This window comes from Vagococcus elongatus (assembly GCF_003987645.1).
GTDB lineage: Bacteria > Bacillota > Bacilli > Lactobacillales > Vagococcaceae > Vagococcus_A > Vagococcus_A elongatus.
The window spans coordinates 1-53,046 of sequence record NZ_NGKA01000017.1 but is presented as its reverse complement, the minus strand read 5'-3'; the positions used below and the strand labels follow the sequence as shown (position 1 = coordinate 53,046).

The window sequence follows — 53,046 nt, the reverse complement described above, 5'->3', positions numbered from 1 at the left end:
TATTTCCTCTGTGAGTAGTCACAGAAATCATATTCCCAGAAAATCATTGAAATATCGTACACCTATTGAAGTCTTTTTGAGTTATGTACAAGACGCAATTTATTCTAACTTAATTTGACAAATGAAATTATGAAAAGTATAATCGTTCTGGCTTTAACTCTGGTAATTCCCGTAATGGGAACTATTCACGCTCGTTCAAAACAGAATATGGAGAATTAAATTTAGTCGTTCCAAGAGATAGAAAAGGCGAGTTTTCTCAACAGACATTACCTGCGTATAAAAGAACCAATGATTCTTTAGAAACAACGATTATTCAGCTATTCCAAAAAGGCATTACCATGTCTGAAATCGCTGATTTAATTGAAAAAATGTACGGCCATCACTACACGCCGCAAACTATTTATAATATGAGTAAAATTATTTATGAAGATGTCTCCGCGTTCAAAGATAGGAAACTAGACTCACGTTACTCCGTCATTTTTATGGATGCGACTCACATTTCCTTAAAGCGACAAACTGTGTCTAAAGAGGCAGTTTACATTGTGATTGGCATCAGATTAGATGGGACCAAAGAAGTGCTAGGGTTTACGATTGCTCCGACAGAGTCTGCTTTTGTTTGGAAAGAGAGCCTTCAAGATCTAAAAGACCGTGGGAAAGAAATCGTCAACACAAGAAAGAGCTTGGAAAATCAATTGATCAACGTCCTAGTTTAATCAACACTAGAAAAACCTTTGGTCACTGGGAAATTGACAGCGTCATTGGCTCGAAATCAAAAGATGACAATGCCTTACTCACTCTTGTCGAAAGAAAAACAAGGTACATGATAACCATTGTTCTAGATGATCATACAGAAGAGTCTGTTTGTCATGCATTAAAACAGTTAGTGAAGAAATTTGGGCAAACTTTATTCACCCAAGTATTTAAATCTATTACTGCTGATAATGGCAGTGAATTTAGTTCTTTGGATGATACTTTAAAGCATCTATCAGATATTTATTTTGCCCATCCTTATTTATCTTGGGAAAGAGGGACAAACGAACGGCATAATGGATTACTTAGACAATTTGTTCCAAAAGGAACTCCCATCTAGCAATACTCAAGGCAATTTATTCAATCAGCCAAAGAAAGCATCAATCATTTGCCTCGTAAAATTTTAAACTATAAACAGCCAGTAACGCTATTTATAGAAGAAGTTCAAAAAATAAAAACATGTGAGTAAGGTTTTTTTATAGGATAACATTGATATTTAGATGTTTTTATCTAAGTGGCTAACTTAATATTGCAATTTAGGTTTATAATTTATCTAGGGTAATTGATAACTGTTTTCTATCGAAAATAAAAATGAAAGGAGCCTTTGAAATGGGGAAATTTGTATTAAATGATAGTCAAGCAAAAATTATTTCGACATTGCTGGATAACGATAAACCTTTGAAGGTAGGCGATATTCAAGCGAGTACCCAGCTTTCTAAACGATCTGTTTACAACAATTTAAAAGTAGTTAACGAATATTTTCAAGAAATAGGACTCTCTGATTTTTCGATTGGGAAGCAAAAAAAATTGCTTTTAAGTCCTGAGGAAAAGGAATTTTTAAAAGACAAACTCAAATCTAATCAAACAGATTTAGTCCTTTGTCCCGAGCAGCGAGTAAATTTAATTGCATGCTATTTAATGTTTCCGGAAAAGAGGATTTCAATCGAGTCGATTGAGAAGATGTGTCGGGTATCAAGGAATACGATTATCTCGGATATCAAGCAAACTAAAAAAGAACTGGAGAATTACCAACTCGCGATTGTTTATTCTCCTAAAATGGGTTATCGGATTGAAGGAAAGTTGATTAATAAAAGAGAAGTATTTCTATTTTTTATTGAACGACTTTTGAAATTTACTAATATCCACTTACTGACATTTTTAAAATTTAATGATGTAAATGAAAATTTCAATAAGTTGAAAATCATTTCAGATGAACTTGATAATAGCTATAATGAAGAATCGCTGTTGGCATTAGCAGCTTTGCTGTCAGTGATTAGGCGTGGTAATGAACGCTATGAGTTTAGCATAAAAGAATTGTATTTCATTCAAGATACTATTGAGTTAGCGAAAGTGGATAAGTATTTCACTGAATTTTCGATCCATGATAGATTTTATCTGACTGTTCATTTGTTGGGAACGCGCTCAGCGGCTGAGTTCGAAATCGATGGGGAAAAAAATGTTGAGCTGTTAAAATTAGCGGAAAGGATCATTGAGAAATTTGAAGTCGTAACGAATAACACACTCTTTGACAAGGACACATTAGTTAATGAGATTTATTTACATTTGAGTCTTTCTCTACATTATCATAAGTTATCCATACAAGCAGTAAATCCTCTACTAGAAGAGATTAAGACAAATTATGCCAGCATTTATTCTGCAACAAAAATTGTCTGTGAGTCATTAAAGGATGATTTTCTCGTCCCCATCTTTGAAAGTGAGATTGCTAATATTACGTTACATTTGGGTAGTCACTTACGGGAACCCTCTGAAAAGAGCTTTCGGAAAAAAGTTATGATTGTATGTCCCAGTGGTCAATCAACTTCAAATTTATTACAGGTGGAAGTTGCCAAGCTAGCACCGCAGATAGAGGTTATTGGGACTTCCGCCGTTAGTGACATAGTGGATAAAGAGCAAGAGTTTGATTTCATTATCTCGACAGTTGAGTTGGAAACACCATTTCCTTTCATAAAAGTAAATCCTATTCTGACAAAAGAAGACAAAGAAAAAATCGCAACCGTTCTTTTTTTGAGTCAAAGTAGATTTCAGGCGGATGATAAACAAATTAATGGGTTATTTGATATTATTGGCAGGTATGTTGAGCCACGGGAAATGCCTGCCATTACGAAAGAAATCATCGATTTTGTCAACCATTCGAATCCGATTATCAAGGTAGAACATGAATATCGATACTCTCTAGCAGAACTAATCGGCCAACAGAATATTCAAATTGTACCTGATTCATTAGACTGGCGCACGGGAATAATGATGGCTGCCAGTCCATTAAAAGAGTCAAAAACTATTGATCAAGAATATGTTGACGAGATGATACGCTTAGTTGATGTATACGGACCGTATGTTTTATTGGGGGAAAACGTTGCGTTGGCACATGCAAAGCCAGAGAACGGAGTGAATCGATTAGGAATCTCCATGTTGGTATGTCCGAAAGGAATCTATTTTGATGAGGAAAATGAAATTAAAATTCTATTTGTTGTAGCATCGCCCAATGAGTATGAGCATCTTAATTACCTAAATGATATTTTGAAATTTGCAAAAGATTCCGCTGCTGTTGATAGTATCATTCAAACAAAAAATGTGATAGAATGCTATGAATTGACTAAGAGAATATTTTAGTTTCAGAGAAGTCCAAGATGGTGCACACTCTTTGTGCACCATCTTGGACTTCCTTTTTGTCACCGTTTTCAATATATTGTAAGTACAGACAAGAAGTGTTGAGTCAACAAAGGAGGGGAGCGGCCATTTTTGCTCACAGTCTGACCGTACAGATTTTAGAGGAAGTGTATAGCTGGAAGGAATTGACCAGTTACGTAGCTGACCAACTAATAAAAAATGAAAAGGGGCGTAGCAAATATATAGATGAAATCGATGAGAGCCTAGAACAGTTTGGCCCATACTATTTACTGCCTAATGTTATCTTATTTCACGGAAGGCCGGGTAAAGAATATTCAAATGCATTAGTAATTGTAAAATTGAATAAAGCATTCACGGCTGTTGAAGATAACTTACCAGTCAAACTGATTATAGGGATGACTACGGAGGATTCGAATGCCCATTTGAAATTACTCAAGTACTTAGTTGAAAAGCTAAAAGTTCACCAGAATGTTGTTAGCATATTATCGACAGAAAAAAAGGAAGAAATAGAAAAAATAATACATGGATTTTAGTAATCGTTCGAGGAAGGAGGAAGCAAATGGATGATTTTGAATTTTTACCGGATCTGATTTATTCTAATCTGCTCGTAGCAGACCAAAAAGAGGCAATTAATCTTTTAGCTGAATTATTGGAAGAAAACGGGTTGGTAGGGGGAGATTACAAAAAGGATGTGCTTTCGAGAGAGGAAGTATTCCCAACCGGTATAGTAGTTAAAAGTGGTGCTATTGCTATTCCCCATGCTAGAAGTTCTAAAGTTTTTGGCAACGGAGTAGCTGTAGGGATACTTGAGAAGCCAGTCAGCTTTCATTCCATGGAAGATTGCAATGCAGAAATTGATGTTGAAATAATCATGTTACTAGCTATTTCCGAGTCGGATAAGCAGCTAAAAATGCTGCAGACAATCATGAAAATGTTAAGCAAGGAAGAATTTATTCTTCTGTTGAAAGAAAAAGAAAGCAAAGAAGAGATTGCACAGCTATTAAATAGTTTTTTATAAAAAAGGAGGTAAAGTAATGGATAAAACAGTCGTTATTGCTTGTGGCGCTGGGTTAGCAACATCTTCAATGGTAAGGGACAGGATTGAGGATGTCTTGAGCGAGAACAATATTCGGGCGAATATCATTCAAACGACACTAAACGAACTGGAAGGATACGATGGCAAAGCAGACATTTTCATCACGACGATGAAAATCAATTCAGACTACACAACACCAGTGGTTCATGGGAGTGCCTTTTTAACAGGAATCAATGAAGAAGCAATCATTGAACAAATTGTAGGAATCTTAAAATAAATAAGGAGGGAAATTATGTTAGTAGATATCATTCAATATATTGTTGATCTTGGCAGCTATGTTTTTGTTCCAATCTTGATGTTTATTATAGGGTTGATTTTTGGGCTGAGTTTTTTAAAAGCATTGAAGGCTGGTGTTACAGTGGGTATTGGACTTATTGGTGTTTCCATCGTTAGTACCCTTACAGCAGAATCTTTGTCTCCGGTCATTCAAATCATGGTGGAACGTTTGAATTTGAATTTGACTGCAATCGACGTAGGCGGCGGTCCTGCTGCAGCGGTTGGTTTTGGTTCTTCCTTAGGTGCAATACTTATCGTGGTAATCCTGATTCTCAATGTTGCGATGGTTTTTTTCAAATTAACTAATACGGTTAATGTGGACATCTATAACTTTTGGTACTTTGCTATTACGGCTGGATTTGTCAATCTGTTAACAGGTAGCTTCGTCGTTGCGATCTTGGCTGGCGTGACTCATGCAGTACTAGGGTTGAAAATTGCTGATATCACAGCGAAAAAAACTCAAAAAATTATTGGTATCGAAGCTATCTCGATTCCTCATGGTTTTGCTGCGATGAGTGCACCTTTGTTCATGGTATTAGACAAAATTTACGATTTTATTCCATTGTTTGATCACAAAGATGAAAATGAAGTTAAAAATGAAAAAGGGATGGCGAAGGTCATCGGGATGATTTTTGGTGATCCGCTATTCTTAGGATTAATTTTAGGAGCAGTTTTTGGGCTCATAGCGCAGTATGATGTTCCTGGTATTCTTGAGGTGACGATGAAAACTGCTGGTATCATGGTGCTATTTCCTAATATGGTCAAACTAATCGTGAATGGCTTGATTCCAATTTCAAATCAGGCAAAAAAATTCTTTGCTACTAAATTCAAGGATCGTGAGCTATATATTGGCTTAGATTCTGCTGTTACTATCGGACACCCCGTTACTATCAGCGTTGGTATGTTAATGATTCCGGTATTCATGATATTTGCAGCGATTTTACCGGGAAATACGACACTTCCACTGGGTGAGGTGCCTTTCGCAGCGTTCTATGTTTGCTTTGCCACGATTATACACCGGGCAAATCGTTTAAGGACGATTGTATCAAGTGTAATCTTTATCCCAATAGTTCTATGGATATCCAGTTGGGCGGCACCATTGTTTACGCAATTGGCAGATAATGCCGGCTTGAGCTTCGTACAGGAAGGACAGCAAGCGACGACCATGGCACTGGGTAATTTTGGTATCTGGTTCCCAACAATGATTGCGCAGATCCCGACTGTTGGGCCAATTCTGTTGGTGGCAGTCATTCTAGTAGTAATATTTGGTGGAAAGATGATTGAAAATAAAAGAAGTACAGAAGAAACTAATGGGGCAGAAAAAGTATAAAAAAAGAGATGGGGTATAAAATGTTAACTATTGGTGTAATTGGCGCTGGAATCTACGGAACTTACCACATTCGGACCTACATGAAAGATCCGAATATAGGCAAAGTAATCGTTTGTGATTTGAACGAAGAACGCTTAAAAGTAATTGAAGAGTCCTATGGTATTATGGGTTATACAAATATGAAAGAAATGCTAGAAAAAGAAAGCATCGATGCCATCAGTATCGCAACGTCGGATCCCTATCACTTTGCTCCTTTAAAAGAAGCAATCGAAGCAGGGGTTAAGAACATATTTGTTGAAAAGCCTTTGGCAACAACAGTCGAGGAGGCAGAAGAAATCGTTCGGCTAGCTGTAAAACATGATACGAAAATCATGGTAGATTTCCACAAACGCTGGGATCCAGCTTATAATAATATGAAGGCTCTTATTAAAAGTGATCAAATCATTCGTGGCTACATTTCCTTAGATGATGTAATCTCTGTTCCCCTCAACTGGTTCTCTTGGTCAGATAAATCTTCGCCGGTTTGGTTTTTAGGTGTTCATTGCTATGACCTAATTAGATATATGACAAATAGTGAAGTTCTATCTGTTTATGCAGTAGGCAATAAGATAATTCTTGCAGATAAGGGAATAGATACGTATGATTCAGCTCAGGCAATTTTGAAAATGACTGACGGAAGCAATTGGGTCGTTGAAAATTCGTGGATACTACCTGATTCATTTCCCAAGTCAAATGATGGTCAGCTAGTGATGTTGACGGATAAACATTACTTGAAAAATGAATCCTATCGTGGGGTTAAGACCTATGGCGAAAAGGCTAGTCTGCCAAATTATATTTTCATGAACTTTGGCGAAGATGAAGTTTCCGGTTTTGGTCTCGAGCCTATGAAAGAGTTTATTCGCAATATCATTGAGGACAAAGATTTTTGCTGCGATGTTGTCGATGGGTTAATGGCAACGAAGATTGCGGAGGCTGTCCATCAATCACTTGAAACAGGAGAAGTAGTGTTTTTAAATGAAAGAGCTTAATAAAAAAGGAGTACGGATATGGAGATTTTTGCAATGAACCATGAAATACTAAAAGAAAAAAAAGCAGTACTCACCGCTAAAGAAATCAAGCAGCAGCCAAAAGTTTGGAGAAAAACTTTGGATATTTTAACAGAGCAAAAAGAAGAGTTGGAGCAATTTATCCAAAAAATTGTGAATCAGCGAGAGTATCAGATTATTTTTACTGGTGCAGGAACGAGTGAATTTATCGGTAATGCCTTAGTCCACTCTTTAAAGGGGAAATATGATGGTCACATTTTTTCGTATGCTTCAACAGAAATTGTCTCGGCTCCTGAGAGCTATTTACCGAAAACAAAACCTGTATTGCTAGTTTCTTTCGCTCGTTCTGGTGATTCACCCGAATCTTTAGGCAGTGTCAGTTATGCGGACGAAATATGTGAAAATATCCATCATCTATTCATTACTTGTAACAAACAAGGGAAATTAGCAAAGTATGGCAAAGACAAAGGGAACATATTCACGTTATTGTTACCAGATGAAACATTAGATAAAGGGTTTGCAATGACCTCAAGTTTTAGCTGTATGTATTTATCGGCATATGTTTCCCTCAATTTAGAAAATTTCGCTGAAACGAAAGACCAAGTCGAAAAAATAATTCCATCTGTAACTAATTTAATCGAGGAAGATTATTCGCTTGCTAAAAAAATTATTGAGGAGTTCCAATTTAAAAGAATTATATATTTAGGTTCAAACACGCTGAAAGGAATTTCTCAGGAGTCGCAATTAAAGATGCTGGAGCTGACCCAAGGTGCAGTCGTTACTATGTATGACTCACTATTAGGCTTTAGACATGGACCCAAATCGGCAATCACTAGTGAAACACTATTAATCATCTATCTCAGCGACAACGAGTTTTCCAGAAAGTATGAGATTGATTTTCTCAATGAAGTCATCAGTCAAAAAAATGGCTATAAATTATGTGTTCTTTACAATCAGCAGTTAACTGTTGATAGCAATTTAGTGGATTACAACTACTGCTATGAAATTGATGAGCCGCTGGATAATGTTTATTTGGGATTATGCTATATCATTTTTGCGCAAATATTGGCCTTGTACAAATCAATGGATGTTGGCATTGGACCAGATGATCCATGTCCTAGTGGGAAAGTAAACCGAGTTGTTAAAGGCGTTACAATCTATCCGCTGAATAACGCGTGAGAAGGTTTTGTGAAAGTAGGCTTAAAAAAAGATGATTAAAGAATTTTGTGGAGAAAATTTTTCAAATATAGAGAAGGCTATTAAAAATGGTGCAAAAAGAATTGAGCTCTGTGACAATATGGCCGTTGGTGGTACCACACCCAGTTATGGTGTGATTAAAGAGACAGTTAAATTAGGGAAGCAGTACGATATTCCGGTGATGATATTGATTAGGCCTCGTGGTGGTAATTTCGTGTACAGTGAGGCAGAACTGAAAATAATGATAGCAGACATAGGAGTGGCTAAACAATTAGGATCAGCTGGGATCGTGATTGGATGCTTAAATGAAAACGGGAAGCTGGATAAACAGTCTCTTGAACTATTGATTGCAGCTGTGGGAGAGTTGGAAATTACTTTCCATATGGCATTTGACATTCTTACAAAAGATGAGCAGCTTGAGGCAATTGATTGGCTTTCCGAGCATGGAGTGAAAAGAATTCTTACTCATGGAGGATCATCTGAATCAGATATTTTAGATAATTTCATTTGGTTATCTAGATTGATTGATTATGCTCAAGATAAGTTAGTTATTATGCCTGGAGGAGGAATAACTTCAAAGACAGTGGATTTTGTTTTTAAAAATTTGATGGTTGATGAGGTTCACAGTTCTAAGATTGTGCAGATTTAGTTTAATTTTTTATGCTGCAGCAAAAATGTTTTTTTCGAAAGCAGAGTAACTAGTAGTTAGGTAAGTACAATACTATTTCTTTACAGTAAAGAGTATTTAGACTTGGTGAAAAGGAATAGTATGTTAATAAAAAATCAGAAATATCTGTAAATTTTTCCAGTATGAGACTATGGGAAGCCTCATTTTGCCAATTGTGCTCCTAGGAAAAAATTCGAAACGGACCATTCTTTTAAAAAATGGATAAGCAATTACAGATAGTGAGAAAAAAGATATATTCTATGTATTACTTTATTCGAACGCGAGTTTCTTTTTAGAAAACGGAATGGGAGTAGAGGGATATCTAGAAGTCAAAGATTTGGAATTTCTACAACACACATAATCGGTCAAAGATATTTTGATGTTGAAGGGTGAAAATTCAAAGCATCTTTTTTGAAGGACCGTTTTGTACTGGAAAATATAGAGGAGCACAGAATCCCGACTATTTTAAGAATCCTAATCTAAAAACTTTTGCCCGCTAGCAGAATTTAGCGGGCAAATTAATTTAAAATTGTGCTGGACTTGGAAAAGAAAGGAGTATTAGACTTTATTTAGGTGCCTTGGCAGATGATGTTCAGCTCACAGTACAGTGAATTATTTTCAAGCAGAGGGAGCTAATCAGGCTGGGATAGACATTTTTGTTCACATCTACAGTGGTGTTAGTGGATTCAATCACCGAGCTCCTGGGATAATAGGAGTAGCTTTGCTGACATGAGATAGATTTTCAGAAATTATTTGAGATTGGGAGTTCATCAAGCAGACGTTCAGTGGTTAATTAAAGCGAAGATTCTCGATTTTTTAATTATTGATTGTATGAGAGCTAGTGAGATGCTAGAAGAATATCGCTTAGGTGAATTCCCTATTGTGGAAAAAAATGAGGCAGCCAGATTAATCGAGTGAATTTCATAATTAGTCATGTTGCTATAACATGATTTATAACACTCCTAAATTGGTTAGTTCTCCATAATTAAGATAGGAATGCTTTAAAATTTCATTTGTCAAATTAAGTCAGACAAATCGGTTTTATCTACATAAGCTCATAAATACTTCTAACAGTCTTTGATAATTTAATGATTTCCTTGGAATATGATTCCTGGTTTTAATGATTTGGAAGTTGATTTGGAAGTTGATTTGGAAGTCATTCAAAAGAGATTTGGTTTATTCGGCAATCCGATTATTATTGGATTAATGATAGACATAGTGATTGGTCTGCTCGCTGGTTATGATTTTGGTAGATTTATGAATTTAGGAGTTCCGCTTTTTTGTTTACTGCTTTTCTGTTAATATCGGTAAATTTTTTATAACGGTTGTATTATCTGGAGATAAGATTCTTCCATTTGGAGATATTTTAACGTTAGTATTTACTCTTTCTTGTATGGCCGCTGCCTTTAAAGGAAGTATTTCAAGATTAGTTATTAGCTGTGGTATAGGATGCTGTACTTGGTAGCATAGCTGGCTCTTGGCTCAACAAAAGCTTACCAAGTGGCACAGTGGGATATCGGTTCTACCGGACTTATATCTAGGTTATGGTCAAACGCATTAATGGTGTTAATTGCCGAAACCCTATCTCTATCAGGCATTCTTGTTATTACAGCAATTTTTTTTGGTTTACTATTCTATATTAGCAAAATAAAAATTATAACGCATAAAAAAAGGACGTATAAAACATGAAAACATTATTAATTATGTGTGTGGCAAGACATGCTACTACAACTGTTGTAAGAAGTCAAATAGAGGAATGGTTAAAAAATGAAGGTCTGACTAGCAGTGTATCAATTAAACAATCCTCATGTAGAGCAAGAAATGGAAAATATTAAGAATAATGTTTATGACATTGTTATTTCTATGACTCAAGTGCCCAAAGGTATTGAAGATAAGGTAACCACGGCTATTCAACTTTCGACTGGAATAGGGGCTGAGGCCGTCTGCTCAATCATTAAGAGGGGGTTATTAGAATGATTTTTTTACACAGACAAATAAATCTTGAAACCTTTGCTAATCGTCCTTCTTATTATGATGTTACTGACGAGGTTAATTGTGCTTTAAAAGAGAGCAAGGTAAAAAATGGTATTGTTGTGGTTTCTTCGCCGCATACAACTTGTTCTGTGTTCTTTGATGAATATATGCACGATGTGAATTATTATGGAGATGATTTGCTTCAAGTTGATTTGAACGAAGTAATGGAAAAAATTATTCCAACTCAAAAAACGGAAGGGCAGTATCATAGTCCAGGGCCAAAGCATATTGCTTATGGTTTGACGAAAACAGATCCAGATTATCCAGCAATGGAATGGGCAATGTTAAACACAGATGGGCATCTTCGTTCAACTATTATAGGGGCGAGTGAAAGCTTTATTATAAAAAATGGCATATTATTGACTGGAAAAGTTGGTTATATCTATTTTGTTGATTTCGATCAGACAAGAGAAAGAAATCGGCAATGCAATATACTGATAATGGGAGTATAAAGAATGATTGAGAAAGATTAAGTCTTGTTATTGAAACAGAAGTCAGAAATTAAAAAAATTAATTCATATTTCATTTGTCAAATTAAGCTAGAATAAATTGCCTCTTGTACATAACTCAAAAAGACTTCAATAGGTGTTTGATAGTTTAATGATTTTCTGGGGATATAGTTTCTGTGACAACTCACAGAGGAAATGAATTCTTGACTGACATCCCTAAAATCTTTTGATTTAGGTAAGCCATCGCGCCTAAGCAGTCCATTTGAGTGCTCATTTAAAGCTCGTTGTGAAGGTGTCCCGGGATCGGCAAAGAAGATATCAATGTCCTGTTGGTTACTGACAGATTTCCAATTAGAAAATTCTTTCCCACAATCAAAGGTGATGGACTTGAAGAAATGTTTTGGAAAGCGTTCAAACCAATGATTCAATGCTTCTTCAATATCGTTTGCTTTTCTTCCCTTGGGTTTCAACGTGATAATCACTTTAGACACACGTTCCACCAACGTGATGACAGCACTTTTATGATGAACACCTACGATCGTATCTCCTTCAAGATGTCCAAATTCTTCTTTAAAATTAGGGTAGTGTCTCGTTCGGTCATCAAGTGTTCGTTTAAATGCTTGTTTGCCTCTTGTTTCTTGGTGACCATTAGGTTTTCTTCTTCCTTTCATAGGAAGAGTTTGAACATCAAATTCTCCATTGGAGAATTTTCTATAAAGAGTTCTCATACTGCACGGAATCATACGTTCTTGCCTGCCGATAATGACATCAGGGGTCCAATCTTGTGCAACTTTTTCTTTGATATATTGTTTCTCAGAATCAGAGAATTCGATCCTCTTTCTGCCGCATTTTTTCTTATTTTCTTTGTATCGATGCCAATAATCTATTGCTGAAAAGCCTTGTTTAAAAAAATTGACTACCGTGTAAATTGTCTGAATGGCTCGACACATTCGCTTAGCAATGGTGACAGGTTTAACTTTTTGATGAAAATAAGATTCTATCATTGTGATTTCGTCTATGGTAAGATGTTTGTAAGTCATTTGTGGCTCACTCCTTGTTTTCTTTGGTCGGAAATACAATTTGAGTGTACCGCAAATGGCTTTTTTTATTTTATACACTTATATGTGCTTTATCCTTTTTTTTCATATCCCATCAAAAATATGTTATTATACTTATAAATTTGAATGATTAAGGATGAAGAAGATGGAGATCATGGAAAAAGCTCCTGCTAAAATCAATCTGGGCCTAGACGTTCTAAAAAAACGTGAAGAGGACGGGTACCATGAGTTAGAGATGGTCATGGCCAGTGTTGATTTGGCAGATAAACTGCTGATTAAAGAAATTCCGCAGAACCAAATCGTCGTGCGGACAAACGCCACCTTTCTTCCAGTGGATGAAAAAAACAATGTCTATCAAGCCCTCTCTTTAGTAAAAGAAAAATACGGAATCACAAAAGGTGTATCAGTAGATATCAAAAAAAATGTTCCGGTCGCAGCTGGTCTGGGAGGAGGCAGCAGTGATGCAGCCGCTGCCTTGCGGGGAATTAATCGTCTGTGGAAACTAGGATTGACCAAAAAGGAGCTTTGTGAGATTGGCTTCGAAGTAGGAACGGATGTCCCTTACTGTGTTCACGGTACGACAGCGTTTGTCACTGGAAGAGGCGAGTTTGTAGAGGAATTGCCTCCGATGCCCCAATGTTGGGTAATATTGGTGAAGCCTCAGTTTAGTGTTTCTACGAAAAAAATTTTTGCTAACCTGAAGATGGAAGGGATGGAACATCCAGACATTGATAAGCTGAGAGAGTCCATTGTCGAACAGGATTATGAAAAAATGGTCGCCTATGTAGGTAATGCCATGGAAAAAGCTACTATGGAAAGGCGTCCGATTGTGAGAGATATCAAAGACCGGATGATAAAATACGGGGCTGATGCTGCATTGATGAGCGGCAGCGGACCAACAGTATTTGGTTTGTGCCAGAATTATTCCCGGGCAAAACGGATTTATAATGGGTTGAGAGGGTTCTGTAAAGAAGTGCACATTGTCCGCACCATCAAATAAATAAGAAACTACCAAATCAACTGCACTCTTAAAGGAAAAGGTTGGTAGTTTCCAGCAGGTATCGTATAATGGACGAGTAGAAAACTTTCAAAAATGGAGGACCATTTATGTTTAAAAGGTTTAAAAAGAATAAAAAATCTTCATCCTTTCACGCGGTGGCTACTGGGACATTGCTTCCGATCAGCGCTGTAGAAGACGGTGTCTTTTCGGAAAAATTATTGGGAGACGGTTATGCTGTTAAGCCAGCAAATAGCGAGGTGTTTTCTCCGGTGGAAGGCAAAGTTCTAAGTATTTTTCCAACCAAACATGCAATCACGATTGAAACCACTGCTGGTTTTGAAATCTTGCTTCATATGGGATTAGATACGGTAGAATTAAAAGGTGAACCTTTTGAGATTTTTGTAACGGAAGGTCAAAAAGTGACAGCTGAAACAAAATTAGCCACGATGGATTTAGAAAAATTGGCAGAAACAAACACCCCTTCCACAATTGTAGTGGTGATTACCAACATGGACAAAGTAAAAGATATGCCAAAAACAAGTGAAAAAACAGTCAATGCAACAGAAGAAATTTTTTCCGTAGAAGTGGGATAAAAGTGGAAAATTCGAAAAGTTCTCTTTTCGAATTTTTTTAATACCGTTGAATGCTGAATTTTAGCAAGCAGCTTGCTGGCTGACCATTACGGGTGTGCGAGCATTATCAGGGAGTCTTTCCCTCCCATCTTTTCAACGATTTCGATGAAATTCTTCACTCAACAGTCCGCCAAACTTTCATATTTTTTGGCTAAAATTTTCAGATTATTTATGCCATGCAACTTCTTTTACTCCTTTTCTTTTCATTGGGTTTGTTTATTGATAAAATAGAGCTATTGGATAATTAGAGAAGAGGAAGCGTAAATGCGCATTTTATTTGTTGGAGATGTTGTTGGGTCACTTGGTCGTCAGATGGTCAGTGAGTATCTGCCCCGTTTGAAACATAAAATCAAACCGCAGGTAACGATTGTCAATGGGGAAAATTCGGCTGCCGGCCGTGGTATCACAGAAAAAATTTATAAAAAAATATTGCAGGATGGGGCGGATGTGGTCACATTAGGTAATCATGCTTGGGATAATCCGGCTATTTTTGAATTTATCGAAGGAGCGCCTAAGCTGGTTCGTCCAGCTAATTTTCCTGAACGAACCACACCCGGACGAGGGATTGTTTATGTGAAGGTTAACAGCTCGGAACTGGCTGTAATCAATTTGCAAGGGCGAGCGTTTATGGTGGATTTAGACGATCCATTTAAAAAAATTGACGAACTTATTACAGAAGCTTCTAAGCGGACACCGCTAATATTTTTAGATTTTCATGCCGAAACCACAAGTGAGAAACAGGCTATGGGCTGGTATTTGGATGGGCGAATCTCTGCAATCGTGGGGACCCATACCCATGTCCAGACCAACGATGGAAGAATTTTGCCCCAAGGAACAGCCTACTTGACTGATGTGGGCATGACTGGGCCTTACGATGGCATACTCGGCATGCAAAAAGAAGCGGTAATCAATAAATTTATGACAGCCCTGCCTCACCGGTTTGAGGTAGTTGAGCAAGGGCGGGGGATTTTGTCTTACTGTACGATTGAACTAAATGACAAGACGGGCAAGGCCCAAAAAATCGAGCACGGGGTAATCAACGAAGATCATCCGTGGCATGAGTAAGAAGAATGGGAAGGCACACCAATAAGGGAGAGACAGGAAATAAATGACGGATTCAGAAGAGAAATTTCAAATGGAACCAGCAATTGAAGAGGCTTTGAATACGTTGTTGGATTTGGTCCGCAAAAGCGAGGTCATTCAAGAATATCAAAAGATTGAGCAGCAGGCAAAGGACCACCCTAAGCTTCAAGAACTGATTGAAGCAATAAAAACAGAACAAAAAAATGCGGTGGCATTTTCTCATTATGATAAACCAGTCGCAGAACAGTCTGCTATCAAAAAAGCAGATGAGCTCGCACAGGCATTTGATGAGCATCCTTTGGTGGTTACTTATCGCGAGAAACTGATACTAGCCGATGATTTACTGCAGCATATGACACGTCTTCTGGAAAATGATCTCAATCGTTCTCTGGAACAACGTTATCAAGAAGAATTGAAGAAGTTACATGAAAGAGATTAAGGAAGTGAAGGGTTTGTCGAAAAAAACAAAACTAACTCCGATGATGGAACAATATTTAGGAATCAAGGAACAGTATCCTGATGCCTTTCTCTTTTATCGACTCGGAGATTTTTATGAAATGTTTTACGAAGATGCCATTAATGCCTCACAAATACTGGAAATCACCTTGACTAGCCGAAACCGTAACGCAGAAGATCCTGTGCCGATGGCGGGGATACCGTACCATTCGGCACAAGGTTACATTGATATTTTGATTGAACAAGGCTATAAAGTAGCCATTTGCGAACAGGTGGAAGATCCCAAAACAACTAAAGGGATGGTCAAGCGGGAAGTGGTCCGTCTGATTACTCCCGGGACAGTGATGGAATCCAAAGGACTTGATTCAAAGGATAATAATTATCTGACGGCGATAGTTTTTGATGCTCCTACACGTTTATTTGGCTTTGCCTACGTTGATTTGAGTACGGGGGAGTTGAAAGTCAGCACACTGGAGGATGAAGACAGTGTGCTCAATGAATGCAGCAGCCTGCAAACGAAGGAAATGGTTTTAGGAAGTGATCTACCAGAAAGTTTGCAGAAAAAACTAACGGACCGCTTAAATATCTTGTTTTCTGAACAAAAAGACAGTGAAGAAAATACTGAAACTAACTTTCTAGCTGAACATGTAAAAGACGGTCTGCAGAAAACAGTTTTAGGACGTTTATTGGCTTATTTGAGTGTGACACAAAAGCGAAGTCTTGGACATCTGCAGAAAGCAGAAAGTTATGAGCCAGCACATTTTTTGAAGTTGGATCACTACTCCAAGTTTAATTTGGAATTGAGCCAGTCGATTCGTTCTGGAAAAAAACAGGGAACACTGTTGTGGTTGTTAGATGAAACGAAGACCGCTATGGGGGGAAGGTTGCTGAAAAACTGGTTAGACCGTCCCTTGATTCAACTGTCGCAAATCAAAGAGCGGCAAACTATTGTAGACTCTCTGATGAGGGCTTATTTTGAACGATTGGATTTGCAAGAATGCTTAAAAAATGTCTACGATTTGGAACGTTTGGCTGGTCGTATCGCTTTTGGAACTGTGAACGGACGTGACTTGCTTCAATTGAAACAGTCCTTGCAGCAGGTGCCTAGGATTCGCCAGCTGATTGAGGGCATCAATCAAGGGGAATGGCAGAAATTGCTGCTGGATTTAGACCCTGTCAATGACGTAGTAGATTTGATCGACTCAGCGATTGATGAAGAAGCCCCAGTAACAATTACTGAAGGCAATGTGATTAAAGAAGGATTTGACCCTCAGTTGGATGAGTATCATGACGCTATGAGAAACGGCAAGCGCTGGCTGGCAGAGATGGAGAGGCAAGAGCGGGAAGAAACGGGCATTAAGAAGCTAAAAATCGGCTTTAATCGAGTCTTTGGTTATTATATCGAAGTGACGAAAAGTTATTTAGACCAGATTCCTGAAAATCGCTATGAACGCAAACAAACGCTTGCCAATGCCGAACGTTTTGTCACACCGGCATTGAAAGAAAAAGAGCGTTTGATTCTCGAAGCAGAGGAAAAATCTCAAGAGCTGGAATATTTATTATTCCAACAAGTGCGGGATGAAATCAAACAGGCCATCGTCCGTCTGCAAAAATTAGCCAAGGCGCTCTCGGCCATCGATGTCTTGCAGAGTTTTGCTGCGGTCAGTGAGAAATATCAGTATGTACGCCCTGAGATGATTCCTCAGGGGAAAGAGCTAGTGCTGATTGAAGGACGTCATCCCGTAGTGGAAAAAGTGTTGGGACATCAGCAATACGTTCCAAATTCAGTCACGATGAAAAAAGACACCACGATTTTGTTGATTACTGGACCAAACATGTCGGGGAAGAGTACGTATATGCGACAATTGGCATTAACGGTAATCATGGCGCAAATCGGTTGCTTCGTACCGGCCCAGTCTGCTAAAATGCCAATATTTGATCAGATATTTACCAGAATCGGTGCCTCTGATGATTTGATTTCAGGCCAAAGTACTTTTATGGTGGAAATGATGGAGGCTAATGAAGCGTTGCGTCATGCTACGCCGCAAAGTCTGATTCTCTTTGATGAAATCGGCAGAGGGACAGCGACTTATGACGGCATGGCTCTGGCAGAAGCCATCATTGAGTTCATCCACCGCAACGTAAAAGCTAAAACGTTATTTTCTACTCACTATCATGAGCTGACCCAACTGGAAGAAACGCTGGAAGGGCTTCGCAACATTCATGTAGGGGCGGTGGAAAAAGATGGAGAAGTTGTTTTTCTCCATAAAATGATGGAGGGACCAGCGGATAAAAGTTATGGTATCCACGTGGCAAAGTTAGCCGGCTTGCCTGTAGAATTATTGGAACGGGCCAGCACGATTTTGGCGGCTCTTGAAGCAGCTGAACCGGCCGCCCTGTCAAAAAATAAAGCTGAAAAGGAAGCACAGGACAAGGAAGGGACAGAAGGGCAGTTATCTTTATTTTCAGAAGTCTCTACGGAAGAGTTGTCAGTCATCGATTCATTGAAGAAAGTCAATTTATTGGAAATGACCCCTTTGGAAGCTTTGAACTTGCTCCACAGTTTACAAAAAAGAATTTGATTTAAACTAATAATAAATATAAATTAACAAGGAGGTGTCCGAATGGGAAAGATTCAGGAATTATCAGAACAACTGGCGAATCAGATAGCCGCAGGGGAAGTGGTGGAACGCCCTGCTTCGGTGGTAAAGGAACTGGTCGAGAACGCCCTAGATGCCGGGAGCACACAAATTGATATCATCCTGGAAGAATCTGGGATGAAAAAAATTCAAGTCATTGATAATGGCGAGGGAATTCCTAACAGTGAAGTTCTGAATGCCTTTAAGCGCCATGCCACAAGCAAAATACATTCACAAGATGATTTATTCCGGATTCGGACATTGGGCTTTCGCGGGGAGGCTTTGCCGAGTATCGCTTCGGTGTCTAAACTGACACTAGAGACTTCAACAGGAACAGGCGAGGGCAGTTTTGTTTATCTGGAGGGGGGAAAGATTCAGGAACACCGGCCCCACTCGTTGAGGAAAGGTTCTAATCTGACTGTCTCAGAGTTGTTTTACAATACTCCTGCCCGTTTGAAATACGTAAAGTCCCTTCAAACAGAATTATCGAATATTGCTGATATTATTAATCGTTTGGCTATGAGCCATCCAGATGTGGCTTTTCGTTTAGTTCATGATGGTCACCAGATGATGAGTACCACCGGAAATGGAGAATTGAAACAGGCGATTGCTGGCATTTACGGTCTGGCTACAGCTAAAAAAATGCTGGCTGTGAACAAGGAAGACTTGGATTTTCGTCTGTCAGGGTATGTTTCCCTGCCGGAATTGACAAGAGCCAGTCGGAATTATCTGTCAGTAATTATCAATGGACGTTATATTCGCAACTATTCATTGAACAAGGCTATTGTGGCTGGTTACGGGTCAAAATTAATGGTGGGAAGATTTCCAATCGCTGTGTTGAAAATCGAGATGGATCCTTTGCTGGTGGATGTGAACGTTCATCCGACAAAACAAGAAGTCCGTTTGAGTAAAGAGAAAGAGCTGACACTGCTGATTCAGCAAGGCATCAGCCAAGTGTTTCAAGACCAGCGCTTAGTTCCGGAAGTTGATACAAGCCAATTTTTCAAGAAGAAAAACTCCCAAGAACCTTTGTCATCACAACTGAAACTGACAGAAGAGAGGGACTCTCGTTCTGCGGGAGCTTCAAGTTTCCAAAAAAGCCGGTCGGAAGGAAAGCTCTCTAAGACAGGTTTGGCTTATGATGCCAAAGAAGGCAAGTTTTATGTAGAGAAAGTTTCAGAAACCGCTGCTGCTTTGCAGGATAAAGGGACAGTAGAAAAAGTGGCATTAAAGCCTTGGATGACTGAGGTAAAGGCTACGGAGACTAAAATTGTTGATTTAGCCCATGTTTCTTTTGATAAACTGGGAAATCCATTTGATGAGGTCACACTGACAGCATTGGACTTGGAGGAAGAGTTACAGGCTCCTTTTGCAAAAAGATTTCCCGAATTAGAATTTTTTGGTCAGATGCACGGGACGTACCTATTTGCACAAAATGAAGAAGGGTTGTTTATCGTTGACCAGCACGCTGCACAAGAGCGGATTAAGTATGAATATTACCGGGAAAAAATCGGCGATGTCGGCGAGGAACTGCAAGAGCTGCTTCTTCCTATCGTGCTGGAATATCCCCGCAGTGACGTGATTAAACTTAAAGAGCAATTGTCCTTGCTGGCTGATGTGGGCATTCATTTAGAAGAGTTTGGCTCAAACAGTTTTATTGTCAGGGCCCATCCGGCTTGGTATCCTCAAGGCGAGGAAGAGCAAACCATTCGTGAGATGGTGGATATCGTCCTGCAAACTGGAAAAATTGATGTGGCAACGTTCAGAGAAGATACAGCTATTATGATGAGCTGCAAACGCTCAATCAAAGCCAATCATCACTTGTCGGACATAGAAGCAAGACAGCTGCTGGCGGATTTGTCACAGTGTGAGAATCCTTATAATTGTCCTCATGGCCGCCCGGTGTTGATTCATTTTACGAACACAGAGATGGAAAAGATGTTTAAGAGAATTCAAGACCCACATTAGAAAGAAGGATGAAAAATGGCGGTGATTTTAGCTTCTCAGTCTCCTCGCCGGCAAGAATTGTTAAGGAAAATTGTGCCGGATTTTCAAGTGATACCAGCAGATATTGATGAAACAGTATCGGAAGGGCTGAAACCATCTGACTATGTGCAGCAAATGGCTTATGAAAAAGCAGCGTCGATTCTTGAAAGTCATCCTGAAGCAACGGTGATCGGCTGTGACACCGTAGTAGTTTTGGGGGATAAGATTTTGGGGAAACCCAAAGACCACGAAGAAGCCAAACAGATGCTCATGTCTTATAGCAATCAGACCCATCGAGTGTTGACTGGTTTGGCAATTTTGTCAAAAGACAAAGAAGTGGTCAGACTTTCTTCAGCTGATGTCACATTTTATCCTCTAGATGAGAAACAGGTGGAGGCTTATGTGGCATCGGAGGAACCCATGGACAAGTCAGGCGCGTACGGAATTCAAGGAGGAGCGTCGATTTTTGTTAGAGAAGTCAGCGGGGATTTCTATGCTATTGTGGGTTTTCCCATCGGTTTAGTCAATCAGTTATTAAGAGATTTTTGAGAAAGGGAGGGTACTATGGAAAAAACTGAAAAAGAATTAAGAGAACTATTGACACCTTTGCAATACGAGGTGACGCAAGAAAGCGGAACAGAAAGACCTTATTCCAGCGAATATGATCAATTGGATGAAGAAGGTATCTATGTAGATATCGTCGGCGGAGAACCTTTGTTTAGTTCTTTAGATAAGTATGATGCCGGTTGCGGCTGGCCGTCGTTTACTAAGCCGATAGCTATCTTGAAAGAACTAGATGATTTTTCTTTGAGCCGTGCCCGCGTAGAGGTCAGAAGTTCCCAAGCCGACTCCCATCTTGGACATGTATTCCCCGATGGACCTGTAGAAGCAGGCGGCTTACGTTATTGTATCAATGGCGCAGCTTTGAGATTTATTCCTGTGGCAGATTTAGACAAGGAAGGTTACGGAGAATACAACGTTTTATTTGAGAAGAAATGATAGCCTGATAAATAGACTCCCCCTTGAAATCAAGAGTGTGCAACATTGATTTCAGAGGGGAGTTTTTTTCTAAATTATTTATCTACCGGATGGGGAGTATTTATTTTCCGTTTTAATTTTTCCAACATATCTTGTGTCATAGTCTCTAAATCATAAGCCGGTTTGAAAGACCATTCATTGCGTGCGGTTTGACAATCCAGCCGGTCTGGCCATGAATCGGCAATCTGTTGGAGCTTTGGGTCTATGTGATAGTCCATCGTAAATTCTGGTAAAAACTTTTGGATGGCCTGTTTGATATCTTCCGGATCAAAAGACATACTGGAAATATTAAAGGCATTTCGATGAATCAGTTTTTCAGGATCAGCTTCCATCAACTGAATAATCGCCTCAATGGCGTCCGGCATATACATCATATCCATATAGGTGCCCGCTTTGATTGGGCAAGTATAGTGCCCGTATTTTATAGCTTCATAGAAAATTTCTACAGCATAATCTGTGGTGCCCCCTCCCGGAAGGGTCTCATAAGAAATCAATCCGGGGAATCTCACGCCGCGCGTATCTAAAGCATATTTTGCATGGTAATAATCACACAATAATTCGCCAGCCACTTTAGTGATGCCGTACATCGTAGTGGGGCGCTGCAAGGTATCTTGAGGGGTCTCTTCTTTAGGAGTGTCAGGTCCGAAAGCACCTATGGAACTTGGGGTAAAAAAACTCATGCGGGATTTTCGGGCAACTTCTAAGGCATTCATCAACCCGTCCATATTAATTCTCCACGCGTCTTGAGGGTGGTCTTCTGCAACTGATGACAGTAAAGAAGCCAGATGGATCATAGTATCCGCTTGAAACTCATGTGCTAATTTGCCCATTTTCTCCTTATCTAAAACATCCAATGGGATAAAATGCCCCTCCGTACAAACAGCATTTTCCCGATCTTCCCTAATATCTGTTGCCAGTACATTGTCGACACCATAAAGCTGGCGTAATCGTATGATTAATTCTGAACCGATTTGTCCAAGACTGCCTGTCACAAAGATTTTTTTCATCCGTCTCTTCCTTTCGCTCCCAAAATTAAATCAAATTCATTTCTTTGCCGACTTTTTCATAGATTTTTATCGCTTCATCCAACATTTCTTTCGTATGTGCGGCGGTCGGCATATTACGGACTCTGCCGGCCCCAAACGGCACTGTCGGGAAAACGATTGGCTTCACATACACACCCTGTTCAATCAGCTTGCCGGCAAAGGTTTGAGTTAATTTTTCATCTCCAAGAATAACCGGTGTGATCGGTGTTTCTGATTGGCCGATATCAAAACCGATACGCTGCAGTTTTTCTTTGAAGTAACGTGCATTTTCCCATAATTTGTCTACGTAACTTGTATCTTGTTCCATCAAATCAATGGCTTTGATGACAGCACCGGCAGCACCCGGTGTCAATGACGTGGAAAATAAAAATGGACGGGCCTGTGATTTCAGCCAAGTAATCAATTTTTGCGAGCCCGCAACATAGCCTCCCACAACGCCGATAGCTTTAGATAAGGTTCCCATCTGGAAGTCAATCTTATCTGACAATCCGAATGCTTTGACTGTGCCGGCACCGCCTCCCAGAACCCCTGAGCCATGGGCATCATCCACGTATAAAATCAAATCATATTTTTCTGCAATTTTTACGATTTCATCTAGTTTAGCAATGTCTCCATCCATGGAAAAAACACCGTCTGTGATGAACATGATTTTTTCAAAAATCCCGCTGTCCCGTGCTTCTTTTGCTTGTTCTTCCAAGTCTTTCATATCTGAATGTTTGACTCGGATGATTCTGGCACCGGACAGACGGCAGCCATCAATGATGGAAGCATGGTTCAACTCATCAGATAAAATAGCATCATTTTTATTCATGACAGCAGAAATAGCTCCCATATTACAATTAAAACCAGATTGAAAAGCGATGGCAGCTTCTGTGCCTTTGAATTTGGCAAGTCTGTCTTCTAATTCCTGATGAATTTTAAGGGTGCCGTTGATGGTTCTGACAGCTCCGGCACCTACGCCATAGGTTTTAGTTGCTTCTTCACTGGCTTTGATCAACTCCGGATGAGTGACAAAGCCTAAATAATTATTGGAGGCCAGATTGATTTTTTTTTGTCCGTTGATTGAAATGACCGGTCCGTTGGCTTGGTCAAGAACGTCGATATCAGAGAACAGCCCTTTTGATTTTAAATCACTTAACGACTGGTCTAGAAATGTTTCTAGGCTGGAGCTCGAATGATTACTCGTCATAGTTATTTCCCCTTTCTTATATTAAAATCACTATAAGTATACAACGCTGAGGAGGCGCTTACAAAAAATGGCGAATGATTATTAAGGAAATCTAATAATAATTATCTGTTTTTATTGTGAGGTAGAAACAAATAGTCCGTCTAGAATGGATGTATTTAAAGGGGAAGGTGGTTTTAAAAAAATTGATTGCTCTGAAGAGATGAAATTCCTGCCCTTAACTGATAAAAACCCCCTGACATCATTTTTAATATGATGACGTCAGGGGGTTTTTGATTACAAATCAAAATATTTTAGTTTTGAATGCAAGCAGATTGTTTAAAAATTGACTTTATAGGTCGTTGTTGACGTGAAAGTGTTCTCAGGTTTAAGTACAATATCCCCGAAATTTTCGAACTCTATCGCACCGGGAAGTTCCTGTGTTTCTAGGGTGATTCCAGTAAAGTTTTTAACCTTTTTCACACCGGGTGCTTCTGGTCCGAAATTACCAGAGAAGACAACAACAGCAGGTTCAGTCGTCGTCATTTCTACGCTGATTTTTTCATCGGGACTGATCAATTTTGCTTGGACAGGTACATCTTCACGTAATACGAAGGGATGGTCCAACCCGCCTACTAAGGTATTTTGTGGATAGTCTGATTCGTAGATTTGGGTCAAAGGCTGTGCGTCTCTAAAATCAAAAGGCGTGTCCATCACGGATCGCAGTTCTCCAGTCACTGTGACATCATCATTGATGACCGCAAAGCTGTCGGAGGCCAACTGCATTTTGTGCTGATGGACGGTTTGTTCGTGATTGTCAGTCAGATTAAAGTAGACATGATTCGTCGGATTGAATAAGGTTGCTTTGTCAGTGGTCGCTTTGTAATCAATCCGCCATTCATTATTGTTATTTAATGTATAGGTAACGGAAATCGCCATGTTGCCTGGAAAGCCATTTTCTCCATCAGGACTTTGATAGTGAAAAACGATTTGGACGTAATCAGTGCCGACAAAAGTTTCAGCTTGCCAAAGTTTGGTTTCGAAGCTGTCAGGACCACCATGTAAAGTGTTGTTACTTTGTTCGGGTTGCGTCGTCACTTGATACTTTGTCCCGTCGATTTCAAATTTCCCATCTGTAATTCGGCCGGCAACCCGTCCAATAGTGGACCCCAGATAACTATCGATCGTCTGATAGTCTTCACCTTTATCAAAGCCAAGGACAATGTTCGTATGCCCTTCTTGCTGGGGGACGAGCCATTTAACGATTCTCGCACCTAAATCCGTCGCCATCAACTTTACCTGATGATCGTTTTCTAGTGTGTAAAGTGTTGCATTTGCTCCAAAATTTGTTGTTGAAATTTTCATTAATATCACCTCGCTATCATTTTGTCATTATTTGAATCAAATTACAAGGGACAAAAAGCAGCCGCCTTCATTCAACGATATCGGGAATGATGGCTGATGTGCAGATTAGCTGTTTGTCTGATGTATAGCACGATTTTATACGAGTATTCTTAACTAGTTGTTATTGAGTTACTAAGGTAATGGCATAAAATTCACCTGACAGAAAACAACCCAAGCATTACTTATTCTTTAGTAACCGTTATGAAATAATAAAATCTCCATATAGATTAGCTGTAGCAATATTCTATATGGAGACTATCTTTCAATTTCTTGCTTTCAATGCTGTCAGAGACTTTGCAAGAGTTTAGCTGTTACAGCACACAAGCTTTCTATATATGTTAACGAATCACCACATACTCAAGTCCGACTAATTTTGCCCATGAAATGATTTGATCTGTTGTCAGATTCAGTGAAACTACAGTGTGGTGTCCGCCGCCAGCTTGAATCCAAGCCCGAACTCCTTCTTGGAAGTTAGGCTTAACTTCCCATAACACTCTCGCCACTGGCAATTTTGGTGCAGGCTCTGTTGGTTCGAAGGTCGAGACCTCATTGATTAAAAGTTTGTAATGAGTTCCAAAGTCTGCCATGGAAACGACCACTCCTTCACCAGCTTTTCCATCAAAAACTAAGCGGGCAGGGTCTTCTCGATCTCCCATAGATAAAGGAGCAACCACGATTTTCGGCTTATTTACCGCAAGGGTAGGGTCTACTTCCAGCATATGAGATTGCAGGATGGACTCTTTGCCGGGAGCTAATTCATACGTATAGTCTTCCATAAAGCCAGTGTTTTCATTGTGAGCCATAACTTTCATCAACCGGTCTAGGGCGGCTGTTTTCCAGTCTCCTTCTCCGGCAAAGCCGATGCCTTGAGCCATTAAGCGTTGAACCGCTAATCCCGGCAGCTGCTGCATACCATATAAATCTTCAAAGTTTGTTGTGAAGGCATTGTAGCCGCCAGCTTCAAGGAAACGTTTGAGACCAATTTCTTGTTTTGCTTGGACTTTGACATGATTTTCCCAAACCGTCGGATCGTAATCACCGTAATCAAAGTCATAGAGTTCCTTATATTCTGCAAATAATTTCTCTACATCATCATCGGAGACAGCGTCGATGTATTGCACAAGATCGCCGATGCCAAAGTAATCCACCGTCCAGCCAAATTGGATTTGTGCCTCTACTTTATCTCCTTCAGTGACACCCACATTACGCATGTTGTCGCCAAAACGTGCCACTTTAATATTGAAGCTTTCATTAAAGGCAACGGCCACATCCATCCACTCTGCGATTTGTTCCTGAACCTCTGGACGTTTCCAGTAACCGACCACGATTTTGTTTTGTTTATTTAAACGGGCATTGATAAAGCCGTATTCCCGGTCGCCGTGAGCGGCTTGGTTTAAGTTCATAAAGTTCATGTCGATGGTTTCCCATGGGATACTTTCATTGTACTGTGTTGCCAAATGTAGTAACGGTTTTTGAAGTAATTTTGTTCCGCGAATCCACATTTTAGCAGGGGAGAACGTATGCATCCAAGTGATGACTCCGGCAACTTTGTCTTGGTAATTTATTTCTTTCATGATACTTGTAATGGCATCTGCTGAAACAGCCAGTTCCTGAAGAACTACCGGGTATGGTAATTTTCCGGAGTTGTTTAATTCTGCAGTCATTTCTTCTGCGTGTTTTTTCACTTCATTTAACGCTTCTTCGCCATATAGATGCTGGGAACCTACCACAAACCAAAATTCTTTTTTTTCTGTTAACATGTTCCATCACTCCTGTTTGTTTTATTTTTGACCGTAATAAGCATCTTTTCCATGCTTACGCAGGTAATGTTTGTCCAAGATATATTGAGGCAACTCTTCAGCATAGGAATTGAGTTGTCTGGTGTAAAAATTCATTTTGCAAACTTCATCTAGCACGACAGCATTCATGACTGCCTCATCAGCTGTTTTCCCCCATGTGAATGGGGCGTGACCATGTAAAAGGACTCCCGGGACTTCTAAAGGGTCAAGTTTATGTTCGGCAAATGTATTGACAATCACGTGCCCTGTTTCTTTTTCATATCCCCGTTCAACTTCTTCGGAGGTCAAAAATCTGGCACAAGGAACGGGACCATAAAAAGTATCTGCGTGGGTGGTCCCCATAGCGGGCACATCCAGTCCGGCCTGCGCCCAAGCAGTTGCCCATTGTGAATGAGTATGGACGATACCGCCGATGTCTTCAAAATGTTTGTATAAAACTGCGTGGGTAGGTGTATCTGAGGATGGGTTTAATTTCCCTTCAATGACATTTCCCTCAAAATCACAGACTACCATATCATCAGCTGTCATCGCGTCGTAGTCGACACCGCTTGGCTTGATAATAAATAATTTTTGGGACCTGTCCACCGCGCTGACATTTCCCCAAGTGTATTTGATCAATCCCTGTTTAGGTAACTCTAGATTGGCAAGAAAAACTTCTTCTTTTAGCTTTTCTAACACAATATTCACTCCTTTTTATTTTTTGAAAGTCACAACGATAAGTTAAATTAAATGTTCAACGGCTGCCCTTTCGATCGGCAGTCCTTCTTTATACCGTTTGATAAATGTTTCAAAGCCTGCCACATCTCTTTCGTCTGGAGTTAAACTTTTTGCCAGATTGCCGGCGAAGACTTGTTTATTGAGAAAATCGGACAGGTCTTGGTCGGGATTTTTTTGGACCATGTAAGCGGCTAATAAAGCCATGCCCCAAGCACCGCCCTCACCAGCAGTCTCCATCACAGAAACAGTTGTATTCATGGCTGCCGCCATCATTTTTTGCCCGACTTCTTCTGTTTTAAAGAAGCCCCCATGTCCAAGAATCTCATCTACATGTACTTGCTCTTCACCGACTAAAATGTCCATACCGATTTTTAAAGCACCAAGGGCGGACATTAAGTGAGTTCTCATAAAGTTGGCAAGATTAAATACGTCGTCAGGTCCATGAACGAAAAGTGGCCGTCCTTCGGCAAATTCAGTAATGTTTTCCCCAGAGTAGTAACCGTAGGAGAGCAACCCACCGCCATCAGCTTCACCCTCAAGAGCTTTTTTAAACAATGTTTCGAACAGTGTGCCCACGTCAACGGACATGCCAAGGCTTTCGAGCAATTCAGAAAATAATTTCACCCAGCTGTTGATATCTGATGAGCAATTGTTGGCGTGAACCATTGCGACTAATTTTCCATCAGGTGTGGTGACCAAATCGATTTCGGGATGGACTTTTTTCAATTCTTTTTCCAAAACAATCATAGCGAAAACGGAAGTCCCGGCAGAGACATTTCCTGTTCGTTTCGCCACACTGTTTGTGGCAGTCATTCCTGTGCCGGCATCACCTTCTGGCGGACACAAAGGGATACCCGCTTGAAGATGACCGCTGACATCCAATAATTTAGCACCTGCTTCAGATAGATTTCCTGCTTCTTCACCTGCTAATCTTATTTCAGGAAGAATGTCTTCCAATTTTTGCTTAAAATCAGCAGAAGTCGTCAATTCATTGAATTGTTGAATCATTTTTGCATCATAACTGGCAGTTTTGGGGTCGATAGGGAACATCCCTGAGGCATCTCCAACACCCAATACTTTTTCACCAGTTAATTTCCAGTGCAGATATCCTGCTAAAGTAGTGAAAAAATCGACGTCTTTTACATGAGGTTCCTTGTCAAGAACCGCTTGATATAAATGTGCAATACTCCAACGTTGAGGGATATTGTAGTCAAAGAGTGCGGTTAATTTTTCAGCTGCATCACCAGTATTTGAGTTGCGCCAAGTCCTAAAAGGAACGAGCAGTTGTTCTTGAGAATCAAAGGCCAGATAGCCGTGCATCATGGCACTGAAACCAATGGACGCGACTTGACGGATAGGCTCCCCCGTGATTGCTTGAACATTTTTGTTTAAGTCCGCATAACAGTTTTGTAACCCTTTCCAAATTTCCTCAAGAGAATAGGTCCAAAAGCCGTCAACTAGCTGGTTTTCCCAATCATGGTTGCCTGAAACGATGGGGTTGTAATGGGAATCGATCAATACTGCCTTGATTCTGGTAGAGCCTAATTCAATGCCTAGGAACGTTTTGCCATTTTTGATGTCATCAATCGTTGCTTGTTTAGTTGTCACTGCAGTGTTCTCCTTTCCATGTTTCCTTATATACAAAAAAACTTCTCATAGTCCATAAAAATGGGTTCTATAAGAAGAATTATAAAATATATGTCCGTACATGTCAATTTTTAATTTCGTTTTGTTCAGACTAATTTTCGGGTAGAGTCTCTCACAATAAGCTTTGGGGTATAAATTTTATTTTCCAAAGGCTTTTGCTGTTCGATTTTTTTAATCATAGATTGCACCGCTTCAGCTCCCAACTGTTCTTTTGGATGAGAGACAGTGGTTAAGGCGATTTCCCCAGCTGTACTTAAGTAAGAGTCGTCGTTTCCAGTAATAGAAAAATCATTAGGAATGGAAAAACCTCTTCGAATCAGCTGTTGAGCCAATTGATTTGCGATTTCGTCATTGTAGCAGACAATACCAGTCACAGAAATTAATTGTTGGTTTAAATCTGCTAAAATCGTTTCTATCACTTGCTGCTTTGTTTCGGTCGTGTAGGTGTAGATGCAATTTGATTCAAATAATTGGTTTGCCTCTGTATGGGCATTAATAAATCCTTTCATTCGCAACTTTCCTTGAAGGTCATCAATTTTTGTGACCATTGCTAGATTCTTGTGTCCTTGATCAATCAAATGTTTAGTCGCCAAATATCCGGAAGCCACATCATCCACCACTATAAAAGGGAAATCCAGTTCTTCATAATGGGCATTGATCATAAGTACTGGAATGTCTCTTTCTTTCAGTGAAACGTAGTAAGAAAGGTTAGGGTTATATTCGTTGCTTTTAGTAGGTTCGACAATCAGTCCTGAGACACCTTGATGGAGCATCATCTCCAAGCATCTTCTTTCTGTGGACAAGTCGTTGTTCGTGCTCGCCAGTAAAAGACCGTAATTATTTTCCCTTAATTCCTGTTCGATGCCCCGGATGATGGAGGGGAAAATATAATCTGACAAGTAGGTCGTAATAACTCCGATTTTTTTTTTTGCACCATTAAATGTTTGAGGAGCAGGCATTTGAACATAAGTTCCTGAGCCTTTTTCCGCTTTAAGATGACCTTCATTAACTAATAAAGCAATCGCTTGTCTGACGGTATGCCGGCTGACATTAAAATCTTTTTGCAACTGGGTTTCTGGCGGGATAACATCCCCGACATGATATTCTTTTGCTAATATTTTTGAACGTATTTCATCCGCAATCAACTGGTATTTGGCTTTTGACATGATTTTCACCTTTATTCTGTATGTTTATAGCAAATTATAGATTAAATGTCCGTACAAGTCAAAAGGGGATCAGATGAAGTCGTGTGAATGGGATAAAAAAACTCTCTGTTCTTCAAAAGGAACAGAGAGTTTTTGTCTTTACATAAATAATCCCCAGTAGCCGATTAAAACAACACCTAAAATAATCCGGTACCAGCCGAAAGGTTTGAAGTCGTTGGTCTTGATAAAGTTCATCAAAAACTTGATAGCTATGATAGAAACGATAAAAGCCACTAAAGAGCCCACGAGCAGGAAGATTAATTCACCTTCTATAAAATTTCCTCCCGCTTTAAAAAATTTGAGGAGCTTGTAACCACTGGCTCCAAACATCACAGGGATACTGAGGAAAAATGAAAATTCCGCCGCGATGTATCTGGAGGTACCAATGAGAAGTGCCCCGATGATGGTTGCTCCTGAACGGGAAGTCCCGGGCATCAATGACAACACTTGGAATAATCCGATGATGATCGCCGTTTGATACGTAAACGACGTAAAATCTGTGATTTTTGGTTCACGATTTTTATTGAAGTTTTCCACAATTATGAACAAAACACCGTATAAAATCAACATGATTGCAATCGGCAAAAATTTATGGAAATGTTCTTCAAACCAGTCGTCATAAAGTAGTCCCAAAACACCGGCAGGTATACACCCGACGATTACTTTAAACCATAAGTCCCAAGTATCTTTTTTCTCTGTTGTTGTTTTTTTAGGAGAAAAAGGGTTCAGCTTGTGGAAATAGAGGATGACTACAGCGAGGATGGCCCCCAACTGGACAACCACGTTAAACATCTCTATAAATTCCGGGCGGGCATCTAATTGCATAAATTCCTGTACTAAAATTAAGTGTCCGGTGCTGCTGATAGGCAGCCACTCGGTAATACCTTCGACTACCCCTAGAATAATCGCTTTGATTAGTTCATACCAATTCATATTAAAATCCTTTCAGTTACTGACATTAAAAAACTTTATGCCCATTAGTATACTCATTTTTCGCAAAAAAACAAATTGAATTTGAAAGTTTAAAGAGAACTTAAAATTCAGGCATCCTTACTTGAAAACGAATAGTTTCTCAGTTATCCACAGAAAGTTGTTAACAATCCCATGATTTTGTGAATAACTGCTAAGAATGCAGGAATAAAAGCTTAAAAAATGTGGATAGCTTTCCACAAAGTTATCCACATTATCCACAAAGTGGGCATAAGTATTAATGTTGTTCTAAAATTCGTTTTAAAAATTCCTTCGTTCGCAGTTCTTTTGGATGGTTAAAAATTTCCTCAGGAGTATTTTCTTCTGCAATCACTCCTTGATCCATAAAGACGACACGATCGGAGACATCTTTGGCAAAACCCATTTCATGGGTGACGACAACCATCGTCAAGCCTTCTGCTGCCAGTTCACGAATCGTCTTTAAAACTTCTCCGACCATTTCAGGGTCCAAGGCAGAGGTTGGCTCGTCAAAGAGTAGGCAGTCGGGATTCATTGAAAGGGCCCGTGCGATGGCGACCCGCTGTTTTTGTCCGCCTGAAAGTTGCTTAGGGCTGGCATTTTGAAATTCTCCCATCCCTACCTTACACAGATTGTCCATTGCGATTTTCTCCGCTTCTTTTTGTGAGCGTTTCAAGACTTGGACCTGACCTATTACACAGTTTTGCAGGGCATTCTTATTTTCAAATAAATTGAATTGTTGAAAAACCATTCCCAGATGGGTTCGTAATTGAGAGAGTGAATACTCATCTGACAGAATACTGTCTCCTTTAAACAAAATATCCCCGCTAGTAGGTTCTTCCAGCATGTTGATGCAACGCAGAAGTGTGGACTTGCCCGATCCCGAGGACCCGATAATCGTCACGACTTCTCCTCTGTGAATAGTTAAATTTACACCTTTTAAAATATGGTTCTTACCGAAATCTTTATGCAAATCTTTAATTTCAATCATTTTTTCCATCAGAATCCCTCCTAGTCTATGGTTTCAGGCTTTTGAACTTGCATTTGATTTCCATAAGGCTCGTAATGCCCGGGACCATCAAGTTTTTTCTCAATACGCCGTAAGATTTGGGTCACCGCAAAAGTCATGACAAAGTAAATGACACAGACTACCGAGAAGGTTTCAAAAAATCTGAAGTTTGCTCCTGAAACTGTTTTTGCTTGGAAAAATAATTCCGAGACTGCAATGACATTTAAAACAGAGGTGTCTTTGATATTAATGACAAATTCGTTGCCGGTCGCTGGTAAAATATTGCGGATAACTTGCGGGACGACAATATGCCGCATCGTTTGATAATGTGTCATACCGATTGCTTGGGCGGCTTCAAATTGCCCTTTGTCCACAGCAAAAATCCCGCCACGGACGATTTCAGTCATGTAGGCCCCTGTATTGATCGAGACAATAATGATGGCTGCAATCGTACGATTGATATTGATACCGAATGCTTGTGCCGCACCGTAGTAAATGACCATTGATTGCACGATCATCGGTGTTCCCCGGAAGACTTCAATATAAATAGAAAATAAAGTATTTAAAAAGTTGAATAGGCCTCTTTTACCCGCCTTTTTTGGTGTGGGGATCGTTCTGAACATTCCGATAGCCATCCCGATGGCAGTGCCCAAAACTGTTCCGATAAGTGAGATAAGCAGAGTCATTCCGGCACCTCGTAGAAACATGACCCCATTTTCCTCTACAATTTTTTTAACCCAAAAGAAGAATCCTCCGGTCGCATCGTCTTCGGCTCCTGGTTGCTGTTCAATCGCCGTAGCCATGATTTCTTCACGCTGTTCTCTGGAAATATTGCCTAAAACTTCATTGATCGGCTCGGTCAGAGGGCTCCCTTTTCTTAAACCGATGGCGACGGTTGAGTCAGCTTCTGATAGTTCAAAGCCTTTTCCTTCATCAAATTGTACCATGACAAAATTCGGATTGATTTTTCTGGCAGTAAGTCCTTCGACATTTTCTGAAACGTAGCCGTCGATGACTCCTGATTCCAGTGCTACACGCATGGCTGGAAAATCATCCATGGCAAGTTCTTTTTGCACACCGGGAATTTGGTCGATGGCATCATAATGAAGAGTCCCCAGCTGGCCAGTGATTTTCGCACCTTCAAAATCCGCTAAGGATCTGGCTTCTTCAAAGGGAGAGCCTTTTTTTACCATCATGACCAGTTCTGCGTGGTGATAGGCCTCGGAAAAATCAATCGCTTTTTTACGTTCTTCTGTGGGAGACATCCCAGCGATGATAGCATCTATTTTTCCAGAAGTCAGTGCGGGAGCCAAACCGTCCCAAGATATTTTGACGATAACTAGTTTTTTTCCTAGCCCCTCAGCGACTTTCCTAGCAATTTCAACATCATAGCCGCCAGCATACTCTTTTTGCCCGTCGATAGGTACGGCACCGTTTTTGTCGGTTTGCTGAGTCCAGTTAAAAGGGGGATATCCTGCTTCCATTCCTACTCTAAAAAGATCTTCATCGTTAGTTTCTGCTGTTGCTTCGCTGTTGCCCCAAGTCAAGGCAGGAAAAATCAGCAAAAAAGCAAACAGCCACGTCATCCATTTTTTCATTTGTTTCCTCCTATAAATATAGTTGATAAAAAAGACCTCGTGGATATCACGAGGTCTTGGATTGCACAGATTTTCCGCCGCTGACGAAAATAGCGCAACTTAGTCTTCACAGACTAAGACAGTCCAGCAGTTGTTCGCTACTGTCCCAACACTTACCAGAGAGGCTGGCAAGCATTTCGGCGACTTTCCCTCCACTTGGTGTCATGGTTTCCTCAAACTCGACCAAACTTCTTGATTATCGCGACCTCTACCTCATCATGAGGCAATTTAATTGTTTCTATAATAGCTTAGAAAATTGCCTGCGTCAAGTTCAGGTGTAAATAATAATCGGTAAAAGTTCGGATGGTTTAAAAACAATACAATTTGTGAAATAAAGAGATTGGATTATGTGCCCATGGAGTTGTGGGGGATTGCGGATCTATAATTTATTGAACTGAAGAATCGCATAAATCGAAATCATTAAAAACAAGCTCAAACAAAAAAAGACCCTGTCGGAAGTTTCCGGCAGGGTTAGTTTTAAGAGTGTGCGACTTGCGGTTTCTTGACACGTCCCAAGATTGCTTGAATCACTGACAGTCCACCGTTGGCAATCATTAGTGCTCTGATAGCAGAGCTGTATAATGTGATGTCGAAGTCCCAAGTCTTATAGACGACTAGAATAATTGCTAAAAAGACAATCACTAGAAGGTTGAAGAAGGCAAAAGCCCATAGGTTACCATTTTCTTTTCTTGCAAGGTAAAATATTGAGAATCCAATACTAAGGATGACCCAGGCAAGACTGACAAAAATGCTGAACCAATAAATAAAAAATGCCACCATGTTTCTTTCCCCATTTCATTTTTATCTTGGACAATCATACCATTTTAATGGAAAAAAGTCATGCAATATTTGTTATTTTTAACCTGCTAAGAAAAAACCGAGGCACAGTTCGCCTCGGTCGTTAGGGTGTATTAAACTTATCTTTCTTGTTGAAGTGCTTTTAGACCTGCCATGTTTAATAAGTTCCAAGGTGTGTCAAATTCCGGCTGGAAGAAGAAATCAGCGTAAGCTAATTCTTCAATGGTGAATTTTGTTTGTATTGCAATAGATATGGCATTGATATTTGCCGTCAAATCTTGTTTTGATAGGATTTGAGCACCTAAAATTTCCAGCGTTTTCGGATCATAAACTAATTTAAACATGACTCGCTCCTTCATTTCTTCAGGAATGAAGTCCATTAAAGTGTCTTGGTCTAGCAGGACCGATTTGATGTCGATGTTTAGTTTTTCTGCCATCTGATCATTTAGTCCTGTTGAAGCAAATTTATAATCAAAAACTCTTAAAGCTGACGATCCCTGAACGCCAGGGAATGGTGCCACAGGTTCGGTTAAGTTTTTGACAGCATAGCGGCCTTGACGTCTTGCATTTGTGGCAAGAGAAATATTGACTTCCGTTTTTCCAGGATTGTACTGGATGAGTGTAGCATCTCCAATAGCAAAAACATCTGGTTGGCTAGTCTGCATATAATGGTCCGTTTTGATCATGCCATTAGGCAGCAAGTCCACAGCCCCTTTGAGCCATGCGGTGTTAGGACGGATGCCAGCGGACATGACAACTAAATCGGCTGGGTATTCTGCTTTATCAGTAATGACAGAAGCAACTTTTCCTTCACCGGTAAAACTTGTCACGGATTCCTTCATTGCCAAATGGACACCTTTGTCTTCCATTTCTTTTTCAAGCACATCGGTGAAACTTTTATCCAAGTAAACACCCAGAGGACGAGGGATAATATCGATGACTGTCACATGTTTGCCTGCCATGGCGAAAGCTTCAGCTGCTTCGATGCCGATATACCCGGCACCAATGACAACGACATTTTCGATGGCCGGATCTACGGACAGCAATCTTAAATCGATAGTGTCTTGACGACCGCGCATAGTTTTGATGTTGTCTAAATCATTTCCCGGAACAGGAAGGATAAACGGATCAGCCCCCGGACTTAAAATAATTTTATCATAGGACTCTACTCGTTCTTCACCAGTCAAATGATCAAGCACACGAACTTGATGTTTGTCGGCTTCCAGTTTAGTAATTTCTTGGTTTGTGAAAACGTGGACCCCACGTCTTTCCATCTCTTCAGCAGTCATATAACGTATAGAATTAACGTCTTTAACTACTCCCTCGAGATACATTTGAGTCCCTCAACCCATAAATGAGATGAAGTCGCCTTTTTCATACCACTGAATTTCAGCTTCTGGATGAGTCAACAGTAATTCTTCGACAGCTTCATAGCCGCCGTGTGAAGAACCTAAAACGATGACTTTCATAAAAACTACCTCCTATATTTATTTTTATACATACCCATTATAACGAATAACTGCTCAAATAAGCAAAGATAAGCTTGCCTTGTTACTTTAAAAAAGTAGTTTGAGAAATAAAACGCCATTGACGATTACAAAAAACTACGGTACTTTATGTAAGGATAACAATTGAAAGGTTGGGATGTTTATGTGGTTTATACCTGCGATGATTTCAGTTTTGGCTTGGGGGACCGCCGATCTGTTTTATAAAAAAGGAAATGACCCTTCGGAAAAGCACAGTGCTTTGCGGACGGTGATGATGGTAGGCGGAGTCATGGGGCTTCACGCCATAGGGTATATGATTTTTAAAGGTGTGAGCTTTGACTGGATTAACTTAGTTAAGTATCTGCCGGTGTCATTTATGTATATTTTATCTATGACTATTGGGTATGTGGGTCTGCGTTATATCGAATTGTCCATCGCCTCGCCAATCAGCAACTCGTCAGGGGCGGTTTCGGCCTTGCTGTCATTTTTTCTGTTAGGAAGCTCTATGAAAAAAATTCAATTTTTAGCAGTAGCGATGATTTCTGCAGGGATTTTTTTGTTGTCATATTATGAGAAACAAGAATCAGATCGTCAATTAGCCAAAGAAGGGGCAGTGATAGATAAAAAATATCGGAAAAGTGCTGTGGCGATTATTTTCCCGATTTTATATTGTCTCATTGATGGTCTAGGGACATTTCTAGATGGCTATTATTTAGAAACAAAGAAAATCATGTCTGAAGATCAAGCGTTGATTGCGTATGAATTGACCTTTTTATTCGTTGCAATAATTTGCTGGTTATACATACGGGTAATCAAAAAGGAGTCTGTAGTTTTATATCGGGAGAAGAACCGTTTGTTTGCAGCTTGTTTTGAAACTTTAGGACAATTTTTTTATGTGGGAGCAATTGCCAGCAATGCGATCGTGGTGGCTCCGCTAATATCTTCTTATAGTATTGTGTCAGTGATTTGGTCCAGGATTATTTTAAAGGAAAAACTGGCGATGAAACAATATCTGGTGATTGCCATGATTATGGCGGCCATTGCTATCCTTGGATTTTACGACGGCTGATCAATCAAGAGAAAGCCTTCTTATGATATACTGTCTTTAGGTGATAAAAATGAAAAATGAAACAGAAAAAGCATTACAGTTGATAAAAGAGAGTGAGCAACTAGTATTTATGACTGGCGCAGGTGTTTCTGTCCCTTCTGGTATTCCTGATTACCGTTCGCTAGACGGTGTCTATAGTGGTATTGATCAGCCAGAGTATCTGCTGAGCCATACGTGCTTGGATAAAGAGCCTGATAAATTTTATCAATTCACGAAGTTATTGTATCATCCGCAAGCACAGCCTAATGTGATTCATCGAAAAATGGCAGAATTGGAAAAAGTAAAAAAAGATTGTACTGTAATTACGCAAAATATCGATCAGCTTCATGATAAAGCCGGCAGTCAAAATGTACTGCATTTCCATGGCAGTTTATATGATGTGTATTGTCGTAACTGCCGACAGGAAGTGTCAGCAGAAGACTACTTGAAATCTGACAGACACGAAGGCTGCGGCGGGCAACTGCGGCCGAATGTGGTTCTATATGAAGAAATGCTGGATGAAACAATTATTGCCCAGTCTGTCGAAAAAATCTTAGGGGCAGATACGATTGTGATCGTAGGGACCAGTCTTAGAGTCTATCCTTTTGCCGGCTTGATCCAGTATAAGAATTCTAACAGTCATGTAATTTTAGTCAACAAGGAAGCAGTACTGATGACTGGCAACGATGTTCAAGTATTAGGAGATGCGGCAGATTTTTTTGAAAAAGTAGTCATTGAGTAGGGAGTCGGGAAAATGGAGAACTTGGAAGTACAAAGAGAGAAAATTGATGTCATAGACCGGCAAATCGTGAGTTTGTTGGAAGAACGTTTAAAAGTTGTAGAAGAAGTCGCTCGGATAAAAAAGGAACAGAATATCGCAGTCCTCGATACCGCAAGAGAGCAAAAAGTTTTAGAAAAAGTTGCGCAGTATGTTGAGGAGCCTAAGTACCGCAAAATCATTCAGGATACCTATCAATCCTTGATGGATATTTCTAAAGCGTATCAAAAGGACAAGATAGAGGATAAAAAATGTAAATGAGCTAATTTCATAATTCCAAAGCCTTATTGACGTTATACAATAACCAACATTTATTGGCATAGAAATTTTAATGATATTTGGTATAAAAGAACCGTATATGCATAGGAAACTGAGCCATAAGAATGGGACAGTATCAAAAAATCATTTCTATTGGGTTATAAATTTCCGATATTCTATCGGAGATTTGTAGCATGATTTTTGTTAAATTCGAGCTTCATTATAATATTTAATGTAACCTATCACGGTTTGAATTACAATAGATGTAGGTTCTCGATTGAATGAATGTAGGTTGATGGGAAGAACTCAACCATTTTAACCACGAGGTTAAGAACCCGTGTTTAACGATAGAAAAATCTTCATTAATACCCCCACAGTTGGGACAATGAGTGGGCGTATAGCTAAGAGTGGCAAAATAAAGCAGGCTGGTAAGCCCCTTTATATCAACCTCCTGACAAAATTCTTTTTCAAAAGTGATATTTCCATCTTCTAAATTTAATGAGGTTCGGATACAATGATGATGAGACATATGAATCTTCCTTTCTGAATGGGTGATGGCAACTTTATTCTAACTGGAAAATTCATATGTTTCTATTTTTTTATAACAAAATAGGTATGAATGAATTTCTTCATCCACACCAAAAATTATACAATCGATTTTTTTCGGAGTAGAGAAATCTGCTCCGTTTTTTTATTTCATAAAGTCATTTTTAATTGATAAGCCACCAGACTTAATCCTCTTAACTTTATTTTGATTCTATCATGATTATAGTAATGGACTCAACTCTCAATGGCACTTTTCAACTCTTCAAAACTGTGAAATATCCTACCATAATACATTTCTTGTTTAACTTGTTTAAATAGACCAAAGAAATTTTCCATAAGTGAATTATCTAGACAATGTCCCTCTCGGGACATACTTTGAAAGATGTTATGTTTTTTTAGAACTGTGAGTATTGAGCCATTTGATATGCCCAGCCTTAATCCGAATGAAACGTTCTTCTAAAGGGACAGTCATTCGTTTTCTCAATTGCTTCTAATTGGATTGATTTAATGGATACAGCACTAGGACTATGTGAAATTGAGTAAGAGATAATCTCACTATTAAATATGTCTAAATATGGATCTAAATACAGTTTTTTGATGACCAAGATGCCATTGGCATCTTTTTTATAATACTTGAATTCTGTTGTATCAGTTGAAATTTTTTGATGAGCGATCGATGTATAAAATTTTCTATATATCCGATTTTCGGCTATTCGTCCAACGCTTCCTCTATAAGAGTTATACTTACGGTATTTTTTCGTAAATTTAATGACTGTTAAACCTAATTTTTTCATTATCCTAAAGACTTTCTTATGATTAATACACAAACCCCTATTTCGCAACACCAAAGTAATCCGACGATAATCGTATCATTCATTATTTGAATAGAAAATGGTTTAATATCATTTTCCAGTGCTTCATCAGGATTTTCTCTGGCCAACCGCTTAAATTTTCAAGATGTATGCAAAGATGAAACAGGGTATAAGCTTGTAAAATGAGAGGATTCCTACATTTATAAAATCTGTAAAGTAGTTTATAGGTCGTTAGTTTAGTGAATAATTTATAACTATTTAGGTATGGAAATCAAACAACTTATCCAGCTATGACCCAGTGAATAAAAGTGAATTATAATTCGAATCGATAGAAAACACTCCTACAATCACTTCTCTATTTTACTGATGATGTTTTCGGTTATTTATTTAACTTCGATTGATTCAATCATTTATAAATGTATAATAGTGTGTATTTTGTTTTATAAAGTTAAATGACATTTTTTTAAAATTTCCAAAACAATGTGGTACAAAAAAAAATCTACATATCTGTGTTTTTTATTTTGTGTTAGTGTTATTTCGTTTAAGGGTGATAACAAACGCGAGGAATCGCTTTCAAAGTTTGGTAACAGAGTAAAATATGCAAATTTTCGGTTTTTATCCGCTATATAAATTTATTCTGGTATAAAAAAATACGAACATATATAAAAAAATATTGATTATAATAGATTTGAGTGATATACTCGATTTAGAGAAATGAAAACGCTGTAAAGGGGAGAGGCTTATGAAAGCAGCAATGATTGGAGACAATTGTATTGATTTTTATCGAAAAATTGATGGAGAGGAGGTTAATAGGATGTATCCAACAGGAAATGTTGTTGATACAGGGGTAAATCTAAAAAAGCTCGGAATTGATTGTTCGATTATCAGTACAACTGGGAATGATGACAACGGAAGGTGGATGGTAGAAACATTAAAAAATGAAAATTTAGATTTAAGTCATTTTAAGGTTGGAAATGGTGCCACGGCAATAACTTACATGGAGTTAGATGGAAAAGAAAGAGTTCACGGCGATTATATTGAAGGAGTCATGAGAAACATTAAGTTTGATGAAAAAGATATTTTTTTTGCTGCATCACACGATTTAATTCATACTGCTTTATGGGGCATGGCCGAAGATGTTTTACCTGAAATCAAGGCTTTGACATCGGGTGTTATCAGTTTTGATTACGCAGATCGTATAGATCATCCTTTAGTTGAATCAACGTTACCTTATGTGGATATAGGATTTTTCTCATATGCTGGGAAACGTGATAATGTCATTGAAAGCTATTTAAAAGATAAAGTTGATCGTGGCATGAAAATTGCCGTTGCTACGTTTGGTGAAAAGGGAAGTTTGGCTTATGATGGAGTAAAATTTTATGAATTTGGTATTTATCCAGTTGAAAAGATAGAGAATACTGTTGGAGCAGGTGATAGTTTTATTGCGGGATTTTTGTTTGGGTATCTAAACAAATATACTATCAAAGATTGCTTGGATAAAGGGGCGAAAATTGCTTCCGAAGTTATTCAAGTTTTTGAACCATGGAAATAAAGGAGGCTCTTAATTGATGAAAATAGGAATGTTTACTTCAGGATATCAGCGAAATCCAATTGAACATTGTTTCGCTGATGCGAAAGAGTACGGCTACGATTTTATTGAGTTATGGGGAGGGAGGCCGCATGCTTTTGCACCAGATTTAAAAAATGGAGATATCAATCTAATAAAAAAATTGATAGATAAATTTGAAATGCCGGTTTTAGGCTATACTCCTGAACACAATGCTTATCCCTATAACTACATGATTGGACCTGAGAACCAAAGAAAAGACGCAGTTGAATATTTGAAAATTTGTTTAGATATGGCTAAAGAAATGGGAGCTCAGTATATGTTAACGAGCCCGGCTAATGGCGGATATTTAGCTAAGTATGATGAGCTTTGGCCTAGGCTGTTTGAAACTATCAGAGAATTAGGTGAGCATGCCAGTAAGGTGGGGGTAAAATTAGTTGTTGAGCCGCTTACCCCATATGAATCTAATTTTTTTACTAGAGCTAATGATCTTGCCTATTTATTTGCTGAAATTGATAACCCATATGTTGTTGGTATGTGTGATGTAGTTCCCCCGTTTGTTCAACATGAAAGTATTATGGGTTACTTTGATATTTTGGGAGACAAAATGGACCATATGCATATTATAGATGGCGACCAGGGAACAGATAGTCATATTGTTCCAGGAGAAGGTTCAATTCCTCTTAAAGAATTAATGTATGAATTGAAAAGAATTAACTATGATAAAACGATAACATTAGAGTTAGTTTTAGGATATTTGAATGAGCCACGTTTTTACGCTAAGAGAGCAATAGATAATTTTAAAAAACTACTTTGAAGTAGGAGGTGATTTGAATTTTAATTGATGTTGATGTCCATCCAGATTTTTATGAACCAATTAATACCGATGAACTAGTTGAGCAATTAAGACATGATGAAGTTAATATTCATCTAAACGGGACTGCTTCACTTAATCATGTTGAGAATCAGATGAGGTTAGCTGGAATAGAGAAAATGTTTTTGTTAGGGAGAGATTACTCCATGGAGCATGGCTACCCTCTTGTTTCTAATGATGACATAAAGAAATTAGTTGATATGAAACCAAATAGATTTATAGGATTTGCTAGTGTCGATCCTTATGTAGAAAACTCAGCAGAAAAATTAAAATTTGCCTTTGAGACTTTAGGACTAAGTGGTCTTGCTCTGTATCCTTCAAGACAACATTTTTATCCTGGTGATAAAAAAATGGATATTTTATATGATGTTTGTGAAATGAACAATAGACCGATAATTTTCCATTCAGGTTTATCATGGGAACCTAATACTTTATCAAAATTTGGACACCCTTTGGAATTTGAAGAACTCGCAAACAAACGACCTAATCTTAGGATTTGCTTAACTCAATTTGGGTGGCCATGGCTTAGAGAAACAGCAATGATTTTGGTTAAACATCGTAATGTTTTCACGAGTATGGGGTCTTTATATTTTGATAATGCTAAAGAGTTTTTTTCCCAGTGTTTTACTAAAGAAATACCAGTTACGTGGATTGATAGAAGTTTAAGACACCAAGTAATGTTCGGCTCTGGCAACCCAAGGTTTGAACAAATTCGAATGGCTGAAGCATTGAATAGCTTAGGGTTTCGTGAGAGCACATTAGAGTTGATAAAATGGAGAAATGCCGAAAATTTTCTAAACGGTCTAGAGGAAGAAAGTCTAAGAGGTGAACATTTTGTATATTGAGATGATAAACCTTAATACGAGGAAGTATAATCAGTATGTTATGTTAACGGATGATATAGAAAATATTGTAAGGCAATCAAATATTAAAACGGGAATAGTAACGGTTCTAACGAAACATACGACAACAGGTATAGCTGTTAATGAGGCATTGGAATGTTTAATTAGTGATTTAGATAACACTCTCACACGGTTAGTTCCAGAAGATGGTCAATATAGCCATGCCAGAATGTTACATGACTATGGATCGACGGCCGGTAATCCAACTGGACATTTGAAAGCCCATCTAACTGGAAATCATTGTCATTTCCCCATTGTTGACGGGAATCTTTTGAAAGGGAAGGCTCAAGATGTTTTCTTTTGTGAGTTTGATGGTCCTTCCCAACGTTCGATTATTGTAATAGTTGAAGGTGAGAAACAAAGTGTGTAAAAAAGAAAGGGGTTTATCATGGAACTTAAAGAAGAAGTAAAAATTCAAGAAGATATTCCCACGTTAAAAAGAAAACTTGGGTTAGGAACGGTTATCGCACTTGGCGTTGGGACGACGATTGGTTCGGGAATATTTTCTTCGCTTTCCGAAGTTGCCGGTGCTGCTGGCAGTAGTTTAATATTGGTCTTATCTTTTTTAATTGGTGGTCTGGTGCAAATCCCAGCAAATTTTTGTTATGCTGAGTTGGCATCTGCCTATCCAGAAAACGGTGGGCAGTATGTTTATTTTAGAGAAGCGGGTTCTAGACCATTAGCCTTTTTGACTGGTTGGATTAGTTTTTGGGCAACCGATCCTCCATCAATTTCTATTATGGCATTAGCGATAGCCAATTATCTGGGCTTTTTCATTCCACTCAGTGGCTTGACCTTAAAATTTGTTTCCGTTGTTTTTGTTTTGATTTTTATGTTTTTACATATGCGTTCGGTTGAAGGTGGAGGCTTCTTTCAAAATGTGATTACCGTTTTAAAAATTCTTCCTTTTATTTTGATTATTGGTATTGGCCTATTTAATCTTCAAGGAGATTTGTTGTTGTCAGCAAAACCAATGTTAGGTGCATCCACTGGTTTAATGGCACTGATTGCAGGAATTTCAGCTACAACTTGGTCTTTTGATGGCATGGCAGCACCTGCATATATGTCAGGTGAAATTAAAAACCCAGAAAAAAACATGCCGAAAGGTTTAATTTTAACAGCATTCATAGTTTTGGGCATTTACGTAGGCTTGACTTTCGTAGCTTCAGGGATTTTATCTGTAGATGAATTAGCCTCGTCATCTGCTCCTATAGCATTACTGGCATCAAAAATCCCAGTGATAGGTAGTTTTGCGGGGACTTTTGTAGCAGTAACGGCGGTAATTGTTATTATAGGTTCTTTGTCTAGTTGCATAATGTTTCAACCACGAATTGAATATGCTATGGCGAAAGATGGTTTATTTTTCAAATCATTTGGGAAAGTTCATCCAAAGTATGAAACACCTTACTTCTCAATAATCGTTCAGTGTTTGTACGCTATTGTATTAATTTTTGCAACAAACATATCAGATTTATTAGGGTATTTCACTCTGGTCGCATTGTTGAAAAACTTTTTGACTTTTGGAACTATTTTTGTATTGAGAAGGAAAAAAGAAGGATACAATCCTTCGTATGTCACTCCATTTGGTTACGCTATGCCTGTTATTGCCATGTTTATGACGGGAACATTGATTTATTCAACATTCTTATGGGCTCCAGCTGCAGGTTTGATTGCTGCTATAGCTGCTGTAGTTACAGGCTTACCAGCATACTATTTCTGGAATAGGAAAAAAGGAGACAAATATTCGGCAAACAGTTAAACTGGTCATATGAGAGATTTTTCTCTCATATGTCTATTTTTGAAAGGATGCCGTTATTGTGGAAAAAAAAGTAAGACCGTTAGATGTAGCATTAGAGTCCATTCAGTATTATATATTAGAAAATAAAATGAGACCGGGAGAGAGACTGCCTAGCGAGAGAGAGTTATCTGATGCTTTTGGAGTTAACCGGACGACTTTACGTAGTGCTTTACAAAGGCTCATTAAGCAAGGGAAAATTAAAAAAAGTAAAAACACTGGGTATTTTATTGCACCTAAAAAAATTATCCGAGATGTTCAAGATATTTATTCGACCTCACAATTTTTTGCGGGGACTGATTATGATTTTCAAACAAAAATCTATAGTAATGAAGTAATAATGGCGAACAAAATTCTTTCCAAAGAGTTGAAGCTTCCGCTCGGAACTGACGTATGTGCTTTGAAGAGAATTAGATTCCTGGAAGACCAACCTATCATGCTTGAAACTTCATATATTCCAAATAGTTTATTTAAAGAAATTGAACACCGAGATTTCGAGAATGAATCGTTATATACAGTGTTAAGTGAAATTGGATATTCTGTTGAAAGAGGATTTGAAACAATACAAGTTGGATTGGCACAAAAGCAGGAACGTAATATCTTAAAAGTTGAGGAATGTGATGAAATATTTATTATTCGTGGGACAGCTATTTCTGAAGATGACACTCCTCTAGAGTACTTTAATTCGATAATTAGGGGAGATATTGTAGCTTTTGTGACAGAGCTAACCTAATAAAAATGAAAGAATACGAGGTGAGAGTTTTGAAATTAGCGGCGATTGGTAGTAATTGTGTAGATTTTTATGTGAACATAAATGGGGGGGAAGCCTTCCCGGGTGGTGGCCCAGTTAATATGGCTGTTTATACTGCAAGACTAGGAGAATCCTCTTCCTATATAGGTCCTGTTGGAAATGATAAAAATGGGGAAATTATTCTTAATTCTTTAGAAAAAGAAAAAGTTGATATTAGTCATGTGAGAATTGAGGAAGGAAATACTGCTGTGACAGAAGTGAGTTTGGAGAATGGAGAAAGAATTTTTGGGGATTATCATGAAGGAGTCATGATAGATTATTCATTGTCGGATGCAGATATAGATTTTATTGCTACTCATGATTTCGTAGTCGCTGATTTTTGGGGAAGGGCGGAGCAATATTTGCCAATATTGCACAAAAGAGGAATCAAGATAGCATTTGATTGTGCGAACAGACTAAATGATGATATATGTACTGCTGTTATTCCTTATGTGGATTATCTGTTCTTTTCCAGCGACTTTGGAGATAATGAAAACTTACGTGATCAAATGAGAAAGATTCATCATAAAGGCTCTGGGATAGTTATTGCTATGTTGGGGGAAAAAGGTAGTTTGAGTTATGATGGTAGCAAATTTATTAAGTTTGGAATAATACCGTGTGATAATGTGGTGGATACCATGGGAGCAGGAGATAGTTATATTGCAGGCTTTTTATGCGGTATTGATAAATATGGTAATATTTCTTTGGCAATGGAAAATGGTGCTAAAACAGCTACGAAAACAATTTCATATTTTGGGGCATGGTGAAATAATATGGCGGATAATATCAAAGTTAGAACAGAGAAAATCGACTATGCTTCACCACTGTATCTGCAGGTGAGATCTTTAGTGCAAACTAAAATTGAAAATAAAGAGTATTTGCCAGGAACAGCTATCCCATCGGATAATGAATTTGCCAAAGCATTAGGAGTGAATAGACTCACAATTAATGCCGCACTCGAGGGTTTAGTAAGCGAAGGAGTTTTGAGAAGAGTTCAGGGGAAAGGCTCGTTTGTTGTTGGGGAAAAAATATCGAGAGATTTAGAAAGACTTCAAGGATTTACTCAAACTATGGACGGTCGTAACATCGACTTTTCAGTGAAAGTATTAAAAAAACATAAAAGAAGAGCAGGTAAATTTTATGGGTTAATCTTTGATATGGATCCAGAAAAATATCTTTATTATATTGAACGGTTGTGTTATATCGGGGAAGAAGTTCTTTCAGTTGAAGAAATTTTTGTTTTGGATGAGCTTGTCCCCAAATTAGAAGGGATAGATTTATCAGTCTTTTCACTTTTCGAAATTTATGGATTTTACGGGATAGAATTGAAGGAAGCAGAGCAAACTCTTGAAATAGTACGACTAGATAAAAGAGAAGCTAAATTGTTGAAAATGGAAGAAAATGAATCAGTTTTAATGGTTGAATGTAAGACATATGATACAAATGAACAACTTATTGAATTTTCGAGAAATTTTACTCGAAGTGATTATTGTGATTATACGGTGCATTTTAAAAGATAATATTGGAAAGTTGAGGGATTACTATGTATAAGGCCGAACTTTGGAAAGAAGAAAATCAACCGAGTTTAAGAAACTTTGATGAGAGAGAACTTATAGATAGCGTTAATGAAGGCTTAGGTTTAAGAGGCAAAATAGAAAAAATTGTTGATCAAATTTGGAAAGATGGTTTTGATGGAATTTACTTTATCGGAATTGGAGGTACGTATGCCTCTAGCATGCAAGTAGAAGTCCATACTAGAGGGAAATCAAATCTACCAATATTTGTTGAAAATGCTGCACAGTTCTTAACGACAGGAAATAAAAGGTTTACAAAAAATTCTGTGTGTATTCTGTCATCTGTTTCGGGAAATACTGAAGAAATAGTAAGATTGGTAGAACGAGTTAATGAGATTGGAGGAACTATTTTTAGTTTTATTGATACTCCAAATACTGTTTTGACTCAAGAAGGTAGGTATGATTATTTAATTGTTTCTCCTAAGAATGAACAATTAAAATTTTTTATGGTAGCAAATTACTTGATGTATAAAAATGGAGATTTTCCAAATTACAACAAATATAATGAAGAGATGGAAAAACATCTTGCTGTCGCGTTGGTTGAAGTAGAAAAAGCTGCAGATGCTTGGGCATGTGATTTTGCGTTGAAAAAAACAACAAATTTTCACGAAAGGCCAGATTTACCACATTATTTTATAGGCTCGGGCAATCAATGGGGAGCTACTTATTCTTACGCTATGTGCTATTGGGAAGAACAAATGTGGATTAGAACTAAATCAATTACATGTGAAGAGTTTTTCCATGGGATGCAGGAAATTGTTGAGTGGGATACGCCGGTTACGTTGTTTATCGGTGAGGATGAGCAACGCTCGTTGGGAGAAAGGGTTGCCCGTTTTTTACCAAAAGTGTGTGGAAATTACACTATTATTGATACAAAAGAATTTAAATTAGAAGGAATCAGTCAAGAAAATAGAGGAACTATTTCTCATTTAGTCATGCGTGCTGTGAATAATAGAGTAGATGCGTATATGGAACACTTTTTGCGTCATCCATTATCTATTCGACGTTATTATCGCCAGTTTGATTATTAGATATAATATTATATTTTGTGGAGGTTTTATCAATGTTATGGATAGATGATATGTTTAAAAAAAAGAAGCCTATAATATCTATGCTTCATTTAGACGCTTTACCGGGGGATCCACGTTTTAAATTTCACCACTCTGTGAAGGAAATTGTGAAACATGCACGAAAAGATTTACACGCACTTCAGGATGGGGGAGTAGATGGTATCATTTTCAGTAATGAGTTTAGTCTTCCTTATCAAAGGAAAATGAGTTTTGTAACACCATCGTGTATGGCTAGAGTTATTGGAGAACTTATGAAGGAAATTAAAGTTCCATTTGGTGTTGATTGCATTTCAGATGGACAAGCTACAATAGAATTAGCAGCTGCGGTAAATGCAGATTTTGTTAGAGGGACATTTTCAGGTGTCTATGTTGGAGATGGTGGCTTTTATAACAACGATTTCTCTGAGCTATTACGTCGTAAAGCAGCACTATATTTAGATGACTTAAAAATGTTGTATTTTATTAATCCTGAGTCTGATCAAAATATGGATTCTAGAAGTCTTTCTGAGATTGCTCAATCTACAATTTTTAAAGCCCATCCTGATGGTCTATGTATTTCTGCTAATGCAGCAGGACAAGATGTGGATGATGAGCTTATTTTGGAAGTGAAACAAAGTGCACCAGAGGTAGTGGTAATTTGTAATACTGGTTGTAGACCAGAAACTATTGCAAAAAAACTGAAAACTGCTGATGCGGCGATTGTGGGAACGTTTTTCAAGGAAAATGGATTTTTGGAAAATGAGAGGTTAGAGAATGTTAGAGTGGATCAAAAACGAGTGGAAGAATTTATGGAAGTTGTTTATGATTTTAGAAAAAATTTACGAGAATAGAGGGATATAAGTGCAGCGTTATCTCTTCGCTTTTGATTTGGATGGTACACTTTGCCACGACAATGGTTTTTTGACGGATTTAACTAGAAACAACTTAACCAAATTAAAATTACAGGGTCATTTGATTTGTTTTGTGACGGGAAGAAGGGATATAGATTTACTCCCGCTGACTAAAGACCTTTACCTTACGGACTACCTTATTACAAATAATGGAGGAAAAATATTTGATTGTCACAAAAGAGTGACATTAAAAAATAATTTGATTCCAGAGTTTGTTAGCAAAAAAATTATTGAGTTTTGTTTAAAGCATGATTATTTTATTTATGTTTTGAAAGATAACTTTTGGGCCGTCAATTATCTTACGGAAAATGTAAAGGAATACAAAAGTTATCTAGGAGCTGAACCGAATATATTTAGGTCTTTAGAAGATTTAGAGCCGTTGTCAGAAATCGAGGGTTTCACAACTACTATCGCCAGTGACAAGATTTTGAATTTTATCACTGGTAATAGATTGGAAGCTAGTTTTGTTATGTCTGACGAAAATGTTATGGATATCATGGCTCTAGGGGTTTCCAAAGAGCAGAGTTTACTTGAATTGAAACAGTTGCTTTTGGGAGAATATGTAACAGTGGCGGTGGGCAATTACTCCAATGATATAAAAATGATAGAAACCGCTGATATAGGAGTGGCTGTGAATAATGCATTGGATGCGGTAAAAGAAAAAGCGGACTTTATTACAAACAGATCAAATAATGAAGATATGATTTTAGACATAATAAACTTTTTAAGTTTATAAAATTTTGAGGAGGAACGATTAAATGAAGACCTATTTCATGGGGATTGATACAGGAACCAACTCTAGTAAAGGAGTTATCATTGATGAGGAGTGTAATATTGTGGCTACTCACCAGACAGAACACTTTATGGAAAATCCTCTTCCTGGTTTTTATGAGCATGATGCAGACAAGGATTGGTGGGGAGATTTTTGTATAATAAGTAACAATTTACTGAAAAAATCAGGTGTTTCGGCTCATCAAATAAAAGCGGTCGGAGCCAGTGCCTTGGGTGCCGATTGCTTGCCGGTTGATGAAAATTGTAAACCGTTAAGGAAAGCAATACTCTATGGAATTGATTCAAGAGCAACGGATGAGATTGAAGAGTTAACAGAACTTTATGGAGAAGAACAAATAAAAAAATGGTATGGGAGAGAGCTTTGTTCCAGTGACGTTATGCCTAAAATTCTTTGGGTAAAAAATAAAGAACCAGATGTTTATCGGAAAACATTTAAGTTTTTAACAGGTTCCAGTTTTATAACTGCGAAATTGACGGGAAATTATGTTGTTGATAGATTTTTGGGACTTGCCAGCTTTAATCCTTTATATAATCCAAGAACATGGGAACCCGTTCCTGAATTGTGTGAATATGTCTGTCGCCCCAGTCAGCTAGCCACGATTAAAGAAGCGACTGATATTGCCGGATATGTGACTGAAGAGGCTTCTGAAGAGACAGGTTTAGCAGTCGGGACACCTGTTATTACAGGTACAGATGATTCAGGTGCAGAAGCAATTAGTGCTGGGGTTGTTGCAGCTGGGAAAATGATGATTCAATTTGGTTCTTCAATCTATATGATTTTAGGAACTAACGAGCTGGTTGATGATGATCGTCTGTGGCGTGAGGAGTTTATTGTTCCAGGATTGTGTGATATATCAGCTGGAACTAACGCTGCTGGTAGTCTAACAAAATGGTACCGGGATACTATTTTTAATGATTTCGTAATTAATGAGACACAAACAGGGAATAATGCTTATGAAAACATGATGGTTAATTTAGACGATATACCTCCAGGTTCCAACGGTTTGATAACTTTACCATATTTTGCCGGAGAAAGGACCCCAATTAATGATCCTCTTGCTAGGGGATTAGTTATCGGATTGGATTTATCTCATACAAGAGACCATCTTTACAAAAGTGCGTTGGAAGGAGTGGGCTATTCTATAAACCAACAGATTAAATTAATGGAAAGTCACGAAGAGGTTTTTATTGACAAAATTTATGCTGTTGGTGGTGGGGCACAAAATAATAAATGGTTGCAAATTGTGGCGGATATTATTGGAAAAGACATATATACCCCTAAGGAAACCGTTGGGGCATGCTATGGTGATGCTATGATGGCGGCGCTAGGGGTTAAATATCCAGGTTTTGAATCTTTTGATGACTTAACTCGGTATATTAAATCAGGTGAAAAGTATGCCCCTAATGAGGATAATTTCGAAAAATATCAATGTTATCAAGGATTATATGATAGTTTATATGACAAAAACAAAGAAGTTATGCACCATTTAAGCAGTTTACATAATGATACACATGAATGAGGAAGATGAATTAGACTTGAGGATATTTTGATTAATTATGAATGATACAAACAATTGATTTATAAATAGATTATGAAATTTCAAATTAGGGAGGAGAGCCATGAAAAATCTTGTGATGGATCAATTAGCTGCTATGAGTGTGCAGTATTCAAAATTTTCGTTTGATTATTTTATTAATTCTATGGAAGAGTGTGGAATTAAGAATGTTGAGCTATGGGCAGGTGTACCACATTATTGGCGAGAAAATTATTTGTCTTCAAGTGATGCAATAAAAAAAATAAGAGAATATCGTAGACGGCTAGAGGATAAAGGTATGAAGGTAATAATGTATACACCAGAAACATTAGTATATCCTTTTAATCCAGCAGCTAAAAACATTAATACGCGAAACCGAACAATTGATTTATTTAAGATGGCCGTCGAGGATGCCTTAGAATTTGGAACGAATCAGGTGTTTTGCAATTCTGGAAGTGGATTGTATGATGAAGAACGTGAGTATGCTTGGGAAAGAATGGTTGATACATTTCAACAAGTTACTTCATACGCTAAAAAAATGGGTGTCGATTTAAATATTGAGCAATTGCAAAGATATGAATCTAATTTAGTTTGTACAGCGCATGATATCCGTCGTGTCATTAAAGAAGTCGATGCGAGTAATATGTATTGCTGTTTAGATGTTGTTGCAATGGCAGAAGCTGGAGAGAGTATTGATGGTTTTTATGAGATAATAGGAAAAGAAAGTATTCAACATGTGCATTTTAGTGATAGAAATCATGAAATACCTGGAGATCGTGATTTACCCTTGAAAGAGTATTTAGAATATCTTGATGAATTGAATTATTCAGGTTATATTTCATTAGAAGTTAATGATATTATTTATTTAGAAAAACCTCATGAAGCATTTTATAAATCCACACGCAAGATGAACGAATTATTAGAAAAGTGACTGTTTTATGTGAATATTGTAGCATTTAAAAAAGATAACAAAATTATTGAATGAACTCGTTTTTATAAAGAAATGATAAAGAGTAGGTATTTTGAACCCCTCGTCAAATGATATGAATGACTAGAATTTAGTCGAATTTAAATAACAAACATGGACAACTTCGCTTAAATAAGTGGGGTTGTCTTTTTGAACCATAGGTTTAAAACTGACAAGAATGTGATGCTTGAAATGCCCAAAGCTACTATTGGTCCTGAATTTTGACATAGGACCAGTCAACAATTCTAAGCCTTTTTTTGATATGATGAGACAAAGCATATCATTCTTTCTGTGTGGAGTTGCCGTGACTTAATATTATCAGAAAGGTGATATGTATTTGTTTTCGTATTAATCAATGAAAAAAGGCAGACAAATCATCTTTTGATTCACCAGTCCATTAAATTATAGAGCTCTAAAATGGGGTGGATTTTAAATAATGCCTGCTGATTACTATATCTTCGTTGATTTAACAGTATCTGTTATATTTTTTTGGTATAATAAGTGCAGGACTTTTCTCGGCAGGTGGCCGAATCCCTTGCACTTTTATTCATTATGGAGGCA

At 38.3% G+C, this 53,046-nt stretch carries 50 protein-coding genes, 4 pseudogenes and 1 riboswitch; of the genes and pseudogenes, 39 read left to right on the top strand and 15 right to left on the bottom strand.

All coding sequences use genetic code 11. The annotated features are described in order from the left end of the window. The 15 genes and pseudogenes from CBF29_RS14305 to CBF29_RS10550 form a co-directional block, all read left to right on the top strand. A pseudogene (locus CBF29_RS14305) lies at positions 1 to 118 on the top strand (IS30 family transposase); the annotation flags it as partial. Between the two features lie 7 nt (positions 119 to 125). Beyond that, a pseudogene (locus CBF29_RS10610) lies at positions 126 to 665 on the top strand (IS256 family transposase); the annotation flags it as partial. Continuing rightward, a pseudogene (locus CBF29_RS10605) lies at positions 653 to 1,219 on the top strand (IS30 family transposase); the annotation flags it as partial. The pseudogenes CBF29_RS10610 and CBF29_RS10605, both read left to right, overlap by 13 nt. Positions 1,220 to 1,359: 140 nt before the next feature. Next, complete coding sequence (locus tag CBF29_RS10600; protein WP_126809702.1) at positions 1,360 to 3,381, top strand: BglG family transcription antiterminator; 2,022 nt, start codon at positions 1,360 to 1,362, stop codon at positions 3,379 to 3,381. Positions 3,382 to 3,398: 17 nt separating this feature from the next. Continuing rightward, the gene (locus tag CBF29_RS10595) at positions 3,399 to 3,932 is read left to right on the top strand and encodes a PTS sugar transporter subunit IIA (RefSeq protein ID WP_126809701.1); all 534 of its coding nucleotides are present in this window, start codon (positions 3,399 to 3,401) and stop codon (positions 3,930 to 3,932) included. 26 nt (positions 3,933 to 3,958) lie between these two features. Next, entirely contained in the window at positions 3,959 to 4,417 is a 459-nt protein-coding gene (locus CBF29_RS10590; protein ID WP_126809700.1) for a PTS sugar transporter subunit IIA, read from the top strand. A 16-nt stretch (positions 4,418 to 4,433) separates the two neighbouring features. Beyond that, positions 4,434 to 4,712, top strand: a complete 279-nt coding sequence (locus CBF29_RS10585) for a PTS sugar transporter subunit IIB (RefSeq protein ID WP_126809699.1) — start codon at positions 4,434 to 4,436, stop codon at positions 4,710 to 4,712. A gap of 15 nt (positions 4,713 to 4,727) precedes the next feature. After that, complete coding sequence (locus CBF29_RS10580) at positions 4,728 to 6,101, top strand: PTS galactitol transporter subunit IIC (protein WP_126809698.1); 1,374 nt, start codon at positions 4,728 to 4,730, stop codon at positions 6,099 to 6,101. 20 nt (positions 6,102 to 6,121) lie between these two features. Next, a complete protein-coding gene (locus CBF29_RS10575) occupies positions 6,122 to 7,129 on the top strand; it encodes a Gfo/Idh/MocA family protein (RefSeq protein ID WP_126809697.1) in 1,008 nt (335 codons plus the stop codon). Between the two features lie 18 nt (positions 7,130 to 7,147). Beyond that, a complete protein-coding gene (locus CBF29_RS10570; RefSeq protein ID WP_126809696.1) occupies positions 7,148 to 8,326 on the top strand; it encodes an SIS domain-containing protein in 1,179 nt (392 codons plus the stop codon). Positions 8,327 to 8,357: 31 nt separating this feature from the next. Continuing rightward, entirely contained in the window at positions 8,358 to 8,993 is a 636-nt protein-coding gene (locus CBF29_RS10565) for a copper homeostasis protein CutC (protein ID WP_126809695.1), read from the top strand. 1,122 nt (positions 8,994 to 10,115) lie between these two features. Beyond that, positions 10,116 to 10,313 carry a hypothetical protein gene (locus CBF29_RS10560; RefSeq protein ID WP_126809694.1) on the top strand — a complete coding sequence of 66 codons (198 nt, stop codon included), beginning with the start codon at positions 10,116 to 10,118 and terminating at the stop codon, positions 10,311 to 10,313. A 383-nt stretch (positions 10,314 to 10,696) separates the two neighbouring features. Continuing rightward, positions 10,697 to 10,846 (top strand): PTS sugar transporter subunit IIB, encoded by a 150-nt coding sequence (locus CBF29_RS14040; RefSeq protein ID WP_245987359.1) that lies wholly within the window; start codon positions 10,697 to 10,699, stop codon positions 10,844 to 10,846. After that, a complete protein-coding gene (locus CBF29_RS14035; protein ID WP_245987358.1) occupies positions 10,833 to 10,988 on the top strand; it encodes a hypothetical protein in 156 nt (51 codons plus the stop codon). Before CBF29_RS14040 ends, CBF29_RS14035 begins: the two co-directional genes overlap by 14 nt. Further along, positions 10,985 to 11,497, top strand: coding sequence for a YjbQ family protein (locus CBF29_RS10550; protein WP_126809693.1), 513 nt, complete (start codon positions 10,985 to 10,987; stop codon positions 11,495 to 11,497). The genes CBF29_RS14035 and CBF29_RS10550 overlap by 4 nt, the downstream gene beginning before the upstream one ends. A gap of 77 nt (positions 11,498 to 11,574) precedes the next feature. On the opposite strand, the gene CBF29_RS10545 is transcribed toward CBF29_RS10550, so the two are convergent. Further along, complete coding sequence (locus CBF29_RS10545) at positions 11,575 to 12,534, bottom strand: IS30 family transposase (RefSeq protein ID WP_126809692.1); 960 nt, start codon at positions 12,532 to 12,534, stop codon at positions 11,575 to 11,577. Positions 12,535 to 12,697: 163 nt separating this feature from the next. Here CBF29_RS10545 and ispE point away from each other — a divergent pair, with 163 nt between their 5' ends. The 8 genes from ispE to msrB all read left to right on the top strand — a co-directional run bounded on the left by ispE (position 12,698) and on the right by msrB (position 21,347). Beyond that, a complete protein-coding gene (ispE, locus tag CBF29_RS10540) occupies positions 12,698 to 13,552 on the top strand; it encodes a 4-(cytidine 5'-diphospho)-2-C-methyl-D-erythritol kinase (protein WP_126809691.1) in 855 nt (284 codons plus the stop codon). Between the two features lie 107 nt (positions 13,553 to 13,659). Next, entirely contained in the window at positions 13,660 to 14,145 is a 486-nt protein-coding gene (locus tag CBF29_RS10535) for a PTS sugar transporter subunit IIA (RefSeq protein ID WP_126809690.1), read from the top strand. 303 nt (positions 14,146 to 14,448) lie between these two features. Next, positions 14,449 to 15,249: a TIGR00282 family metallophosphoesterase gene (locus CBF29_RS10530; protein WP_126809689.1), complete on the top strand. Its 801-nt coding sequence runs from the start codon at positions 14,449 to 14,451 to the stop codon at positions 15,247 to 15,249. Positions 15,250 to 15,319: 70 nt separating this feature from the next. Next, on the top strand, positions 15,320 to 15,706 hold the full coding sequence (locus CBF29_RS10525) for a YlbF family regulator (protein ID WP_126809688.1): 387 nt from the start codon (positions 15,320 to 15,322) through the stop codon (positions 15,704 to 15,706). A 13-nt stretch (positions 15,707 to 15,719) separates the two neighbouring features. Next, a complete protein-coding gene (gene mutS, locus CBF29_RS10520) occupies positions 15,720 to 18,305 on the top strand; it encodes a DNA mismatch repair protein MutS (protein WP_126809687.1) in 2,586 nt (861 codons plus the stop codon). Between the two features lie 42 nt (positions 18,306 to 18,347). After that, positions 18,348 to 20,330 carry a DNA mismatch repair endonuclease MutL gene (mutL, locus tag CBF29_RS10515; RefSeq protein WP_126809686.1) on the top strand — a complete coding sequence of 661 codons (1,983 nt, stop codon included), beginning with the start codon at positions 18,348 to 18,350 and terminating at the stop codon, positions 20,328 to 20,330. Between the two features lie 15 nt (positions 20,331 to 20,345). Then, entirely contained in the window at positions 20,346 to 20,897 is a 552-nt protein-coding gene (locus CBF29_RS10510; protein WP_126809685.1) for a Maf family protein, read from the top strand. Between the two features lie 15 nt (positions 20,898 to 20,912). Further along, the gene (gene msrB, locus CBF29_RS10505) at positions 20,913 to 21,347 is read left to right on the top strand and encodes a peptide-methionine (R)-S-oxide reductase MsrB (RefSeq protein ID WP_126809684.1); all 435 of its coding nucleotides are present in this window, start codon (positions 20,913 to 20,915) and stop codon (positions 21,345 to 21,347) included. A 74-nt stretch (positions 21,348 to 21,421) separates the two neighbouring features. On the opposite strand, the gene CBF29_RS10500 is transcribed toward msrB, so the two are convergent. The 12 genes from CBF29_RS10500 to CBF29_RS10445 all read right to left on the bottom strand — a co-directional run bounded on the left by CBF29_RS10500 (position 21,422) and on the right by CBF29_RS10445 (position 36,230). Next, positions 21,422 to 22,393, bottom strand: coding sequence for an NAD-dependent epimerase/dehydratase family protein (locus CBF29_RS10500; RefSeq protein WP_126809683.1), 972 nt, complete (start codon positions 22,391 to 22,393; stop codon positions 21,422 to 21,424). A gap of 25 nt (positions 22,394 to 22,418) precedes the next feature. Next, complete coding sequence (locus CBF29_RS10495; RefSeq protein WP_126809682.1) at positions 22,419 to 23,621, bottom strand: glycine C-acetyltransferase; 1,203 nt, start codon at positions 23,619 to 23,621, stop codon at positions 22,419 to 22,421. Between the two features lie 315 nt (positions 23,622 to 23,936). Continuing rightward, on the bottom strand, positions 23,937 to 24,962 hold the full coding sequence (locus tag CBF29_RS10490; protein ID WP_126809681.1) for an aldose epimerase family protein: 1,026 nt from the start codon (positions 24,960 to 24,962) through the stop codon (positions 23,937 to 23,939). A 377-nt stretch (positions 24,963 to 25,339) separates the two neighbouring features. Further along, positions 25,340 to 26,761: an L-arabinose isomerase gene (araA, locus tag CBF29_RS10485; protein ID WP_126809680.1), complete on the bottom strand. Its 1,422-nt coding sequence runs from the start codon at positions 26,759 to 26,761 to the stop codon at positions 25,340 to 25,342. A gap of 21 nt (positions 26,762 to 26,782) precedes the next feature. Next, positions 26,783 to 27,478, bottom strand: coding sequence for an L-ribulose-5-phosphate 4-epimerase (locus tag CBF29_RS10480; RefSeq protein WP_126809679.1), 696 nt, complete (start codon positions 27,476 to 27,478; stop codon positions 26,783 to 26,785). 42 nt (positions 27,479 to 27,520) lie between these two features. After that, the gene (locus tag CBF29_RS10475) at positions 27,521 to 29,125 is read right to left on the bottom strand and encodes a xylulokinase (protein WP_211334281.1); all 1,605 of its coding nucleotides are present in this window, start codon (positions 29,123 to 29,125) and stop codon (positions 27,521 to 27,523) included. 125 nt (positions 29,126 to 29,250) lie between these two features. Next, a complete protein-coding gene (locus tag CBF29_RS10470) occupies positions 29,251 to 30,330 on the bottom strand; it encodes a GntR family transcriptional regulator (RefSeq protein WP_126809678.1) in 1,080 nt (359 codons plus the stop codon). 138 nt (positions 30,331 to 30,468) lie between these two features. Next, a complete protein-coding gene (locus CBF29_RS10465) occupies positions 30,469 to 31,302 on the bottom strand; it encodes an undecaprenyl-diphosphate phosphatase (RefSeq protein WP_126809677.1) in 834 nt (277 codons plus the stop codon). Positions 31,303 to 31,576: 274 nt separating this feature from the next. Next, on the bottom strand, positions 31,577 to 32,317 hold the full coding sequence (locus CBF29_RS10460) for an amino acid ABC transporter ATP-binding protein (protein WP_126809676.1): 741 nt from the start codon (positions 32,315 to 32,317) through the stop codon (positions 31,577 to 31,579). An 11-nt stretch (positions 32,318 to 32,328) separates the two neighbouring features. After that, positions 32,329 to 33,924: an ABC transporter permease subunit gene (locus tag CBF29_RS10455; protein WP_126809675.1), complete on the bottom strand. Its 1,596-nt coding sequence runs from the start codon at positions 33,922 to 33,924 to the stop codon at positions 32,329 to 32,331. 82 nt (positions 33,925 to 34,006) lie between these two features. Next, positions 34,007 to 34,182: riboswitch (Lysine riboswitch) on the bottom strand. 258 nt (positions 34,183 to 34,440) lie between these two features. After that, positions 34,441 to 34,743: a hypothetical protein gene (locus CBF29_RS10450; protein ID WP_126809674.1), complete on the bottom strand. Its 303-nt coding sequence runs from the start codon at positions 34,741 to 34,743 to the stop codon at positions 34,441 to 34,443. Between the two features lie 137 nt (positions 34,744 to 34,880). Beyond that, positions 34,881 to 36,230 (bottom strand): FAD-dependent oxidoreductase, encoded by a 1,350-nt coding sequence (locus CBF29_RS10445; protein WP_245987357.1) that lies wholly within the window; start codon positions 36,228 to 36,230, stop codon positions 34,881 to 34,883. A gap of 181 nt (positions 36,231 to 36,411) precedes the next feature. On the opposite strand from CBF29_RS10445, the gene CBF29_RS10435 reads away from it, so the two are divergent. The 3 genes from CBF29_RS10435 to CBF29_RS10425 are packed head-to-tail and all read left to right on the top strand — an operon-like array spanning position 36,412 to position 38,374. After that, positions 36,412 to 37,317, top strand: a complete 906-nt coding sequence (locus CBF29_RS10435) for a DMT family transporter (protein WP_126809671.1) — start codon at positions 36,412 to 36,414, stop codon at positions 37,315 to 37,317. A gap of 49 nt (positions 37,318 to 37,366) precedes the next feature. Continuing rightward, positions 37,367 to 38,077: an NAD-dependent protein deacylase gene (locus CBF29_RS10430; RefSeq protein ID WP_126809670.1), complete on the top strand. Its 711-nt coding sequence runs from the start codon at positions 37,367 to 37,369 to the stop codon at positions 38,075 to 38,077. Positions 38,078 to 38,089: 12 nt separating this feature from the next. Further along, positions 38,090 to 38,374 carry a chorismate mutase gene (locus CBF29_RS10425; protein ID WP_126809669.1) on the top strand — a complete coding sequence of 95 codons (285 nt, stop codon included), beginning with the start codon at positions 38,090 to 38,092 and terminating at the stop codon, positions 38,372 to 38,374. A 777-nt stretch (positions 38,375 to 39,151) separates the two neighbouring features. Here CBF29_RS10425 and CBF29_RS14340 read toward each other — a convergent pair. Both CBF29_RS14340 and CBF29_RS14180 read right to left on the bottom strand, forming a co-directional pair. Then, a complete protein-coding gene (locus CBF29_RS14340; RefSeq protein ID WP_170170049.1) occupies positions 39,152 to 39,253 on the bottom strand; it encodes an IS3 family transposase in 102 nt (33 codons plus the stop codon). A gap of 98 nt (positions 39,254 to 39,351) precedes the next feature. After that, positions 39,352 to 39,774: pseudogene (locus tag CBF29_RS14180) on the bottom strand (IS3 family transposase); the annotation flags it as partial. A 697-nt stretch (positions 39,775 to 40,471) separates the two neighbouring features. Here CBF29_RS14180 and frlD (CBF29_RS10410) point away from each other — a divergent pair. The 13 genes from frlD (CBF29_RS10410) to CBF29_RS10350 all read left to right on the top strand — a co-directional run bounded on the left by frlD (CBF29_RS10410) (position 40,472) and on the right by CBF29_RS10350 (position 52,449). Then, entirely contained in the window at positions 40,472 to 41,281 is an 810-nt protein-coding gene (gene frlD, locus CBF29_RS10410) for a fructoselysine 6-kinase (RefSeq protein WP_126809666.1), read from the top strand. A 16-nt stretch (positions 41,282 to 41,297) separates the two neighbouring features. Further along, positions 41,298 to 42,113: a fructoselysine 3-epimerase gene (gene frlC / locus CBF29_RS10405; protein ID WP_126809665.1), complete on the top strand. Its 816-nt coding sequence runs from the start codon at positions 41,298 to 41,300 to the stop codon at positions 42,111 to 42,113. A gap of 203 nt (positions 42,114 to 42,316) precedes the next feature. Then, complete coding sequence (locus CBF29_RS10400; RefSeq protein ID WP_245987356.1) at positions 42,317 to 43,015, top strand: amidohydrolase family protein; 699 nt, start codon at positions 42,317 to 42,319, stop codon at positions 43,013 to 43,015. Continuing rightward, positions 42,996 to 43,442 carry a secondary thiamine-phosphate synthase enzyme YjbQ gene (locus CBF29_RS10395; RefSeq protein WP_245987354.1) on the top strand — a complete coding sequence of 149 codons (447 nt, stop codon included), beginning with the start codon at positions 42,996 to 42,998 and terminating at the stop codon, positions 43,440 to 43,442. The genes CBF29_RS10400 and CBF29_RS10395 overlap by 20 nt, the downstream gene beginning before the upstream one ends. 18 nt (positions 43,443 to 43,460) lie before the next feature. Beyond that, positions 43,461 to 44,831, top strand: coding sequence for an amino acid permease (locus CBF29_RS10390; protein WP_126809663.1), 1,371 nt, complete (start codon positions 43,461 to 43,463; stop codon positions 44,829 to 44,831). 58 nt (positions 44,832 to 44,889) lie between these two features. Continuing rightward, positions 44,890 to 45,600: a GntR family transcriptional regulator gene (locus CBF29_RS10385; protein ID WP_126809662.1), complete on the top strand. Its 711-nt coding sequence runs from the start codon at positions 44,890 to 44,892 to the stop codon at positions 45,598 to 45,600. A 29-nt stretch (positions 45,601 to 45,629) separates the two neighbouring features. Continuing rightward, complete coding sequence (frlD, locus tag CBF29_RS10380) at positions 45,630 to 46,424, top strand: fructoselysine 6-kinase (protein ID WP_126809661.1); 795 nt, start codon at positions 45,630 to 45,632, stop codon at positions 46,422 to 46,424. A 6-nt stretch (positions 46,425 to 46,430) separates the two neighbouring features. Beyond that, positions 46,431 to 47,177, top strand: a complete 747-nt coding sequence (locus CBF29_RS10375) for a GntR family transcriptional regulator (RefSeq protein ID WP_126809660.1) — start codon at positions 46,431 to 46,433, stop codon at positions 47,175 to 47,177. 23 nt (positions 47,178 to 47,200) lie between these two features. Further along, positions 47,201 to 48,262, top strand: coding sequence for an SIS domain-containing protein (locus CBF29_RS10370; protein WP_126809659.1), 1,062 nt, complete (start codon positions 47,201 to 47,203; stop codon positions 48,260 to 48,262). 32 nt (positions 48,263 to 48,294) lie between these two features. Further along, positions 48,295 to 49,131, top strand: coding sequence for a BtpA/SgcQ family protein (locus CBF29_RS10365; RefSeq protein ID WP_126809658.1), 837 nt, complete (start codon positions 48,295 to 48,297; stop codon positions 49,129 to 49,131). 10 nt (positions 49,132 to 49,141) lie between these two features. Beyond that, complete coding sequence (locus CBF29_RS10360; protein ID WP_126809657.1) at positions 49,142 to 49,927, top strand: HAD-IIB family hydrolase; 786 nt, start codon at positions 49,142 to 49,144, stop codon at positions 49,925 to 49,927. 22 nt (positions 49,928 to 49,949) lie between these two features. Further along, a complete protein-coding gene (locus CBF29_RS10355) occupies positions 49,950 to 51,503 on the top strand; it encodes an FGGY-family carbohydrate kinase (RefSeq protein WP_126809656.1) in 1,554 nt (517 codons plus the stop codon). A gap of 100 nt (positions 51,504 to 51,603) precedes the next feature. Then, positions 51,604 to 52,449: a sugar phosphate isomerase/epimerase family protein gene (locus CBF29_RS10350; protein WP_126809655.1), complete on the top strand. Its 846-nt coding sequence runs from the start codon at positions 51,604 to 51,606 to the stop codon at positions 52,447 to 52,449. Positions 52,450 to 53,046 lie beyond the last annotated feature (597 nt).

Excerpts from the sequence above, each read along its gene's own strand:
- CBF29_RS10600 (WP_126809702.1), top strand. The coding sequence starts at position 1,360 with ATGGGGAAATTTGTATTAAATGATAGTCAAGCAAAAATTATTTCGACA.
- CBF29_RS10595 (WP_126809701.1), top strand. The coding sequence starts at position 3,399 with ATGGTGCACACTCTTTGTGCACCATCTTGGACTTCCTTTTTGTCACCG.
- CBF29_RS10590 (WP_126809700.1), top strand. The coding sequence starts at position 3,959 with ATGGATGATTTTGAATTTTTACCGGATCTGATTTATTCTAATCTGCTC.
- CBF29_RS10585 (WP_126809699.1), top strand. The coding sequence starts at position 4,434 with ATGGATAAAACAGTCGTTATTGCTTGTGGCGCTGGGTTAGCAACATCT.
- CBF29_RS10580 (WP_126809698.1), top strand. The coding sequence starts at position 4,728 with ATGTTAGTAGATATCATTCAATATATTGTTGATCTTGGCAGCTATGTT.
- CBF29_RS10575 (WP_126809697.1), top strand. The coding sequence starts at position 6,122 with ATGTTAACTATTGGTGTAATTGGCGCTGGAATCTACGGAACTTACCAC.
- CBF29_RS10570 (WP_126809696.1), top strand. The coding sequence starts at position 7,148 with ATGGAGATTTTTGCAATGAACCATGAAATACTAAAAGAAAAAAAAGCA.
- CBF29_RS10565 (WP_126809695.1), top strand. The coding sequence starts at position 8,358 with ATGATTAAAGAATTTTGTGGAGAAAATTTTTCAAATATAGAGAAGGCT.
- CBF29_RS10560 (WP_126809694.1), top strand. The coding sequence starts at position 10,116 with ATGATTCCTGGTTTTAATGATTTGGAAGTTGATTTGGAAGTTGATTTG.
- CBF29_RS14040 (WP_245987359.1), top strand. The coding sequence starts at position 10,697 with ATGAAAACATTATTAATTATGTGTGTGGCAAGACATGCTACTACAACT.
- CBF29_RS14035 (WP_245987358.1), top strand. The coding sequence starts at position 10,833 with ATGGAAAATATTAAGAATAATGTTTATGACATTGTTATTTCTATGACT.
- CBF29_RS10550 (WP_126809693.1), top strand. The coding sequence starts at position 10,985 with ATGATTTTTTTACACAGACAAATAAATCTTGAAACCTTTGCTAATCGT.
- CBF29_RS10545 (WP_126809692.1), bottom strand. The coding sequence starts at position 12,534 with ATGACTTACAAACATCTTACCATAGACGAAATCACAATGATAGAATCT.
- ispE (WP_126809691.1), top strand. The coding sequence starts at position 12,698 with ATGGAGATCATGGAAAAAGCTCCTGCTAAAATCAATCTGGGCCTAGAC.
- CBF29_RS10535 (WP_126809690.1), top strand. The coding sequence starts at position 13,660 with ATGTTTAAAAGGTTTAAAAAGAATAAAAAATCTTCATCCTTTCACGCG.
- CBF29_RS10530 (WP_126809689.1), top strand. The coding sequence starts at position 14,449 with ATGCGCATTTTATTTGTTGGAGATGTTGTTGGGTCACTTGGTCGTCAG.
- CBF29_RS10525 (WP_126809688.1), top strand. The coding sequence starts at position 15,320 with ATGGAACCAGCAATTGAAGAGGCTTTGAATACGTTGTTGGATTTGGTC.
- mutL (WP_126809686.1), top strand. The coding sequence starts at position 18,348 with ATGGGAAAGATTCAGGAATTATCAGAACAACTGGCGAATCAGATAGCC.
- CBF29_RS10510 (WP_126809685.1), top strand. The coding sequence starts at position 20,346 with ATGGCGGTGATTTTAGCTTCTCAGTCTCCTCGCCGGCAAGAATTGTTA.
- msrB (WP_126809684.1), top strand. The coding sequence starts at position 20,913 with ATGGAAAAAACTGAAAAAGAATTAAGAGAACTATTGACACCTTTGCAA.
- CBF29_RS10500 (WP_126809683.1), bottom strand. The coding sequence starts at position 22,393 with ATGAAAAAAATCTTTGTGACAGGCAGTCTTGGACAAATCGGTTCAGAA.
- CBF29_RS10495 (WP_126809682.1), bottom strand. The coding sequence starts at position 23,621 with ATGACGAGTAATCATTCGAGCTCCAGCCTAGAAACATTTCTAGACCAG.
- CBF29_RS10490 (WP_126809681.1), bottom strand. The coding sequence starts at position 24,962 with ATGAAAATTTCAACAACAAATTTTGGAGCAAATGCAACACTTTACACA.
- araA (WP_126809680.1), bottom strand. The coding sequence starts at position 26,761 with ATGTTAACAGAAAAAAAAGAATTTTGGTTTGTGGTAGGTTCCCAGCAT.
- CBF29_RS10470 (WP_126809678.1), bottom strand. The coding sequence starts at position 30,330 with ATGTCAAAAGCCAAATACCAGTTGATTGCGGATGAAATACGTTCAAAA.
- CBF29_RS10465 (WP_126809677.1), bottom strand. The coding sequence starts at position 31,302 with ATGAATTGGTATGAACTAATCAAAGCGATTATTCTAGGGGTAGTCGAA.
- CBF29_RS10460 (WP_126809676.1), bottom strand. The coding sequence starts at position 32,317 with ATGGAAAAAATGATTGAAATTAAAGATTTGCATAAAGATTTCGGTAAG.
- CBF29_RS10455 (WP_126809675.1), bottom strand. The coding sequence starts at position 33,924 with ATGAAAAAATGGATGACGTGGCTGTTTGCTTTTTTGCTGATTTTTCCT.
- CBF29_RS10450 (WP_126809674.1), bottom strand. The coding sequence starts at position 34,743 with ATGGTGGCATTTTTTATTTATTGGTTCAGCATTTTTGTCAGTCTTGCC.
- CBF29_RS10435 (WP_126809671.1), top strand. The coding sequence starts at position 36,412 with ATGTGGTTTATACCTGCGATGATTTCAGTTTTGGCTTGGGGGACCGCC.
- CBF29_RS10430 (WP_126809670.1), top strand. The coding sequence starts at position 37,367 with ATGAAAAATGAAACAGAAAAAGCATTACAGTTGATAAAAGAGAGTGAG.
- CBF29_RS10425 (WP_126809669.1), top strand. The coding sequence starts at position 38,090 with ATGGAGAACTTGGAAGTACAAAGAGAGAAAATTGATGTCATAGACCGG.
- CBF29_RS14340 (WP_170170049.1), bottom strand. The coding sequence starts at position 39,253 with ATGGAAAATTTCTTTGGTCTATTTAAACAAGTTAAACAAGAAATGTAT.
- frlD (WP_126809666.1), top strand. The coding sequence starts at position 40,472 with ATGAAAGCAGCAATGATTGGAGACAATTGTATTGATTTTTATCGAAAA.
- frlC (WP_126809665.1), top strand. The coding sequence starts at position 41,298 with ATGAAAATAGGAATGTTTACTTCAGGATATCAGCGAAATCCAATTGAA.
- CBF29_RS10400 (WP_245987356.1), top strand. The coding sequence starts at position 42,317 with ATGGAGCATGGCTACCCTCTTGTTTCTAATGATGACATAAAGAAATTA.
- CBF29_RS10390 (WP_126809663.1), top strand. The coding sequence starts at position 43,461 with ATGGAACTTAAAGAAGAAGTAAAAATTCAAGAAGATATTCCCACGTTA.
- CBF29_RS10375 (WP_126809660.1), top strand. The coding sequence starts at position 46,431 with ATGGCGGATAATATCAAAGTTAGAACAGAGAAAATCGACTATGCTTCA.
- CBF29_RS10370 (WP_126809659.1), top strand. The coding sequence starts at position 47,201 with ATGTATAAGGCCGAACTTTGGAAAGAAGAAAATCAACCGAGTTTAAGA.
- CBF29_RS10365 (WP_126809658.1), top strand. The coding sequence starts at position 48,295 with ATGTTATGGATAGATGATATGTTTAAAAAAAAGAAGCCTATAATATCT.
- CBF29_RS10355 (WP_126809656.1), top strand. The coding sequence starts at position 49,950 with ATGAAGACCTATTTCATGGGGATTGATACAGGAACCAACTCTAGTAAA.
- CBF29_RS10350 (WP_126809655.1), top strand. The coding sequence starts at position 51,604 with ATGAAAAATCTTGTGATGGATCAATTAGCTGCTATGAGTGTGCAGTAT.